A 57,671-nucleotide genomic window follows, 5' to 3' on the forward strand; every position below is an offset into this window, starting at 1 on the left:
ATAATTCCGGTGGCTCTCCCGGTGGATCATCTACTATAAAAATCAGGGGAAACAGTTCCCTGCTCGGGAACAATGCCCCGTTATTTATTTTAGATGGTGTACCTGTAGATAATTCTATCCAGGATATTCTTCCCGTATCAAACAGTGTTTCACTAGCTACGCCATCCAACAGGGGCATTGATATTAACAGTGCAGACATTGCCAGCATAACCGTTTTGAAAGGCCCCGCTGCGGCTGCATTGTATGGCATCAGGGCATCGAACGGCGCCGTAGTGATCAATACAAAAAGAGGTAGTTCCCTTACAGATAAATCTTTTGGGGTGAGCTACAGCGGATCATTTACGGTTGATAAAATAAACCGCCGTATGCAGCCACGGCAAACCAGTTTTTCCAATGGCATCGGCGGGCAATATGTGAAACCCGGCACTACAGGCTCCGACGAAAACTGGGGCGCATTGCTGGATACACTCACTTACAGCTCACAACCCAGCAATTTTGATAAGAATGGTACGATAGTAGGCAGAAGTTCCCCGCTCTCCAATGGTATACCGGTGAACAGGTATGATAATATCGGGCAGTTTTTCGTTAACGGCTATACGAACGATCATAACATCAGCTTTTATGGAAATACAGGAAATGCCGGGTATTATTTTTCATATGGAAACCTGAAACAGACAGGTATTATTCCGACAACAGATTTCTTCCGGCATACTTTCCGTTTTAACGGTGACTATACCGTTAACGACCGGCTGAAAGTATCCGGTGGCCTCAATTACATCAAAGATGGCGCCGGTAACAGGGCCCTGATGGGAGGGTTTAATACCAACGTTGTTCGTGCGCTGATCAATTCCCCGGCAAACTTTGACATCACCAATGGTTACTCCGAACCATGGGAGCATCCTGAATCCTATAAGCTGCCGGCTACTACCAGCAAGCCGTGGGGCGACAGCCGTTCGTACGCGAATGGTATTGGCTGGGATAATCCGTATTGGTCGCTCAATATGAATCCGCAAACCGATGAGCTGAACCGCTTCATTACCTTTGCAGAAGCCAGCCTGGATATTACGAGCTGGTTAAAAGCCACCGCGCGTTATGGCATCGACAACTATACCGATGTGAGGAAAGGCGCTTTTAGTCGCGGTACCTCCGGCGTAGGTACCGGTACCATCAACGACGTAAATTATTCCAGGAGAGACAATAACCTGGATGTTTTACTGGTGGCAGACCGGAAACTAAATAAAGACCTGGACCTTACCGTAGTAGCAGGATACAACTATTATAATTCCTGGAAGAACCAGGTAAATACACGTGGCGATGGGTTAACAATCCCGGGCAATTTTAATATCGCCAATGCATCATCTACCCAAACATTTAATCAAACTATCCGGCGGAAACTGGTGGCCGGATATGCAGATGTAAAGCTGGACTACAGGAAATGGTTATACCTGGAGCTGACCGGCAGGAACGAGTGGACTTCCACGCTGGCCAAAGGTAAAAATGCTTTCTTTTATCCTTCCGCCAGTACCAGTTTTATTTTTACAGATGCGCTTCACCTGAATAACAGTATCCTGAATTTTGGTAAGATACGCGCCACTTACGCGCAGGTAGGTAATGATGCAGATCCTTATTCTCTTGAAACCTATTATGTACCTACTACCAGTGGCGGATGGATACAGAGCGGGATCAGTTTTCCGTTCAACGGCAAACAGGGACTCAGTTACAGCGCTACTATCGGCAACCCCAATCTTAAACCGGAGCGCATCAGCACCTGGGAAGCAGGCGTGGATCTGCATTTCTTCCATGATAAAACACAACTGGAAGGAGTTTATTATTACAACAGCAGTAAAGACCAGATCATACCGGTTACGTTGCCTTATTCTACCGGTGCCGCCTACACGCTTACCAATGCGGGCAACATCGTTAACAAAGGAATTGAAGCCAGCTTGCAGCAACGTATCGTTAGCGGCCGGAAATTTTCATGGACAGCCACCGCTTTGTTTAACAAAAACATCAGCCGTGTAAATTATATCGCCGATAACATTTCCAGTGTGAGTCTTGGTGGCATATGGATGGAAGCGAGGGGGCAGGCAGGTCAGCCTTATGGCGTATTCTACGGTACCGATGTAAAACGTAATGCAGCAGGAAAACCTATCATCGATGATAATCCCAATAGTGCCAGCTACGGTTATCCGTTGGTAAATACTACGTTCACAAAAATCGGAGATCCTAATCCTGATTTTAACGTAGGGTTGCGTAATGAACTGAGATATGGTTCCTTCAGCTTTTCATTTTTACTGGATGGCCGCTTTGGCTTTGATCTGTTCAATGCACCGCGGTTGCAGATGGTATTTAATGGAGTGGATGCCTCCACGGCTGCCAGAGGGACGACCACCGTTTTTGATGGCGTTACTGCTTCAAAGGGAGAACCCAATACCATTGGAGCGGTGCTGTCGCAGGCATGGTACCGTAACACTTTCAATATTCAGGGGCTTTATGTGGAGCATGATCTTTACTGGATAAAGCTCAAAGATGTGAATCTTACGTATGCTTTACCAGCACAGCTGTTGAAGCCGGCCCACATATCGGCAGCAAGCGTTACGCTGACCGCCAGGAACTTTTTGTTGTCTACCAATTACACCGGCAGTGATCCGGACCTGGGAAGCCGGAACGGCTTATCGAATGCAGCGGGTATCGACTTCTGGACAACGCCCAACACAAAAAGTTATGGCGTGGCATTGAATGTTTCTTTTTAACCCATTAAGTAATCAGCAAAATGAGAATATATCCATCTAATATCGGACGTTTATTTATTGCAGTGAGTATGTTAGCCCTGCAGGCATCCTGCTCGCTTGAAGATACCAATGTGAACCCTAACGCCTCTACGGAGGTATCCGTCAGCGCCGTGTTAACCGGCGCAGAAGTAGCGCTGGGCTTTAACCTGGGGGTTAATGCCGGGTTGATTGCCAACATTTATATTCAGCAGGCTTCCGGCGCCAACGGCGATGCCGCGTCCTTTGATAACTACGCTTCATCGACCCAGTACTTTAACCAAACCTGGCGGGGCTTTTATGTAGAGGTGCTGGATGAACTGAAGATTGTGCGGACTACCGCAACGCAGCAGCAGTTGCCCTATTACAGTGGTATTGCGCGGGTGTTGAGCGTATATACTTACGGCACTTTAACAGATCTTTTTGGAGATATCCCCTATAAAGAATCATTGTATGGCAACAATATCACCAACCCTGTGTATGACAAGCAGGAGGATATATATAAATCGCTGCAGGAGCAGCTGGATTCCGCTATCGCAGAGCTTTCATTACCGGCGGCCAGTAACCTGGGCGCGTTGCCGGCCACAGATGATGTGATATACGGCGGTAATATAGAGCGGTGGAAATCGCTTGCGTATACTTTGAAGGCACGTTTCGCGATACATCTTACTAAAATAAACAGCACTACAGCCGCACAAGCCACCTTGAGCGCATTGTATGACGGCGCCCGCTACAGGGGAATCGCCGATAACTCAGGAGATGCGCTGGTGGTATTTGGTGCATCCACCACCAATGCGAATCCTTTCTATCAGCAAAATACCAACAGGCCGGGATGGATAGGGCTGGGTGCTTCTTTTGTAAACCTGTTGAACGGAAATGCTGTAACAGATGATCCCACTAAGCCGGAAGGGCTGCTGGTAGATCCGAGACGGGCTTATTTCGCGACTCCTTACCCTGTGGGCAGCAGTACCTACCGCGGGAGCGCCCCGGGCGTGCCTGGCGCCTTTTCTGTGATTGGCAGCTATTATGGAACCGCTACTTCACCGGTGGTGATCAGCAGTTTCGCAGAAGCAAAATTCCTGGAGGCGGAAGCGCGGTGGAGGATAAACCCCGCAGATCCTTTAGCTAAAACAGCATTGGAAGCGGCGATACGTTCGTCTTTTCAACGGGTAATCAGCAATAGTGCAGATCCTTATGCCACACCGGAGAAGCAACAGGCATATATAACGGCGAAGGCTATATTAAGCGGCGATTCCGGTAATGATCTGAATACGATTATCACCCAAAAGTATATTGCATTGTTCCTGCAGCCGGAGGCCTGGTCGGATTACCGCAGAACAGGTTATCCTGCGTTGCCGCTGGCTAAAAACGCCACCAGCGTTGCCAATCCGAATGGACAAATACCGCGCAGGATTCCTTACCCGCAGAATGAACAATCGTTGAATAAAAACACCCCGGCGGGATCGGGGTATCAATCACCTGCTTTGTGGTGGGACAAATAAACTATCAGCCAACTAAATAATAAGACATGAAATTTTCAACCTCTTCCGGATCCTTTATTTCGTTGATGCTGCTGGGCGCTGCATCGGGCGCTTATGCGCAGTACAGCCCGCAGAAAAGCTATGCCGGAAAGCCAGGTACCACGCTTGCACAATCGGTTATTACCCCTGCGCCTTTTAACCCGGTTGCCCCGGCGGGCGCCCCCAATATTATTTATGTGATGCTGGATGATGTGGGATGGGGCGCCAGCAGCGCGTTTGGCGGACTGGTGGAAACACCCGTTTTTGATAGTTTAGCTAATAACGGTCTGCGCTATACGAATTTTCATACAACTGCTATCTGCTCGCCTACGCGTGCTTCATTGCTGACGGGCCGCAACCATCATTCGGTGAATGTGCCAACGGTGATTGATGCCGCGGTGAACCTGCCGGGACATAACGGTTATATGCCGTTTGAAAAGGGCACTGTAGCGGAGATATTAAGAGAAGATGGATATAATACTTATGCCGTTGGTAAATGGCATGTAACGCCCAGCCCGGACCTTACACCCGCAGGGCCTTTTAACCGCTGGCCCACAGGTCGCGGGTTTGATGCCTTCTTTGGATTCATGGCCGGGGAAACGGACCAGTATACGCCGGCGCTCTGGGAAAACACGGTAAAGGTAGAACCTGATCTGCAGGGGAAACATCTTACTACTGTGCTGGTAGATAAGGCGATTTCCTACATCGCCGGGCAGCACTCCGCTGCACCCGATAAGCCTTTCTTCCTGTACTTTACCCCCGGAGCTACGCATGGGCCCCACCAGGTAGACAGAGCCTGGATAGATAAGTACAAAGGTAAATTTGACGCCGGCTGGGATGTATACCGCGAGCAGGTGCTGGCGCGTCAGAAGGCGCTGGGCCTGGTGCCAAAGGATGCCACCCTGCCACCACGCAACCCGGGCGTGAAGCCATGGGAGTCGCTTTCCCCCACTGAAAAGAAAGTATTTTCCCGCTTCTTTGAAGTGTACGCCGGATTTCTTTCCCATACGGATTATGAAGTAGGACGCCTGGTAAACTACCTGCGGGATACCAAACAACTGGATAACACGCTGATAGTACTCATTATCGGAGATAACGGCGCCAGCAAGGAAGGAGGACTCAGCGGTCATGTGCATGGCATTAATGAGTATATCGACGGCAGTTTGTTTACCGAGAACTACGACCGCAGAATAAAGGATATCGACAGTTTATATGAGAAAATAGGAAGCCCGGAATCCGGTCCCAACTACCCGGTGGGCTGGGCGCAGGCGGCGAATACACCTTTCCGTTATCTTAAGCAGGATGCGAACAGTGAAGGCGGTACCCGTAATCCGCTGGTGATCTTCTATCCAAAGCTGATCAAGAAAGGAGGCATACGTACACAGTATTCGCATGTAAACAGCGTGACGCCTACCGTGTTGGAAATTGCCGGATTGAAAATACCGAAGGTGATCAATGGTTATCCGCAGGATACGCTGGAGGGCATCAGTTTGGCTTACACAATCAATAATGAAAAGGCGCCGGAACGGCATCATGTTCAGTATTACGAAATATCCGGTGGCCGCGCCATTTACAAGGACGGCTGGAAAGCTGCTGTGAGCCACAAACGGGGTACACCGTTCACCACAGACACCTGGGAACTGTATAATCTGAATACAGATTTTAATGAACAACATGACCTGGCCGCAGGCAACCCGGCGAAGCTGAAAGAGCTGCAAAATCTTTTTGACACAGAGGCATGGAAGTATAAAGTGTATCCTTTGCTGGGAGATACCACCCGTCTCACACCGGCTATTCTTACCAAAGGACCACTGGATAGCCGCCACAGCGCTATATTATACCCGGGTATCACGCAGGTGCCTTCCCGTTCCGCTCCCTTTCTTTCAGAGCAATCGTTTATCATTAAAGCAGATGTGGAGTTGAGTGATGCAAAGAATGAAGGCGTGTTATTAAGTACGGGCGGGCGTTTTTCAGGGTTTACTTTTTTTGTGCAGGGAGGAAAACTGCAGGCGGTGCATAACAACAACGGGCAACTCACTTCGCTTACTTCGGGTAAGGTGCTCCCGCTGGGAAAGGCTATACTCCGTTATGAACTGACGTACACACCGGCATTAAAACTCACAGATCCGGCGGGTACAGAGGCACTGTATATCAATGATGAAAAGGTGGCAGAACGGGCCATTAGCAAAGCAGATGCTACTATTTCGCCCTATGATGAAGGGCTGGATGTAGGGCGGGACCAGGGTTCCGCAGTATCTCCGTTGTATAAGTCGCCTTACAATTTTACCGGTAAACTTAACCATATCGAAATTATACATCCATCACTTTAAATGCACTATTATGACGTTAGCAGATCTTGTTTTAATAACAAAAAAAATTGCCATCGGCATATTGATATTCCTGATACCACTGGTGATTATTGCCGGTAGTATCTGGCTGATACACTTTTTATTTAATCAACATCACTGATCACATAAAAAAGATAAGTATGACAACAACAGCAAAAACGCAGACGCAGGTGATCCTGAAGGACTCCCTGATTAGTTTACTGCTATATGTATTGCCGATAGGGCTCATGTTTCTGTCGTTTTATATCAGTGGCAGCAAACCTTGGCTGAACGCCACTTCCGAGCATCTTTCCTTCCGGGCGCCGGCATTCCTGGATGCGGTATTTAATAACCTTAAAACGTGGGGATTACCGGCTATTATGCTGGTAGTAGGGTTGATAGAATTTTCGGTAGGACTGTACGAAAATAAGTGGACAAAGAATGAGCGCACATTGGATATCGTATGTTTTATACTTCCGAAAATTGTGTTGCGTCCGATGATTGCTTATTTCGGGCTGAAGTTATTGCCTTTTGTTTTACCGGATGCAAAGAATGCGTTTGCCTGGGTGCCTTTCTGGTGGGGCATTGCCATCATGGCTGTTGCGGATGACCTTACGCAGTACTGGTATCACCGGCTGCATCACCAGTTGCCGCTGTTATGGCGCTTTCACCGTACGCATCATTCCGCGCCTTATATGGGTATGGCGATGACGAGCAGGCAAAATATTATTTACACGGCATTTTTTTCGCAGATCTACCTGACGGTTACGCTCACCTACCTGGGTCTTGGTTACCCGGCGCTTTTTGTGGGCGGTATAAAATCGCTGATTACTACCGCGGCGCATTCCAGTATAAAATGGGATAAGCCGTTTTATACCATCCGGTGGCTCAATCCTATAGGCTGGATCATGGAGCGTTTGATTTCAACGCCGGCCACGCATCATGCGCACCATGCAGATACCACAGATGATGGCATAGGGAACTACAAAGGCAACTTCGGGAATATGTTTTTTATATGGGACATCATTTTTGGTACCGGTATTATTACCCGTCAGTATCCGAGTGCTTACGGATTGAAACATTATAAAGAAGAAGAATGGTATGCACAGTTGTTATGGCCCATTTTTAAATCGAAGAAAGAAGGCAGTGAGCTGGCGCATAACGGGCCGGTGGTAGGAGATGAAGTAACAGAAGAACCGGTTCCGGTGGTAGCGCCGCCTGTGGCGGCGATTGTACACGCAGAAGCAGTATAACGTATTGGATATAGCAAAAAGAAACCGCTGCAAACATCTTTTGCAGCGGTTTCTTTTATTGGAAATGTTACCGTTCGCGGTAGGCGATGCAGGAAATTTTTCCCATTCCGGTATATGATTTATACAGCTGTAAAGAGGCATTGATGTCAGGAACGTTATAGATATCAAGTGTGCCGGAGTTCGCGGGTTGCCCCTGCGTATAGGTGGCTACCAGTAACTTTTTGCTTAGCCCGATATAATAGTTTGCATTAGCTGCGCCGGCATATGTAGAGGCAAAAGGCTGGAACTTCATCAGTGAAATTTTCCGGTTGCCGTAATCATGCATCAGGATGCTGCGTTTTGTAGCATGATCATATTCATACACCTTGCCGCCTACGTTATAAAACAGGTAGCCAAGATCAGGACTCACGGCAAAGTTTTCGGCGTCAGCAATGCCATCGCCGGTAATTTCTGCATAATAGTTCTGTTTACCGGCTGTTGTGAAGCGCGCCAGGAACCGTTTGCCGGTGGTGCTGTTTTTCAGCACTGCAAATACTTCCCCGCTGTTGAAAGGTGCAAAGGCGCTGTATATTAAATCCATGCCCGTGCTGAAATTAAATAGGTCGCCAGCCGGAAGTGTGAGACAGGTAGTACCCGAGCCAGGATAGCGCAGAAAGGTTTTGGTGTCTTCATTGAAGAGGATCGACTGCCCCGATGTGTTCTGACTCATCCAGCGCGACGGTTTGAAAAGCGCGGTGCCGCCGTCCTGCGTATTTACGGGGTTGGTAATAGAGCTGTAGCCTATTCCATATATATTGTTGTTGACATAAAGTAAACCGCCGTAGAACCGGAGGGAGATGTCGGCGCCTGTCCAATCGCTGACAGGTTCCGCCGCCTGCATAAAGTTCTTCATGTCGTAAGCCGGTACATAATCCAGTGAGTCCAGTCCGAGCAGCACCGCATTTTTGCTGGTGGCTACAAATATGCCGAGTGATCCGTTGGTAGGGCCGCCAATGTCTGAGAACTGGGTAGCTATAAAAGCAGGAGTGCCCGTTGGTTTGTAAGAAGAGTGCACTTCTTTAAGAATATCGGGGTATAAGGTATCGGTATTGCCTTTATGTGAAATCATATCCAGCCGGCTGTTACCATTTTCCATATCACACAGCATCATCCATCCTTCATAGGAAGGAGCGCCTACGTTCAGTGTAAAATAGTTGTCGGTGAATACGCCGGTCCTTTTATCGGTAACGCGGTAATACATCGCATAGAGGCCATAGTCAAGCGTGATCACGGTATCAAGATTCCTTGCCGTAGAAATGATGGTAGGGTCCATCGTGTATCCTACCAGGTGATCCGCTACCCAGTTATATGTATAGTTGGCCGTATCTTCGTGATCATCTTTTGAAAATTTCAGCACCGGTTTGATCTGCAAGCGGTTGCCGTAGTCCAGTAAATATACAGAATCTACTCCCTGTATAGTAATACTGTTGATGGGGGTATAGGTATAGTTACCTTTATCCTTCATACACGCCGGCAGCAGCAGTGCAAGAATAAAGACGATGAGTATTGGTTTGAGATGATGAGTGTTCATGTTTGTAAATGAATAAGATGAAAGAATATTATTGAACAGCGGATCCCATTTTCATTTCGGTTCCATCTTCTTCTGTAATTGTTTTACCTGCACTCTTCTGGCTGTTGAGATACGCCTGGAATTGCCGGGCGTAGTTGGTGAGCTGTGTCGTAGAATACAGCGTGCCGGAGTAGAACTTAGCCAGCGAAAGCGACTGGTTAGCGATGAACAGTTCCAGTTTTTTGCGTGAATAAACCCCCAGGGCGCTGGTGTTGTTATCCCAGAAATCTGGTTTGGGAAGAATATCCTGTATGATAATTTCCAGGTTAGTGGCAGATACTACATTCGTCGCTGCAAAGTCGATCACGCTCATGTTTGTTTGAAAGTTGCTGTTAGGACTGAGCTTCAGAAAAAGCGATACTGTTTTTTCACGCAGGTCTGCCGGGCGGAAGACTTTCACAGATACCAGTTTTTCATTGGCATTACCGGGAATAAGCAGGCTATCGGCAACGGGTAAACGATAATGTTTATCTGCCACCGCGGTAGTGGTGGCTTTGTCTGCCGCCATATTGAACAACCTGCCTTCAGCGGTGACTTTTCCCAGCAGGTTTACATAAAACCCGGCGCTGTCTTCCGTGCTATTCCCCTGGAAGGCAAAATTGATCATGATAGTATCATAGTTAGTACCTGACTGGACGTAGGAGAAGAAAACGTTATTTTCTTCCGTATAGCGCAGCAGTTCACTTTTAGCGCATCCCGTTATCAGGCCGGCGAGGAGAAGGAAGTATATTGGAAAGAATTTCATGTTATTGCATTGATACATTTGAGACTAAAGGCTTTTTATCTGAAAGTGGTTTCGGATAACGGAAGCGGTACTACGTATTTTTCCGGCGTCATGGTAATGGTGGCGTTGGCGGAAGCGCCGCTGCTGATGGCCGGGAGGTTGATGCGTTTGTAGTAGAAGAACAGTTGCCCTTCTCCCCAGAATTCTTTTTGATACTCTTTGGTGAGCTGGATTCTTTTATCGCCGTTGATGGTAACGGGAGGCAGGCCCCTGTTATAGCGTACGGTATTCAACAGCGTGGTGGCCCTGCTGTCGTCCGTTTCTCCTTCTATGGCGATGTAATACAGTTCCGTAAGCCTCATTAAAGGTTGCAGTTTCCGGTAAAGCAGGTTTTTGTTTTGTATATCTGCATATTTGAAGAAAGTTTTGTCTGTCCGTACAGAAGTTCTGTCCACATCAAAATTGATCCGGTACCGGTAATCGTTATTATAGTCTTCATAAATAGCAGTAAGCCGTTGCGGCAGCGGCGCCAGCAGGTTGGTGTTAAGGTTGGCGGCAAACCAGCTGGTTTGGGTGGCATACATATCTGCATTTTCCAGTCCGAAAATAACTTCAGAAGAAAAGATCCGGTCGGGGTTTACGATGCCGGGAGCAGAGAAGGCAGAAGGGCTCCATGGGAACCAGGGAGCAGCTTCATTGATCACAGCCGTTGCTGCAGCGGCAGCTCCTGTATTATCACGCCTGTAGAGTAGCACTCTTGCCTGCAGTGTTTTCACTGCATAATAATTCATGCGGCGGTTGCGCAGGCTGAAAAATTTATCAGGGGTAGCATCCGGCGCCGTGATACCAGCCGTGCGTACCGGGTCTTTTTCCAGCAGGGTTGCCGCAGTAGAAAGGTCAGCCAGCACATTTGTGATAACGGTATTAGCGGGCAGCAGGGCCTCTATTTTCGAATCCGGTGTAACAGGATAGGGAATAGAAGCTTTGGCCGAATCGGTGGCATATACCGGTCCGAAAAGACGCAACATATCAAAAGCCACAAATGCCCTTAGTCCGTATGCTTCTCCCAGCAGCAGGTTTTTTTCCGCTGCGCTTAATACATTGTTGGTGCTATCCAGGTTGTGAATGAAGAGGTTGATATTCAGGATAGCCGTATAGGCATTGTTCCAGATGTCGGTGGTATGCGACATGGTGGTGGCATCGGTGTATGTATACCGTGCTGTGGTATAAAAGGGATGGGAGAAGGCGGCGCAGTTATAGTACTGGGCCAGCACATCAAGCGTGGTAGCGGTGAGCTCACGGCCATATACGGTGGGTTTGGCCAGGTTCAGATAAATGCCGTTGATGACGTTGCGAATGGACGCCTGGCTGCCGTATACCTGGTTTTCCAGGAACTTGTCTTCCGGCTGTACATCCAGGTATTTACTGCAGGATACCATCGAAAGAACAATGATGGTCAGCAGCAGGAACGGAAAGATGCGTTTTATCGGTTGCATAAAAAAGATATTTAGAAGAAGATGTTTAAGCTGAAAGAAACCGCGTTGCTGAAGGGGTAATCAATTCCTCTTTCAGATTTTATATTCGACAGGCGGAAGATATCGTTCATGTACGCGTTCACCCGGATGGTTTGCAGTTTCAGTCGCCGTACCCACGGATATTGTACGGAGCGGAATTCGTAACCTGCATTGATAGATTCACCGGTGAGGTAATTCTCTTTCTGGATGAAGCGGGACGACATCGGTGTTACATCGGTGAGACTGATACCTTTGAACAAAGCATCATCGCCCGCTTGCTTCCAGCGTAAGTCCAGCGCTCTTTTATCCTGGTTGTATTGCAGCTGATCGAAGCTGATGTTTTCTACTTTATTGTACAGGGCGGAGTTGAAAATATAAGCGCCAATACTGTAACGGAGGTTGATGCCAAACAGGAATCCTTTGATATTAAGATTGGAGCTGATCACACCTTCTACCTGCGGCCTGCCGTTGCCTATAGGAACAATGTCGGCAGGATCATATACCAGTGTTTTTTCACCGTTTGTTTTTCTGAATACTTCTTTACCTGAAGCAGGATCAATACCGAAGGATTTTACTGCCCAGAGTTCATCAGGACTGTATCCATCGAGATAGCGTTGCAGGGAATTGGATTTCTGCGCTTCATCATTCAGGTTTTTGAGAATGTTGGAAAATCCTTCATACCTGCTTTTATATAAGCTCCCGGTATAGCCGAGTGTCCAAAGGATATTTTTCTTTGGCTGGTAGACAGGTGCATACCGTACAATGGCTTCCACGCCACGGGTACGGAGGTTTCCTACGTTCAGCACATAGGTAGACACGCCGGATGATGCGGGCAGGGAACCGTTGGTGATCAGTGGTTTCGACAGCTTCTCATAAGCGTTGAAAGTAGCGGTGAAGCGGTTGTCAAACAGGGAGGCGTCTATACCAACGCTGGTGCTTTGTGTTTTCTGCCATTCCAGCAGCGGGTTACCGAGTTGGGTGAGATAAAGACCTTGTCCATAAATGTTCAGGTTATTTTCATACCCGTAAACAGATGTGGAAGCATAGCTGCCCAATGCCTGGTTACCCGTGGTACCTATGTTTCCCCTGATCCGGAGCATGGTTAGCCATTGTATATCCGACATAAAATGTTCGCTGCTGATGTTCCAGCCAACACCTGCCGACCAGAAAGGCGAGTATTTATTTTCGGCGCCGAAAGAAGTGGAGCCATCTATCCTGAAATTCGCATCTACAAAATAGCGGTTGTCGTATGCGTAGTTAACGCTGCCCAGTGCGTTCACCCTTCTTACCGTTGTTTTCTGGTATATAGGTTTGCTATCTGGCAGGAAGCCATAGGCAAAGGCGGGGTTGGGATTTACACCTTCGGGGAAACCGGTGGCGGTGTACGCGGAATAAGTTTGACTTTGTTCCTGCATTTCCGTCCGGGCGTTCCCGGTAAGACTATGCACCTCGTTGAATACTTTCCGGTAAGTAAGCATCAGGTTGGCCTGGTAGCTCATGTTGTCTGTCCGGGAATCGGTGTACCAGCCTTTCCGGTAGGTATCCACCGTGTCGAACATGGTATTGGAGGCAGGAATAAAAAGGGTGCCTTTGGTGGTTCCTTTCTGCACCTGTAAGCCACCGGAGAACCGGAAGCTTTGTGTGAAGTCATATATGAAGTTCAGGTTGTTCTGCAGCAGGAGCGTATTGGTATTGTTTTTTGAATTAAGCGTGGCATTGTATAAAGGGTTACCTACTCTAACAGTATCCGGGATAAAGGAGTTGGTATTTACCAGGTATGTTTCCAGGTACCGGTCGGTATTCAGGCTGCCGTCGTCTCTTTTTTTCCGGTAGTAGGGGTTGATGTTTACGAAATCATTGAATGAGCCATAGGGCGATTCGTTGGAGTTGGTACCGTTTACATACAGCTGGTTGGTGATGTTCAGTTTTTTCTTCCGGTAGGCAAGATCCACGGTAGCGCCCCAGGTAGTTCTGTCGGACCCGATCATTACGCCATTCAGTCCGCGGTAGTTCAGTCCTATGCCGTATTGAAATTCCTGGCTGCCGCCACTAACGCGGAGCGAGTGCCCGTTGGTAAAGCTGTTCCTCAGCGGCACATTGAGCCAGTAGCTGTTAACCCCGCTGCGTACGGCTGCCAGCCGCTGATTATAGAGATTGTCGTTGGTAATGCCGGAGTAGCCAAACTCTTTTTTGTACAATCCTGCCAGTTGTTGAAACTCCAGGTTTTCTGCTGCATTCATCATGTTATAATCGCGGAGGTCGGGTATTTCCCAGCGGAGATCAGCGGTATAAGACACATTGAGGTCTCCGGGTTTGGGTTGTATCGTTTCCACGATGACTACCCCATTGGCGGCGCGGGAGCCATACAGCGCAGTAGAGGCAGCATCTTTCAGCAGAGTAATGGAAGCCACCCGGTTAATGTCCAGATCAACGATCTGGCTCAGGGTGGTTTCCATTCCATTCAGGATAAATAATGGTTGGTTAGGATCGTTGGAAAACTGGTCTCTTACGGTGCTGGAGGAAAGACTTGTTTTGCCGCGCACTTCTATATTAGGCAGCTGGTTGGGATTGGAGCCCTGGATGTTATTGGTGGTAATGATAAAGGAAGGGTCCAGCGTTTTTAAGCTTTGGACTACGTTGAGGTTTCCCACCTGGCGCAGTTCCCTGCCGCTAAAGGAGGCTACTGCACCGGAAAAGGTGAGTTTATTCCTGTCGAACATCCCGGTACGCACCACTACATCCTGTATTTCCACGGCGCTTCTTTCCATTTGTATGGTACGGATTCCTTCCTTCCAGGGCTTCAGTTCCAGCGGTTTGAAGCCAACAAAGGTGATGACCACAGCCGTCTTTTCGTCCGGTACACGGATCAGGAAAGTGCCATCTGCAAGGGTGGAGGTACCCTGGCGGGTTCCTTTCACCATTACGCTGGCGCCGGGTAATGGTTGTCCGTTTGTGTCGAAAACCCGCCCACGCAGTATTACGGTTTGCGCCTGGTCCTCTGTGCTGCCGGATGGTTTGTACGGGCTGATCACGATGGTATTGGCGTCCCGGATGGACCAGGTAAGGGGCAAGCCTTTCAGGCATTGCGTTAATACGTCTTTCACCGGCGCATTTTTTACATGCAGGTCAAACCGCTTATCTTCCGGTAACATATCGTTATTGTAGATGAATACATAACCTGTTTGTTTCCGGATCTCCTTAAATACCTCTGCCAGCGTGGTGCTGTTTTTTGAGATCGTTACCTGGGAGAAGCCTGTTGCTGTTACCTGCAGGCAGGCCATCAACAGGAAAATTGCTTTAAACTTCATGGTTGATAATGGTTTGGTCTTTGTCCTGCTGCCATAGTGCAGGAAATGATGATAAAGCCACAAATGTTTCATTTGTGTGGATTTTGGTTTAATCGCGTTATTGAATGATGGCATCATTTGCTTTGCCTGCAGTGCATAGCAAACTTTACCCCGATGCGCGGTGGTACGCATGGTTTGCTCTAAAAGACAGCTGGTATAAAAAAATCAGTATACTCTAATTCTATTTCCTTCTTCCCTGAACTTCACGGCGCCGGTGGCCGACAACAATGACAATACTTCGCTTATCTGAGAGGAGCGGGCTATTACCGCGCTGAATTTCAGGTTAAGCATGGCGGGATCCGCCTCAAAATCCACGTTATACCATCTCGACAGGAGGCGTAAAACCACGGCCAGGCGCTCCTCTTCAAAATCGAAATAGCCATTTTTCCAGGCTATTACCTTTGAAGTTTCCACGGACCGTACCGGGATGGTGGTGATGGTGCCGTTATGGGCCGTTACGGCCTGTTGATCCGGCGCCAGTATAACGCCGGCGTTACTGCCTGCGGATACTCTTACTTTCCCGGTGATTAATGTAGTGCTGGTGGCTCCTTCTTCCTCGTATGCGTTGATATTAAAGTGCGTGCCGAGTACCGTTACCTGCTGATGCGCGGATACCACTATAAAAGGCGTGTTTTCCGCGGCGCCTGTATTAAAGGGGCTGACTTCCAGGTATATTTCTCCCGTAATTTCTATTTTTCTTTCTTTACCGGTAAACGCGGTAGGATACCTGACCGACGAAGCGGCATTCAGCCAGGCTTTTGTGCCATCCGGTAATGTTAGCTGGAACTGGCCTCCACGCGGGGTGCGCAATACATTGTAGCTTACGCCGGGGGCGCTGCTTTGCACATCGTATTTCAACTGGCTGCCCTGTTGACGGATGGAAGTGCCGCCCTGTTGCAATTGTTGTGCGCCGGAGCTGTCGAGTGCAATACTGGAGCCATCGGCCAGTATGAGAATGGCCTTATTAACGCCGGGTTTAGCGGTGCTGATATAGTTGGCTGCCGGCGCAGGCGCCCTGGAGGATGGTGGCAGCCAATAATAAGCGCCCGCGGCAATGAGCAGTAAAATGGCTGCGGCGGCGGCATAGCGCTGCCAGTGGTTTATCTTTTTTACCGGCTGGTTATGTGCTTTTACATAGGCAAAGATTTCTTCCCTGAGGATGATGTCTTCGTTTACTTCAATGGGTGTTCCAAGTGCATCGTCCACCACTTTTTCCAGGGTGGGCATGTGTTGCCTGCTCCTGATCATGGCGAACAGCAGTTCCTTCTCCGTTGCAGTGATGGAGTTGGTGAGGTATTTATCCATTAATGACTGGAATTCCCCTGAAGCGTGCATACACGATTACATTTTAAGACAATCAAAAATTGCGTCTTTACTATAAAGACCATAAAAAAGGGTGATAGGTGCAGTTGAGGGAAAACTTTTTTTATTTTCCTAATTTTTCCAGCAGCCAGATGAGGAGCAATGCGTTGCCCCCCTGCTTCCGGACATATTCCCGGATGGTATTGAGCGCCCGCACCATATGGCTTTTCACGGTGGCTGGCGCAATATTCAGCTCCTTTGCAATTTGCGGGTGCGTTAAACCCTGCTCCCGGCTTAAACGGAAAATAAGCGACTGTTGTGGTGGCAACTGCGCAATGGCATCCTGGATGAGGGAGGCCGTTTGTTTGTATTCCAGCAAAGCGTCGGGGGTGAGATAGTTTTCCGGAACGCTATCCTCCACATGATGAACATCCACAAAAGAGGCTTGCTGGTGAAGGATGTTGACAATAGTATTGCGGGCAACAATAAACAGCCAGGCATCGAAATTTTCGACTTCCGGCAGTTTGTGTCTTTTTTCCCATAGTTTGATGAATACCGTTTGCACCGCATCTTTCGCTTCTCCGGGTGTTTTGAGGAAGCTGAGGGCCACCTGGTAAATCTGGTTCCAATGGCTGTTAAATACCTGCCTGTAGGCAAGTTCATCTCCCGCTGCTATCTGTAAAAGAAGCTCCTTCCCGTTATATGTTTGGTTGATTGGCAATTGCTTTCCGTATTCAATATTCCTCTTCTGCTGCAAACTATAATAAAAAATTTAAAAAAGGGAAGCAATATTCGTAACGTAATAATTTGATATATAAAAAGAGGATATCTCTTTTAACGGAGATATCCTCTTTTATACAGAATAACTATTCTTATAACCGGAACGCATTCACGTTTCCTGAAAAATCTGCTACGTACAACATGCCGTTATACACGGCCATATCAGCAAATACCGGCGCGCCGGTATTAAATCGACTGATCATTTTCCCCGTAGCCAGGTCAATCACATATACATACCCGTCAGACGCGCCTGCAATGAGGCGGTTGCCAGCCAGCAACGGCGTGGATTCGATAGTGGCGGAAGAAGGGGAAGAGTAGGGCGCTGAGTAAAACAGGGCTTCACCCGGTACAAAGCGCCACAGTTCTTGTTTTGTTTTTTTGTCGAAGGCCAGCATACCACCGGCGGCAGTGCAGGTAATGATATACTGGTTGGTGACCAGCGGCGCCGTCATGGTTTTCAGATCTTCGGTAACGGGGATGCTGTCTGTTGTTTTCCCGGTAGCAGGATCCAGGATATGGAGTTTGTTGATACCGTGTACATACAGCCGGTTGTCAAAGAAAGCGGGTGTGCCACTGCGGAAGCGGATACCTTCATCGCTGCGTTTCCATAATAGTTTCCCGGTGGCGGCATTGTGTGCAAACAGGTGGTTCCAGTTGGAGGAAGTAACGAGCAGGCCGTTGTGGATGGCCATTGCAGCAGGCGTTCCTTCGCCGCCGGTCCAGTCGTGGTTGGTCCATTTTACCTCACCGGTATGGATATCCAGGGCTTGCAGGTAATTGCCTGCGCCGGTGTAATAAATGTCCTCATGGATAGCGCCGGCAGAATTATAGGCGGGCAGGTTTTTCAAATCGCCCGCATGTCTCCACCGTAATTTACCGGTAGCGGCATCAAGGGCGTAGGTAACGCCTTCTGCATCGGTGGCCAGTAACAAGCCATCGTGGTAGCTGATGCTGTGTTTAATGGAGTTGCCGGTGGGGAATTGCCACAGCTGTTTGCCGGTTTGTGCATCCAGTGCGGTGATGCTGCTATGGTGATTGCCTTCATCGTCAATAGTGCCTGTGAATATTTTACCTGCTGCGCAGATGGGAGATGATTTCCAGATATTACCTCCCACGTTTGCGGTCCAGTTTAAATGCAGCGGGCCGGCGGTAGGTATACCGGTAACGCCTGTACGTTGTATGTTCTGTAACACTTCCGGCCAGTCGGCTGCGTTACCGTTATTTTTTACAGAGACATTTTTTACCAGCGTAAAAGTATCCCTGCGGAACAGCACCCTGCCGGTACCTAATGTAGCTTCTAACGTAGCCGTATATACGCCGTTTAACCAGCTGGCTGGAATAGCGGTGGTGGTGAACCAGTTCCAGTCGGTGCGGGGTTGCAGCGATACCTGCCTTACGAGATTTCCTTTTTTATCGAATAAGCTGAACAGCACTTTATTTACGGGAGAAGAAGTATGATAGGCATTTGCACTGATCACCATCTTATCCTGGTCGAACGCGATGCCGGCAGCTGATGGCGATACCCCTACCAGCTGATTGTGTACATAGGTATAACGCCGTTGCACAAACGAAAGCCCGTTTTTATCCACGCCGATTACATCGAAGTTGGAAGCGGAGTTATCGATACCGCCGTCGGGAGGCGGCGCTGCGCAAAGGGAACGGATACAGCTGTTGCCATGGGTACGGGCAAAATTAATATGCCAGTGGCCATAGATCCAGGCTTTAAGGTGGTGCTCATTGAGGTTGATGCTGTCGTTTTTGGAGCGGATGGTAAACAGCGTATCATAGGTGAGCAGGTCGTGATTGAAGATGATCACGGGCTTTTCCGGTGCGGTATTAGCGAGATCATTTTTCAGCCATTGCACCACATCATCTACGGTGTAGGACGGTTGATAATCGCCGTTGCGCATAGGCGTTACAATGAAGTGGGCGGGGCCGGCGTCAAAGGAGTAGCATACCGGGCCAAACAGGGATTCATACAGTGCTTCGCCGTACGGACCTTTTACCAGGTCGTGATTACCGATGCAGTAATAAACGGGTAACCCCATGGTGTGGGTGTTGATATATTGCGCGTGGAATGCCATGCCTTTTTCATAACAGATATCGCCGGTGTGGATCATGAAGTCGGCGTTTTCGTTGTGTGCATACGCTTTTGCATCGGTGATCCAGTTGTTGAACTGGTAGGTTTCGGTGTCTGTAAGCCGTACGAATTTCGCGACAGCGGCTGTGGCTTTGTTTGCAGGCTGCACGCCAAAGTCGTAAGCCTGCAAGGCACTGTCCACGGGTATATAGAATGTTTTGGTGAACCGGTACCCGGCCGGCGTGGTGATAAATATGAATCTTGTTTTTGCGTGGCCGGGAAGGTGATAGTTACCGTTGGCATCGGTGATGGTCACGTGCAGTCCATCGGATACGCGAACACCAGCGAGTCCTTTTTGGGTGTGGTTTGGCTGTCTGCCGGTATTATTGTCTATAAACACCTTGCCGGAGAATCCTTGTGCCATCAGCGTTTGCAGGCTGCAGGCGATGAGGAGGGTTAGGAGTAATTGCTTCATGAATGGGTTTATTTTATAAGCATGATGGCGGTATTAAAAAGGATTACCATGATCCATGTTGTTGCGGCGATAGTATCCCTGCAAAACATGGATCATGGTAATCCTGGTTCATCACTATTCATCCGGTTTACCAGCCGAATATCTGTTTCAGTTTATCATTCAGTATCATCTGTTGTTTGGGTATCGGACGATAGTAGTACTGAGGATCTTTAAAAGTGCGGCCGGCGCGGTCGGCAGTAAATTTAATATGACCGTTGGTGCCGTTTTCGAGGTAAAAGTTATTCTCGCCGGTTTTATCCATGAGATAGAAACGTGACAATTTTGCCCTCACATCAGCGGGCAACCCTGCGATAGATGAAGTATCTGTAGTATTGGGCAGGATAGCGATATCGGCCACATTGTCGCCGGTCATATCAATGCCACCGAGTGCGGGAACATACAAGCCCTGTGGCGCTTCCTGGAGGCGTGCGCCGGCTTTCCAGCGATTGATATCTTTGAGACGCAGTCCTTCGCAGGCCAGTTCCACTCTTCTTTCACGGCGTATTTCCAGCAGCACGCCTTTATTGGGGCCGCTTACCAGGTAAGCTGCATTCAGCACCGGGTCTATATTCCCATTGGCGGCAGCGAGGTTGAGATCGGGCATTTGTACCCTGCGGCGCAGCAGGTTCACGGATACATCCAAATCAGCCTGTGAGAGGGTCCCCAGTTCTGCTTTTGCTTCGGCAAAGTTCAGCAGTACTTCCGCATAGCGGTATACGGGTAAAGCGGTGTAGTTGGTTTCCCATCCCTGGCGTTGTTTAGGATCACGCGGATAAAATTTCAGCTGATCGTATGCGCCGAGGTTCGGTTTTGCGATGTACACATTGTTATCCTGCGTGGTGGAAAAGCCAGGGTAGGCCACCGTTTCCGCCAGGCGGGGATCACGGTCCCTGAAAGTAGCCGTGAAGCCAATTTTATCATAGCCTGGCTGTGAAGTGAATGGCTTGCCGTCTTTCATCAGGTAGCTGTAAACAAGGCTCTGGCTGAGCGACCAGGTCCATCCGAGTACGGTATGGGTATTGTTTCCTTTACCCAGGCTCTGCGGATAATCTCTCCATTGAATGATTTCTTTATTTCCGTTTAATGAAAGACTGGAAAACAAAGCGCGGTAATCTTCTCCACCTTTACCGGTGTTGTAAATCACATAGCGGTTACTGCTTATTACCTGCTGAGCTGCCGATGCTGCTTTCTGAAGAAATGCGTCTGCGGTGTTGGCAAGTTTTACTTCTTCGTGGTATTTTCTGAATGTTCCTTCGAAGAGGCAGAAGCGGGACATCAACACCAGGGCAGCGTATTTATTTACGCGGGTGCCGTTGTCTTTATCATCTACCTTAATATTATCCACGGCAAACTGCAGGTCGGCGAGCACAGAATCAGCTACTGCGGAGCGCGGATCACGGCCTTTGTACAGATCCGGATCCACATCTGTTAATGCGTGGCCGTACCAGGGTACATCAGAATAGGTAGCTATCTTTTCAAAATAAAATCTTGCACGGAAGTAACGGGCAATACCGATGTAGTGATTAATATCGGCAGCATCACCTTTTGCTTTGCCGGCATTGTCCAGCAGGAAGTTGATATCACGCAGCCGGTCCCAGTCGTTCCATCCGCCCACGGTAGTTGCGTCGAGGGTGTTATGCACCAGCTTATCCATTTCGCTGCCGGTGTTACCGGAAACGTTATCTGAGTTGTTATCATCATAGGGCGCCGAAAGATTGTCATCGTATAAGCCGTTGATGTAGGTATTCAGATCCTGTGGTGAATTAAAGTATGCTTCCGGTGAGATCTCCGTTTGAGGGTTGCGTTGCAGGAAGTCCTTGTTACAGGAAGCTGCTGCACAGCCCAATATGATGAGTGATAAATAAAGCCTTTTATTTTTCATGTTCCGATGTTTGAATTAATTAAAAGTTCAGGTTTAATCCGAACGAGTATGTTTTCTGGTAGGGATATACAGAACCGTCCAGTCCTTCGGGATCGATATTCGCTTTCAGGTGGGAGATGGTAAAGATATTTTCCGCACTGAAATAAACACGGAAGCGGAAGATCTTATACTTCTCTGTGATGGACTTTGGAATGGTATAACCGATAGAAACATTTTTAAGACGGGTATACGCAGCGTTCTGCAGGTACCTGGTTTGTGGTGCGCCCAGTTCGGAAGCGTCTTCAGCGATATATGATTTCAGGCGCGGGAAGTAACCATTGGGTGTTTCAGGTGTCCAGCGATCGAGGTTGTGTACCTGTACGTTTGTCCACGGTTGCGCATATACGCCCCAGAAGTAGTGGTTACCTGGGTTGGGGTACCAGTCTCTTTTCCCGATACCCTGGATCAGTGCGCGGAAATCGAAACCTTTATAGGAGGCGGTGAGGTCAATGCTGTAAGGGAAGCGCGGCTGGTTGTTACCGATGATCTTCCTGTCGCCGGGGTTGCTGATGGTGTTATCGCCATAGTCTACCGAGCCGTCGCCATTGAGATCTTTGAATTTCAGGTCGCCTACATAGAACTGGTATTGTTGGTCGTCGGAACCTACTTTGGATTGGTTGGCATGTGATTTCAGTTCGTCTTCATTCTGGAAAAATCCTTCCGTAACAAGGCCCCAGATGTCGCCTATTTCCTGTCCTTTATAGTAGTTGCGGTTTTCCAGCGAGCCGGCGTCATAGTTGGCGAGGGTACCGGTAGGATTGGTGAAGCGGGTAATAAAGGAGCGGCTGTCGGCCACCAGTAATTTCACGCCGTATCCGAAATCGTTGTTACCGATTTTAAACTGATCGCGCCAGTAGAGGGTCATTTCCCATCCACGTGTTTTCAGGTCGGCGGAATTGGTTCTTGGAGCCGGGGCGCCGTATACACTAGGCAGTTCCTGGCTTTTGGCGAACATGCCGTTGGTGTAGCGGGTGTAGCGGTCGTAGCTGAAGAATAATCTTTCTTTCAGCATGCTGAAGTCGATACCGCCGTTCACCGTTTTTACCGACTGCCAGGTGTAGGTGGCGGTAACCGGTGTGGGTGCGTATACGCCGATAGGCAGCTGACCATTCAACACGGAGTTGATGTTGCCGGCCGACATAAGCGGCATGTAGCCGTAGGCTTTCCATTGCTGATCGCCGAGGGAACCATAGGATCCGCGGAGTTTCAGGAGGTCGATGCCTTTAATGCTACTGAAAAATTTTTCTTTGGAGATCACCCAGGCGGCGGAAGCGGACGGGAAGAAGCCCCAGCGGTTATCGGCGCGGAAGCGCGATGATCCGTCGTTACGGCCGTTTACCTCTACAATATATTTATCATCGTACGTATAATTCAGGCGGTAGAAAATACCTCTCACGGCCCAGTCTTCGATGGCTTGTTTTTCGGTGATATTACCGGTAGCCAGTTGCGGGGTGGGGTATTGTGTGCTGATGAGTCCCTGCCTGTTTACATTAAAGATATTCGTGTAGTGGTATTCCTGGTTAAACCCTGCCAGTGCGCCAACGGCGTGTTTTTTATTAAATGTTTTATGGAAGTCGGTGTAGATGTTATACACATTATACTTCAGTTCATTGGTACTGTTGTTGGCAGACGACTGGTTGCCGTTGGTATATTGGGTTGGCTGATTGGGGCCGGTGCTGTAGGGAACCGGCAGTGTATAGGATTTACCTACATTATTTCCGCGGCGGTAGGTAGCATCTCCTTTCAGTGTCCACACATCTTTTACCAGGTTTATTTCTGCATTGAGGGTGGTCATAAATTCGCTCCAGGTATCTGCGGAGCGGCCGCCATCCTGCAGGTTGCCCAGTAAGGCCGCGCCGTCTGAAGTCCAGGTACCATCCGGGTTGCGGGGTACGGATAAAGAAGGAGTGCGGTTGGCATTATGAAAAAATAAGTAATCAACGGTATTGGCGGGTTGTGAATAGGTGGTGTTGGTGTACATGGTGTTGCTGCCAAACTTCACGCGGTCGTTGATGGTATAGGTAGCTTTTGCACGCATGTTATAGCGCGTATATTGATCGGGATTATAGCGGAGCATTCCATCCTGTTTGTAATAATCTCCGGAGAAGTAGTAATTCAGTTTTTCATCTCCGCGGGAAATGCTGAAGTTGGCATTATAGGCGGGCGCTGTTTTCTGGTATACTTCATGGAGCCAGTCGGTAGACCCGTAGTAGGCATATTTTGTTTTATCGGTGGGGCTTACGATTACTCTTGGCAGAGAGGGGTCGTTGGCCAGTTTTTCTGCATAGGCCCTGTCGGCAGCGGGATAGAGGTCATACAGCGGGGTGGCGGCATCATGCATGTATTGCATGGTGGTGAGCGGGTCAGTAATGATTTTGGGTACCAGGCCCAGTGTGCGCACGGCGTAGTTGGCGTTGGCATTCATCTGGAGGCGGCTGTCTTTACCCGATTTGGTGGTAATGAGTACTACCCCGAAGGCGGCGCGGGCGCCATAGATGGCGGCGGAGGCGGCGTCTTTCAGGGTGGTTACGCTTTCCACATCGGCGGGATTGAGGCGCGATACTTCGTCGCTGGTAAAGGGGATGTTATCAACCAGGATGAATGGGTCGCCGCCGTTGATGGAAGTCAAACCACGCAGGTTGAATTTTGGTGCAGAAGATACGCGGCCATTGTCGTTGGTGATGTTCAGGTTGGGCAATAATCCCTGCAGGCCGTTACCGACATTGGCGATGGGGCGGCTTTCCAGCTCTTTACCGGAGATGGCGTCTACGGCGCCGCTGAGGTTAGCTCTTTTCTGTTTACCATAACCCACTACCACTACTTCATTAAGGCCGCTGGAATTGGCTTTCAGGGCGATGTTAAAGGTGGCGCCTTCGCGTGCTTTCATCTGCTGGGCTTCGTAGCCAACGTAGGTAAATTCCACGATGGCATTTTCCGGGGCTTCCAGGGTGAAGCGGCCTTCGTTATCTGTTTTAGCGCCCTGGGTGGTACCTTTTACCAGTACGGTAACGCCAATCAGCGGGTTGCCGGCTTCATCGGTTACCCGTCCTCTTATAGGAACATTCTGTGCAGTTTCACCTGCTTCCAGGATTACCACCAGGTTATCTTTCATGATTTTATACCCCAGCGAGGTGCCCGCGAGCGCCTTGTCCAGGATTTCCGCTACCGGAGCGTCTTTCATGGAGATAGAGATTTTCCGGTCGGGGATGCTGGCGTTTTTGTACACGAAAGTGTAGTCGCTTTTCTGCCCGATGACAGTCAGCAGCTTACCAATGTTAATATTGTTATAATTAACACTGATCCGTTCCTGTGAAAACCCATGTGCGCTTAGTTGTAAGAACCCGGCACAAAGCAATACGGAGGTTAGTTTCATACGCAATAATAGTTTCCTCATATTCCGCTGGGGAATATGGGAAGGCCACCAATAGCTTTTTTTCATAAATTTGTTTCGTTAGGTTAAATAATGAGCCGTTACCAGATCGTAAGGAAATCGGTTTACATTGTTCAGCCAGCATTTTGAAAAGGGGGAATGTTGCTGCATTTCCCTTTTTTTATTTGCTGTCTGCAATAAGAAAATCAGTGGATTATCAAGCCATAGATGACGTTTGGATGTTGTGTTTTACCATATGTAAATAACATTTTCTTTCGTGTTCACCTCATAATGAAAGCCCGACATCAGTTGTAATGCCTGCAATACATCTTCAATACTTTGTTTCCGGAATGCGCCGGTAAATACTTCGTGTTTATATTTATCATTTTTAAAACGCAGGGTTACGTTGAACCAGCGTTCCAGGTCGTGTGACAATTGTTCAAAAGTTACATTGTCGAAGTCGAAGCGGTCGTTTACCCAGGCGGTAGCTGGCTTTTCCGCTGTTGTAGGGTTGCCGGCAACAGCGATTGTTTTTACAGGTGTAATGCTAAAATTGGTTTTTCTGTTTACAGGTATTTGTTTGTTTTCTTTTATGCCGATGATTAACTTTTGTTCCGGTTGCAGTTGTACGGTTTTCCTCGTTCCGGAATGATCATTATCCGGGAAATTCACTTCCACTTTTCCGCTGAGTAAGGTTGTTTCCACGGTGGCATCCTCTGCATAGGCCTTTACATTAAATACGGTGCCCAGTACGCGGATGTTGATGTTACCGGATTGGATGATGAACGGGTGCGCGGGGTCGTGCTTTACATCAAAGTAGGCTTCACCAGTCAGATTCACTTCACGCTCGCCGTTCAGGAAACGGGTGGCGTCGTACTGGAGACGGCTGCAGGCGTTGAGTATTACGCTGGTGCCATCAGGGAGTACCACGCTGGTTTTGGAGCCGGTTTTGGTGACCACCTCATTGCGGAAAGCCTGTTTGCGCGGCATGACCGGCCACAGGGTATATGCGGTGATGAGCAGGGCGATGCCGGCGGCAATACCACTGATCATCCGCCAGGGAATCAGCCGTTTGGCGGGAGGCTGTTCCTGTTCCTGCTGAAGGAACAGGTTGATGCGGTCCATTCCTTCGCTGGCCAGCTGCTCTTCCTCTGCCGGGGAAAACCCCCTGGCACTGTTAACGGAACTGATATCACTGACAATAGTAAAGGCGTACTGCAGCTCCGGAAACTGCATCAGCAATGTTTCCAGTTCTTTCAGGTCGGCTGCGGTGGCCTCTCCCGATACTTTCCTGGCCATCAATATATTTACCCGGTTGCGCTCGATCATTTATTTTATCCGTGTTGTATCAGAAGGACGAAAAGAAAATGAAAAACCCCCAAAGCCGGCAGCAAATTTTTTCTTTCCCCGGAAATCCGGGCAGATATCAGCATTCCAGGCTTCCCAAAACAGGATCTTAAAAATAAATTGCGGGATAATTTATTTTGTTAACTTTAGCGTAATCTGCGTTATATATTATTGCAACCAATATCAGTGGCTTAAAAGGGATGGATCAGTGTACAATCAATGAATTATTTAAAAACATCACGGTGAACAATGATCAGGCGGCCTTCAAAGCTTTCTATCATCATTTCTTCATCAAGTTGTTACGTTTTTCTTTTTCGCTTACCCGTAATAAAGAGGTGGCGGAAGAAATAACGAACGATGTTTTTATGTATTGCTGGCAAAAAAGGCAATCACTGACGGACATAAAAAATCCGCAGGTATACCTGTTTGTGGTGGCGAAAAATAAAGCGATTGATCATATGCGCAAACAGGCCAGCTCCCGGCGGGTAGTTTTTGCAGAAGAAGATAAGCTGGAAATTGCCTTTGAAAGCGATCCGGAGCAACTGATGATTTCTGCGGAGATGATCCGCAAAATGGAGCATACCATTGAACAGCTTCCTCCCAAATGCAAAATGGTATACATCCTGGTAAAGCAATACGACCTTCGTTATAAAGAGGTCGCCACCATTTTAAACCTCTCGGTTAAAACGGTGGAAAACCAGTTGGCTATTGCCATGAAACGCCTTACGGCTGCCGTGAATTTCACATTGGAGAAGGCATAGTTCAGGGTATCACTTTCATCTTTTTAAAATTTTCAAAGATTTCCAGGAACATAACTTCTGTGTCTGCAAACTCCCCGAAACCTGCGCGGCGTGCTTTGCTGCCATCAGCAAAAAAGTCGTAGTCCCACGAAAAAACAAAGTCACCGAATTTCCAGGAAGATACTTCCGCATAGCTGTATTGCAATCCGTATTTTTCCATCATGGCATTCCACAAGGGCTCCTTGTCAGCCATTACTACGTCGAGCTGCATAGGCAGGGGCGCCGCTGTTTCCATGCCAAAATGACGGGCAATGCGCGGCCAGAGATCAGACCAGCGGAAAAGGTCGCCGTTATTGATATTAAACGCTTCATTTGCGCCGGCAGGACTTTCGGCTGCCCATACCGTCGCTTTTGCCAGCAGGCCGGCATCGGTCATTTCCATGAGTTTATCGTAGGCGCCTGGTTTACCGGGAAAGCGCAGCGGCAGTCCCAGTTCCTTTGAAATAGCGGCGTACACGGCGATTACCATGGCGAGGTTCATGGGATTGCCCAATGCAAAGCCACCAACTACAGAGGGCCGGATAGCGGACCACGACCAGGATTTGCCCTGTTGATATGCTTCGAGGAAACGTTGTTGTTCCATATTGAATTCGGGCGGCATAAAAGTACCTGCATCTGTTTCGCGCGCGGGTGTTTTGAACGGACCGAGGTGGGCGCCGTATACTTTGTATCCCTGCATCAGGCTGATGTGTTGCAGGTTGGTGGCAATGGGCGCTACCACTTCAATCACGTTGCGGAGCATGGTCATGTTGGGCGCCACCAATTCTGCCCAGCTGCCGCGGTCCTGGTAGGCGGCGTAAAATATATGCGTCACCTTGGTGAGTTGCTTCAGTTGTTGCTCACTGTTTTCCCGGCTTAGCAAGTCTACGGCGATGTGTTTTACGTTGGCCGTATCAGTACCACCTCTACGGGATAAACCAATGATATCCCAATTGGGCTGCGTAAGCAGGTAATCGATCAGATTGCGTCCTATTACTCCCTGTGCGCCTGCTATCAGGGCAACTTTCTTATTATTATGCTGTTCCATATCTGTGTTGTATTTTTAACGGTACAAAGATCAGCGTTGTGGGTTCCGGATTACTTGTACATCCGCGGGGTTCATTGGTATATTTTAAAGAATGAAGAGATACATACAACACGAATACCTGAAAGTGTCGCACTTTACTGCCCGGGAATGGGAGCATCCGGTGCATAACCATAATCATTTTGAGCTCATCTTTATACATAAAGGCAGCGGTACGCATTGCATTTCAGGGATGAATATCCCGTATGAGGGTCCGTGTTTGTTTTTGCTGGCGCCCTGTGATGCACATCATTTTGAGATTACCACGCCTACGGTGTTTACCTTTATCAAATTTACCAATGTGTATCTGCATGGCACCGGCAATATGCGGCTGCAGCAAAGCTGGAACCAGGAGCTGGATCAGTTGTTATTGCAGGCGCGGCAAAAGAAAATGATGAAGACAGGTATGCAGCGTATGGAGCCATTGATACAGCTGGTGGCGGCAGAGTGGAAAGCTGCCGGGCAGGAAAGCAGTGATACTGTTTTCTTTTTGTTGCAGGCGTTGTTTACCATGATCAAACAGGTGGCGGATCATGAATTGTTGGACGCAGGGCCGAAAAGCGGTGCGCGGGTAACGCATATCCTGAACTATATCCACGAGCATATTCACCAGGCGGATGATATCCAGGTGGAGCAACTGGCGGAGTTGTTTGGGTTTTCCAAACATTACCTGGGGGCTTTTTTTAAGGAGCAAACCGGCACTACGTTGCGGGATTATGTGAACCAGTATAAATTACAACTGCTGGAGAACAGGTTGCATTACAGTGTTTTTTCTTTGAAAGAAATCAGTTACGAGCTGGGATTTAACGACCAGAGTCATCTGAATAAATTTTTCAGGAGATATCATGACATGAGTCCTTCTGCTTACCGCGAACAGGTACAGGGGCTGGCGTGATGGGAATATAAATAAAATGGGGAGTACCGGTGGCGGTGCTCCCCATTTTATATTTAAGGACGGCATATTTAATGACGACCCAGTTTTTTAAGCATGCGGGCATGTTCCCACAGGGCGCGTATAAAGGTAGGTTGAACCTGGTAAGGTATATTAAAGGCTGCCGCCTGTTCTTTAACAATAGGGGCCAGCTTCCGGTAATGCACGTGGCAGATGCCGGAAAACAGGTGATGTTCTATCTGGTAGTTTAATCCGCCGATACACCAGGATAATACACGGCTGCGCGGTGCATAGTTGGTGGTGTTTTCCATTTCATGAATGGCCCAGCTGTCTTTCATTTTCCTGTCTGCATCGGGAGCGGCGTACCCGGAAGAGCTCATAACATGTGCCGGCTGGAAGATACAGGCCAGCAGTAACCCGGCGGTGAAATGCATGAGGAAGAATCCTGCGAGCACCCAATACCACGGCATTCCGGAAAATATTAACGGCAATACCAGGATATATCCGTAGTAGAATACTTTGAACACGGAGATCCTGAACATGGCCTGTTTTAACGTAACTTTTTGTTTTGAGAGCAGGCCATGACTTTTATAGCGCAGTACCTGCAGGTAATCCTTTGCTGTCATCCAGAAAAGGGTCATGAGCATGTAAAAGCCCCATGCGTACATGTGCTGGTAACGGTGATACCAGGCGCGTGGCTGATTAGGAGAGAAGCGCAGTAGTTTAATACTGTCTATATCTTCATCCAGACCGGACACATTGGTATACGTGTGGTGGAGCACGTTGTGCTGTATTTTCCAGGTGGGCGCGTATCCGCCAATAATTTCCAGGATATGTCCCATCATATTGTTGATGCTCTTTTTGGGAGAGAAGGAGCCGTGATTGGCGTCATGCATAATGGATGCGCCGATGCCTGTAACACCCAGACCACTGAGCAACCACAAACCAAGGTACAGCCATACGCTTCCTGCGCCGAGGCCCACCACCATCAATGTATAGGGTACAAAATATAAGGCGAGCATTACGATCGTTTTAATCCACATTTCCCTGTTGGCATACACAGAGATGTTGTTAGCGGAAAAATAATCCTGTACTGCAGCCTTTGCAGATTCAATAAAGCTGTTGTTACCGCGCGAAGCAAAGCGCACTATATGCCATTCCTCTTTTTTCATATTATTATTTTAATCAGAAAACGTGTTGTGATACAGAAAACGAGCAGGAGGGGAGAAGTGCTAATCAGTGTATATACCTGCAATTTACGACAAATGTTTTTAGCACGTGTTTAGCAGATTTCATCACTATCAAAAAAGGAAGTATATTCGGGTTTGCACATACATAATCTATATAACTGTCAATTATGGAACACCTGCTTACCGTTGACTCGCTCGTCAGCCTGTTAACGTTAACCGCCCTGGAAATAGTGTTGGGGATCGATAACATTGTGTTTATTTCTATCCTGGCGGGGAAACTGCCGGAAAATAAACAAAAGAAGGCCCGTCGCCTGGGGCTTGGACTTGCCATGTTTGTACGTATTTTATTGCTGCTGTCGATCAGCTGGATTATGTCGCTGACAAAGCCACTTTTTAATATCGGTGAATGGATTGGTGTGCAGAATGCGGAGTGGCTTGGAAAGCTGGCCATTTCAGGTCGTGACCTTATTTTACTGGTAGGAGGTTTATTTCTTATTTATAAAAGTACTGCAGAGATCCACGAGAAACTGGAAGGAGATGAACACGGCGTCGCCAATGCCAAACCTATGAGGTTTGGGCAGGTGATTGTGCAGATCCTGTTACTGGATATTGTGTTTTCACTGGATTCCGTGATTACAGCGGTGGGAATGGCAGATCATGTTGAGATCATGATTGCTGCGGTGGTGGTATCGGTAGGCGTTATGCTGCTGGCATCAGAATCTATCAGCCGTTTTGTGAACACGCATCCTACGGTGAAAATGCTGGCATTGTCGTTCCTGTTGCTCATAGGCGTTTCGCTTTTAGCGGAAAGCTTCGACCAGCATATTCCGAAAGGTTATATTTATTTTGCGATGGCGTTCTCTGTATTTATCGAGGTGCTGAATCTCAAGGTAAAATCGCGTTCAGAGAAACCGGTGAAGCTGCATAATGAGGCTGAAATGCCTCCGAAGGGGAAATAAAATAACGTTATCATCTTCCAAAAAAAAATAAGAGAGAAGGATATGAATTTTTATACACGGAAATGGGTAAAGCCGGAGGATCTGAATGCGCACGGCACTTTATTTGGCGGCAGTTTGCTGCGTTGGATTGATGAAGAAGCAGCTATTTATTCCATCATCCAGTTAGGCACCAACCGATGTGTAACCAAGTACATGTCTGAAATTAATTTTATCAATTCTGCCCGTCAGGGCGATATTGTAGAATTGGGTATTAAGGCCACCCACTTTGGCAGAACATCTCTCACACTTACCTGCCAGGTGCGGAATAAGATTACGCAAAAAACCATTCTTACGGTGGATAAAATGGTATTTGTAAGTGTGGATGAACTGGGAAAACCGGTTCCCCACGGCAGAACTGCCATTACATATACCGATGAACGGTTGAGGGAAGAGTAGCATTATATTTTCAGTCCGCCGAACATACTGAACAAAATAATCCCCAGCACCAACGTAGTAATAAACACATACAGCCTGTCTTTTTCCAGGGCAAACGCTATCAGTGAAAAAAAGATGCGGAGGATAGGTGTGGCCAACAGCACCAGTACGCCCAGTTGTATAAACTCGGTGGCGTTGCCGGCAGCTACACCGTGAAAAATTCCCCGGAAAGAAGTGTATTCCGCGCCTTCTCCTTTAAAGTGCGAATAGTCCGGTACGCTGGCAGCGCCCTGTTGCACAAGGTAAAAGATGCCTCCAAGCAATGCAATGCAGCTGGCGGTAACTACCCCGGTTCTCAGTTGTTTACCGATGAGTAATTCGATATCGCGGTCGCCGAGCATTTTCTTAAATATATTCATGACATCATCATTAAAACTGGTGATTTAATCCGTTATAGATCATTTCCAGCGCTACAAATGTGATGGCTGCGCAGAAGATGATCCGTAGCGTGCGTGCGTTGATGAAGGTAAGCAAACGGGCGCCGGTAAAGGCTCCGCCCAATACGCCCAGTACTACCGGGAAGGCCATGCCGGGATCGATGTAGCCCCGTTGAAGGTAGACCACCGCACTGGCTGCGGCGGTAACGCCGATCATAAAATTGCTGGTAGTGGTACTTACTTTGAAAGGAATGCGCATGGTGCTATCCATGGCCAGTACTTTTAATGCACCCGATCCTATGCCAAGCAGACCTGACAACACGCCTGCTATCAGCATGATGCCAAAGCCACCGGCTACATTTTTAAGTTTGTAACTCACTTCCCCGGTGGGTGTTGGATAGCTGCTGTTTAGTTTTAAGAGATAAGATAATTTACTGCCCGTTTGCTCCGCATGTTCATGCTTTTTCCGGATGGTCATAGCGGCGGAAAATATCAACACTACACCAAGCAGGATGGCAATAGTATTTACGGGAGTGAATATTGCCAGCAGTGCGCCTCCCACCGCACCTGCGGTGGTGGCTATTTCCAGGAACATGCCCAGCCGGATATTGGTAATGCCTTCTTTTATATACGCTGTGGCGGCGCCGGAAGAATTGGCGATAGAAGCCAGCAGGGCTACGCCGATGGCATACCGGATATCTACATGAAATACGAGTGTGAGTAATGGAATCAATATCACGCCGCCGCCCAAGCCGGTGAGGGAGCCTAAGAGCCCGGCCACGTAAGCGCCTGCCAGGAGTATTAAGCTAAAGATCAGGATATTCATCTTTGATATTTAATAGTTATTGTCCAGTATGTCTTCCATTACCTGCCGGGATAATTTGGCGTTACCACTTTTGATGGCTTTGTATAATTGTTCGTGCAGGTGGTGACTGATGGCAAAGTGACTGATACTTTGCGTATCGCGTTTGGTGAAAAAGTCGCGGATTACAGCGGTGAAGCTGCGAAAGAGATCGGCCAGCACATTATTACCTGAAGCGTTTGCGATAGCGGTGTGAAAGGCGATGTCGGCATCCAGGCATTCCTGGTATGCCTGTTCCAGGATGGCCTTTTTGCGTTGTTCCAGTAATGATTTCAGCTGGTGGAGATCTTCTTTGGTATGGTTTTCTGCGGCCAGTTTCACAATTTCATAGTCGAGCATGCGCCTTACCTGGTTAATTTCTTCGAAGTCGGCCCGCCTGAGCCGCTGGTCCAGCGATTCCGCCTGCACGGTTTCATTGACGAAAGTACCCGCGCCCTGCTGTACCCGCAGGATGCCCATCATGGCGAGTGTTTTAATGGCTTCACGAACGGTAGAGCGGCCTACGGCATATTGCACCATTAGCTCAGGTTCTGCAGGTATTTTCTGGCCGGGTTTATATTTTCCCTGGGAGATATCTTTCTGGATGGCGTTGATCACACGGTCCGACAGTTTGGATGGCTGCTCCATAAATTTTCATTTACGATACAAAGGTATGATGTTTAATTAAACATCTGATGTTTTATTTTTTTAGTCATGATAATTTAGCCGGTTGCAGGGTACCGTGTGAAATTGTAAATTTAGCTTTGCCGTTTACTTTCCACGCGAGTTGGATTCCACGTGAAGAAATTATAATACAGTGGTTATTTGTTGCCATTCCGCGTTTAGTATCAGGAAAGAAAAGTTATCCCGCATATCTTAAAAAATTATTGACATGAGAAAAATAGTCCTGTTAGCAACGATCCTGGTGATCCCTTATTTATTTTCCCGGGCGGGAGCGCCGGTGGATAAGGCAGATGTAATTATTTATGGCGGCACTTCGGCCGCGATTGTGGCTGCGGTGCAGGCGCATAAAATGGGTAAAACGGTGATTGTGGTATCGCCGGATAAACATGTTGGCGGTCTTTCGGCTGGCGGACTTGGTTTTACCGATACCGGCAATAAATCAGTCATCGGGGGGCTGGCCCGCGACTTTTACCACCGCATCTGGCTGCACTACCAGCAACCTGCCGCCTGGAACTGGCAACAGCAGGCGGAGTATGGCAATAAAGGCCAGGGTACGCCGGCAATGGATGGTACAGAGCGCACCATGTGGATCTTTGAACCGCATGTAGCAGAACAGGTATTTGAAGATTATATCCGGGAGAATAATATAAAAATTTACCGCGACGAGTGGCTGGACCGCCAGCAGGGTGTAAAAAAGGAAGGAGGAAAGATAACGGCGATTACTACCCTGAGCGGGCATACCTATAGCGGCAAAGTATTTATTGATGCCACCTATGAAGGCGACCTGATGGCGGCTGCCGGCGTAAGCTACACAGTGGGCCGCGAAGCAGTGGCCACTTATGGCGAAAGCTGGAACGGTGTGCAAACAGGCGTTTTACACCACGGGCATCATTTCAAGCAAAACATCAGTCCGTACCGCATTCCCGGTGATGCAAAAAGTGGATTGCTGCCCCGTGTTTCCGGCGAAGACCCCGGGGAAAAAGGAGCGGCAGATAAAAAGATCCAGGCATATTGTTTCCGTATGTGCCTTACCGACAAGCCTGCCAACCGTATTCCTTTTCCAAAGCCGGAGGGATATGATGCCACACAGTATGAATTACTCATCCGTGTGCTGGACAGCGGCTGGAACGAAGTATTCAATAAGTTTGATCCTATCCCCAACCATAAAACAGATGTGAACAATCACGGTCCTTTTAGTTTTGATAACATCGGCATGAACTACGATTATCCTGAAGCTACGTATGAACGCCGGAAGGAAATTATCCATGAGCATGAAGTGTATCAGCAGGGCTTATTATATTTCCTTGCCCACGATGCCCGTGTGCCGGCCGCTATTCAGCAACGCATGCAAACATGGGGATTGTCGGCCGATGAATTCCGCGACAATAAGAACTGGCCGCACCAGCTGTATGTGCGCGAGGCGAGGCGAATGAAAGGCATGCATGTGATGACGCAGCAATCGGTACTTGGCGAAAGTCCTGTGCCGCAATCGATCGGGATGGGTTCCTATACCCTGGATGCGCATAATGCGCAACGTTATGTGAAAAAAGACGGGTATGTGCAGAATGAAGGCGACATCGGTGTGGATATTAAGGAGCCTTACCAGGTGTCTTACGGATCCATACTTCCGCAGCGGGAAGAGTGCAGTAATCTGCTGGTACCGGTGTGCATGTCGGCGTCACATATTGCCTATGGCTCTATCCGGATGGAGCCGGTGTTTATGATCCTGGGTCAGAGTGCTGCCACGGCAGCGGTACTGGCCATTAATGGAAACAAGGCGGTGCAGGAAGTGGATTATACGCAGTTGAAGGCGCAGCTGGAGAAAGACCATCAGCGCTTATCAGCGCGATAGCTTAATACTATTCAATGGCCATCCATGCTGCAGCGGGCAGAAGCAAAGCGGCATGGATGGCACAATGATTGCGGCTGCTGCGGTATGAAAAAAGCTATGTTACCTACTATTTGCCGGGCTATTGGCCTGGGTATTGTTACCGGAATGCGCGGCGCAATGGGCCCCGCTTTTGCCAGTTATTTTGTTAGCCGCCAACCTTCGGAAAAGCTGCGTAAATCGCCTTTAGGCTTTATGCAAAAAAACATGACTTCCCGTTATTTACAAACCATGGCCGCCGGGGAACTGGTGATAGATAAAGCACCGGGTACACCAAATCGTATAGCCGCTACCGGTGTTACGGGCAGGGCGCTTTCCGGTGCATTGGCAGGAGCTACTATCTACCAGGCAAAAGGTGAGAAAGCCTGGAAAGGGGCGCTGATTGGCGGCGTGGCAGCAGTAGCCGCGGCATATGCATTTTTCTATTTACGCAAGGCTACCGGCAGGAAACTACACGTAAGGGATGCAGCGGTAGGCGGACTGGAAGACGCTGTAGCAGTGGGTATCGCGGCATTGTCTATCAGGAAGAAAAGATAAATCCTTGTTTTCCTGGAGAAAAAAACTACATTTGCATCCCCATTGAACAATGCCTAATAGTATAATGGTAGTACGACAGATTTTGGTTCTGTTTGTCTAGGTTCGAATCCTGGTTGGGCAACCAAATTAGAGAGAATGGAATTATTTCCATTCTCTCTTTTGTTTTTTAGGCTCCAACAATAATTATTCCGGCGTCAAGAATATACCCGATTAAATTATTAACTTTCTAATGGATGAAGAATATCCAAAGAAGTCAATAATTAAAATGCTTATCATGACAGCAGACGAAATTTATCTAAAAATCGGCCAGGAAATCTCTAATGTTATTGAAAGCGGGAATTGGACTAACGCCAGGTTGGAAATTGAAATTGTTGGTGAAGGTGTTGTTGGTTATACCGGAGATTATTTTGCAAACAATGAGCAAAAGGATATGTCGGTAGAAAACATTGATGATGATATTACAGATTGGTTAAACGAACTACATAAGGTTACTACAGAAGGTGGCAATAACAAATGGAACAAAGCAATTTTTACATTGACCCCTGATGGCCAATTTGATATGGAATTCAATTGGGACCAGGAGCTGCATGATCAGGTTGAAAAGTTAAGTCAGTGATCGCATAACTATAAGAAATCAATATTCTCAACAAACAAACAAGTTATGGAACAGGCGAACCAACTAATCAGTGAAATCATTCAGGGGGCTTGCGACAATATACCTTCAGCTACCTGGGATAGTTTTTCAATTACAATAAAGGCATTAAACAAAATGATAGAAATCGGAGCCTTTTACGAAGAAGGCGGCAACATGCTTTCATTTGATCCTGAAGAAAATGGTAATGATATTACTATGAAGATAAAATCCCTGCGCGAACAAATGTACCGGCTCTCTCCTGGTAATGGCGCCTGGTATTCCACTTATTTTACGGTGGACAATACCGGGAAGTTCCAAACAGAATTTGATTATGACAATAAGCCTGAATTTGAATATACGCCGTCTAATGAAAAATTTATCGATGATCTGAAAACCTTTCCGCGTGATGAAGCTTTAATCCCACAATGGTTGCATGATCTTGCAGGTTCTTAGTAAGATCGTTGCAATGTAACATAAAAAAGGCGCCGGAGGTGACCCAGGAGATTGTACGCCCCGCCCGGCGTGAAAAACCACTCATCTTTTTTGCCCGAAGTATAATAATTTAAACTCTATATTTACCCCGGGATTCCGCCTTCACCATAAAAAATTAATATCAGCCATGCCGGCCATCGAGGGGCAAACAGATGAAGAATTGTTGTTGTTGCTGCAGTCGGGTAATGAACAGGCGCTGACCCTGTTGTATAAGCGGCACTGGGAACCGCTGTTCTTGTCGGCCTACCAGGTGCTGAAAGATAAAGAAGCCTGTAAAGACCTGGTACAGGAGCTATTTACAGAGCTGTGGCAAAAATCCCATCGTATCCGGTTAACCGTTTCCCTAAAAGCTTATCTTTCTGCCAGTATCCGTTACAAAGTATTCCGGTATATCCGGCAAAACCCGGTGAGAGAGGAATTGTTTGATCATATGATGGAGCGGATGGAAGCTGCTTCGCCGGAAAGTAAGCTCGCCGTAAAAGAGCTGCAATCCCTGCTGAATACCCTGATAGACACTTTGCCGGAGAAATGCCGGATCATATTCCGGATGAGCCGGGACCAACATCTTTCCCATAAAGAGATCGCCACACAACTGAATGTTTCTGTGAAAACCGTTGAAAACCAGATCAGTATTGCCATCCGTAAGCTACGGTCCGCCCTGGGCTATGCTTTGCTGCTTCTCCTGCTTGTTAATAAATAATTTTTTTGTTCTGCTTTGGGGGTAGCCCTTCTTTTTTGTCACTAGTGATAAAATACCCGGTATGAACAGACAGGAGTTTTTTTCATTGATAGATAAATGGATGGACGGATCGGCGAGCGCGGAGGAGATGCAATCATTAATGAATTACTATCACAGTTTCAAGGCCACCACGGAATGGGATGAAGCGCAGCTTGGCGCTAAAGCCCTGCTGGAGGCAGAAATGGAGCAGCAATTATTATTGCGCATCAGAACCTCGCAGCCGGAAACAGCGCCGGTAAAACGCATCTGGTGGCCTAAGGTAGCCGCTGCAGCTGCAGTTGTGCTGGTATTGGCAGCCACCGGCTGGTGGTATTTCCAGCGCCCTGCGATGCAAACGCCTGCTCACTCCCAACAGCAATTAGTGGCCACTAAAGCCGGGGAGCATAAAAAGATGCTCCTGCCTGATAGTACCATTGTTTGGCTCAGCCCAGCCTCCCGGCTGGAATACTCGGATGCTTTCGGGAAAGGGAACCGGGAACTTACGTTGAGCGGTGAAGCCTTTTTTGAGGTGGCTACGGATGCCGGGCAGCCTTTTATTATTCACAGCGGGCGTGTAGATACGCGGGTATTGGGCACCTCTTTTAATATCCAGGCATTTGATGCGCAGCCGGATGTAGCGGTAACCGTATTAACCGGTAAGGTAGCTGTAGGCAACGCGGATAGCGCGGTGCATGTATCTCCCAGCCAGCGGGCGGTATTCAGCAAGGCAACGGGTAAAATCACGAAGGAAGACCAGGTGGCTACCAGCGGCTTACTGAGCAGGCGGGAAGGCATCCTGAAATACGACCGGGCGGGGCTGCGGGAAGTGGCGGCCGACCTGGGCTATTACTACAACGTAAACATTGAGATCACAGGAGATATTTCCAACTGTTTTTATTTCGGGGAATTTAATACCAACGGCACTTTGGAGAAAGCGTTGCGGCAACTGTGTTTGTCGCTCAATGCCACACTGGAAAACAAAGGGACCACTTACATCATCAGGAAGGACAAGGAATGCTGAACGTTATGATATAAACCACCAACCTATGCATAAAGAAGCGCCACCTACATAAAAAGAACCTCCCTTGCGGGAGGCTGAAAGTTAAGTCTTAACGCTAGTATGCCACACTGGCCTGGTAACCGATGGCAGCTAGTTTTTACTCAACCTTAATCTACGTAAAAGTATGAAAAAATGTGTACCTGTAATAGGCATGCTAATGAAAATGTCATTGTGTATTGTAGTCGTTGTATGTAGTACCACACTAACATTGCTGGCCAAGCATACCGAAGCTCAACTGCTTGAAAAAAGAATTACGCTGAAAGTGGAAGGAGGAGCATTGCATGATGCTTTGGATGAGATAGGCGCCAGCGCCAATCTTTCTTTCAGCTATGCGGTGAATAAGGAAATCTTCAACAGCATAGTCACTATCCGGGCAAAGCACCAGAAAGTAGGCAATGTGCTGAAGGATCTCCTGGCGCCGTTTTCTTTGGAATATTTTATAGCAGATGATAAAGTGATCATCCGCCGCAGCAATGAAATGCTGGCAAACATGCTGCTGGACGCCGATGCGGGCCTGATGTACAAAGATATCCGCGGCAAGGTGGTCAATGAAAAAGACGATCCCTTACCCGGTGTATCTATCCGGGTAAAAGATGCTTCCATGGCAACCGTTACTGATGAGAAAGGAGAATACATACTAAAGGGAATTCCTGAAAATGCCATACTCGTAGTATCTTTTATGGGATATAATACCCAGGAGATAGCCAGCGGTAAGGATACCCAGCTCCGTATCGTACTCACGGAAGACACCAAAAAGCTCGGTGAAATTGTAGTAGTAGGCTATGGCTCCCAGAAAAGGGCTAGTCTTACCAGCGCGGTATCCTCTGTAAAAGGCGCCGCAGTAGCGGAAAGGCCCGTGCCTAACGTGGTAAACGCCTTACAGGGACAAGTACCTGGTTTGTTTATACAACAAACCGATGGTATGCCCGGCACTAACAACAACAAACTGAATATCCGCGGTATCAGCACTTTATCCAGCAATCCCGTACTGGTGCTGATTGACGGCGTGGCCGGTCAGCTGGAAACCGTAAATCCCCAGGACATCGATAACATCAGTATCCTGAAAGATGCTTCTGCCACCGCTATTTATGGTGCGCGAGCTTCCGGCGGGGTAATACTCGTTACCACCCGCAAAGGTAAACTGAACAGCAAGCCTTCGCTCGCTTACGATGCTTACGCAGGCGTACAGCAGCCTACCTATCTCCCAAAACTGGTAGACGCAGTATCCTTTATGCGCAAATGGAATGAATCCCAGCTGAATGATAATCCTGATGCCACCGTGCGTTTTTCTGACGCCAATATCCAGCAATACGCCAGCGGCGAATTGCCCAGCACCGACTGGATCAAAGCCATCTTCAAAGAAAACGCACTCCAGATGCAACATAACGTTGGCATCTCCGGAGGAACAAAAAATACGGATTACTTTGTATCACTTGGATACCTGAAACAGGAAGGACTGGTAGAAGGCGTCATGAACGAGCGCTTTACCTCCAGGGTAAACGTGAATACTCAGATATTGGATAACCTGAAGTTTGGGATCAATACCGTGTATATGAATGCCCCTAAAAGCTTTGCAGGCGCCGGTATTTACACTACCGCCATGCACTGGGCGTATATTTTAAACCCTACAGAATGGGCGTATACACCGCAGGGCCGCGACAGAAGCTACCGCGGTGGTTCCCAGCCGGTAGCGATTATCAATCACGGCGGATTTGAAAATTACAAAGACAATTACTTTAATACCAACCTGACCCTGGATTACGGTATTGCTAAAAACCTGTCGGTAAAAGGACAGTATTCTTACAACACCCGCGATATCAAACATAAAATTTTCAGGGCTACCTACAAGCTGTATGATGACGAGGAGAACCTCGTTACCACCCAGCAATCGCCCAATTCATTGAACGACGATTATAATACCACTATTAACCAAACCTTTATTGGCACGCTTAATTATGGATTACAGGTAAAGCAGCACGACTTTAAAGCCCTGCTGGGATACAGCCAGGAAAGCCTGAAATATGACTCCTATTCCCTGGGCCGCCAGGATTTTCTGAATAATGATATTCACGTCATCAACGGCGGCAGTATGGAAAAAGACCAGTGGACTACCGGCGGCGGTGCGTATGAGTGGGCGATCCAGTCGATGTTCGGACGGTTGTCTTACAGCTTTAAAGACCGCTACCTGCTGGAAGTAAACGGCCGGTACGACGGCTCGTCCCGTTTCAAGAATAACCGCTGGGGATTCTTCCCTTCTGTTTCTGCCGGATGGAGAATTTCGGAAGAAGATTTCCTGAAAGGGTCTGATATTGTCAGCAACCTGAAACTGCGTGGCTCTTACGGTAAAGTAGGTAACCAGAATGCAACGGGAACGGATACACGTGGTATCTATTCCTGGGCCAGCCTGATAGGTACCGGCGCTTCTTATTTCAACGATAAGGCGCAAACCACTACCTACTATAACAATACCGCTAACCCGGATCTTACCTGGGAAGAAAAAGTAACCGGCAACATCGGGGTGGATGCAGGATTCTTAGATGAGAAAATTACCCTTACCGCTGATGTTTTTAAAGAGAAGACCACCGGGATTTTATTAACGCCCAGTGTGCCGTCGACCTTTGGCCGTGATGCCCCCGTAATGAACCTGGGGCGCATGAGCAACTGGGGATGGGAAGTATCTGCCGGCTACCAGAACCGCGATAATAAGCTGAAGTATGGCGTAATGGTGAATATCTACGATTCCCGTAACAAGATCCTTGACCTGGGCGGCACACCGGATGTATTGCAGGAAAACCCTGTCATGGTGGGCCAGTCGCGGTGGACCTGGTACGGCTATAAAGCGCTTGGCCTGTATCAGTCCGACGAGGAAGTGAAAGCATCGCCTACCTATAAGCCGCAGAATAAAGCCGGCGATATCAAATACCAGGACACCAACGGCGATGGAAAAATTACCCCGGAAGACCGTGTAATACTGGGTGATGCAGACCCGCACGTGATGTTTGGCGTGAACGCCAATTTTTCCTGGAAGCAGTTTGACCTGAGCATGTTATTCCAAGGGGTGCTGAAAAACAAAACCTATCTCACCGGCTATGCCGTGAGCCCGTTCAACTACGGCGGTTCCTTTACCACCGACCTGATGGACTCCTGGACACCGGAGAATAAAGGCGCCCGATATCCATTGATGCGTCAGGACCTGAGCGTGAACTACGATCTTTCCGACTGGTGGCTGTATGATTCAAAATATGTACGCTTAAAGAACCTGCAACTGGGATATAATGTGCCCACGCATATTTTGCAGCGTGCGAAGATTGGCCAGCTCCGTTTTTATTTCATGATGGAAAATGCGCTGACGCTGAAGTCGAAACGTTTCCCGAAAAACTTTGACCCGGAAATCGACAACTGGCAGTCGGGTGTAAACTTCCCGCAAATGAAGACATACACCTTTGGTTTGAACCTGAAATTCTGATGACGCTATCACTGCAAAACAACAAGAACATGAAACGACTACACATCTTCACTATATTATGCGCCTGCTGCCTTTTGGCTGCCTGCTCTAAAAATTACCTCGACCGTGCGCCGCTGGATCAATACTCTGATGACACCTACTGGACCACTGAATCCGATGCCGTGAAGTTTGCTTCCAGGGTATATGAGTTCCTTCCTTCCGCCGACTTTTTTGTTTGCTATGAAGGAATGAGCGACAACGCTTTTTCCAAAACGGCTTCCTGGGGAAATACCCTTCGCAATGCACAGCTGATTGGCAACAGCACTTTTGTAGCCACCACCGGTAATCTTGGCGACGAATGGAAATACGACCAGGTGAGGCATTGCCTTGAATTCCTGGATCGTGTGGACAAAGTACCTGATATGAACGAGGGGTTGAAGAAAAGATTAAAAGCAGAAGTGAAGGTATCACTGGCTTACCGCTATTTTATAATGGCTACGCTTTTCAGGGATGTGCCTTTGGTGACAAAAGTATTTGCTACTCCCGGGGAGTCGGATGTGCCGCAGGACAAGAAAGCCCTGGTGATTGCCCAGGCCATCAAATGGCTGGATGAAGCTGCGCCGGACCTGCCGCCATCTTACACTGGTGATGATAAAGGCCGCTTCACGCAGGGGGCAGCCTGGGGACTGAAAGCGCGTGTACTCTTATATACCGGCGATTATGCAGGCGCTGCTGCGGAAGCAAAGAAAGTAATTGACAGCAAGGTGTATTCCCTGTATCCTGATTATTATAACCTGTTTCAGCAGGAGGGAGATTATTCTGCTGAAAGCATCATCAGTTATATCCACGTAAAAGAGTTACGCCCCAATGGCCTGCGTGATATTGCCGGTGTGAATTCCGTTTCAGGAGGTACGCTTTACCTGAATCCTTTGCCTTCGCTGGTAGATGATTATGAAAGCGCTGCCGGTTATTATCCTTACACCAAAGACCCGGCCTATGATGTGCACGCACCGTGGAAGAACCGCGATCCGCGTTTAAACGCTACTATTTATTATCCGGGCAGCACACTGGCAAATGCAAAGATGTATGATCCTATTAACAGTACGCTGGATAAAATAGGCGGTGATAAAGCAACATACACCGGCTACGCCTTTAAGAAGATCTTCGATAAAACGGAGCTGGAATCGCGCGATAACGGTGGCAACGACTGGAAGATCCTTCGTTATGCAGAAGTATTGCTTACGTATGCAGAAGCAGCTAACGAAGCTACCGGGCCATCTGTAGATATTACCAATGCGCTGAATGAAATCAGGCGCCGTGCCGGCATGCCCGATGTAGCTGCCACTTTTGCCCTCAACGGATGGAGTATGAGCAAGGAAACGCTGCGTACTTTTATCCGTCATGAGCGCCGGATAGAGCTGGCTGGTGAAGGACACCGCTACTTCGATATTCTGCGCTGGAGGATTGGGCAGCAGGCATTGAACGGGCCTATCTACACCATAGATGCATCTGCCGGTTTAACGGATATTCCTGCCACTGGCGGCAAAACAAATAAGTATCCTAAAACAAAGCTGGAAGACCGGCATTTTACTACGGATAAATTTTATGTATGGCCAATACCACAGGGCATACTGGATCAGGGCCGCAAATTGGTGCAACAGCCTGAATGGAAGTAGGTACTTTTTATTTTTTGATATTTTAACTCATTAGCTTGTGAAAAAGAATCAGGTTATCAGCATTTTGGCAGCAGCACTGTTACTTATAACGGGGCGGGCAGGAGCGCAGCAAACGCCGTCGCTGCCAGCATTGCAGCAGCAGTTTGTAGATCTGCGTTTCGGTATGTTTATCCATTTCAATATTCCTACTTTTATGGATGATGACTGGGCCGATCCGGAAGCATCGCCGGCTATTTTTAATCCGAAGAAACTGGATTGTAATCAGTGGGCGGAAGCGGCCAAATCGGCGAACATGTCTTACGGTTGCTTAACTACGAAGCACCATAGCGGTTTTGCCATCTGGGATACCAAAACAACTCCTTATAATGTAATGAACAGCCCGTTGAAAAGGGATGTGGTAAAAGAGTATACCACTGCTTTCCGTGCGAAAGGGCTGAAGGTGATGCTGTATTATTCTATCCTGGATACGCACCATAAAATCAGGCCGGGGCAAATTACAAAGGAGCATATTAAGATGATCAAGGCGCAGCTCACGGAGCTGCTCACCAACTATGGCGACATTACGGCGTTAATCATTGATGGTTGGGACGCGCCGTGGTCGAGGATTTCCTACGACGATGTTCCCTTTGAGGAAATTTACGGCCTGATCAAAAGGCTGCAGCCTAAATGCCTGGTGATGGATTTGAATGCCGCCAAGTATCCTGCGGAGGCGTTATTTTATACGGATATCAAATCCTACGAGCAGGGTGCAGGGCAGCATATCTCCACTGATAATAACCGTTTACCGGCGCTGTCCTGTTTGCCTATCAATACTGCCTGGTTCTGGAAAGCGGATTTTCCCACTACACCGGTGAAGCCTGTGGACCAACTGGTCAATGAAAACATTGTTCCTTATGGTAAAGCCTGGTGTAATTTCATTTTGAACGTGGCGCCTAACCGTGATGGTTTAATTGATAACAACGCGCTGGAGGCATTAAAGCAAATCGGGAAGCAGTGGAAAAATGACGGGCCGGTAGCGGCATTACCTGCGTATGCATCTCCCATTATTTCTCCAAATATTGCCAAGCACCAGGCTGCTAATTCCAGCTGGAGCAGTGATATGAACATCATGGATTTTGCAAACGACGATAGTTTCAGAAGTACGTGGCAGTCGAACCCCGCAGTGAAGCAGCCCTGGTTTGAAGTGGAATTCGACCGGCAGCAGGGTTTTAACATGATTGTGATTACGGAAGATAAAGTGCGTCTTAAGCAATACAGGCTGGAGTATAATGAGAACGGGGAGTGGAAGCCATTGCCGTCAGCAGGGGAGAATGCAGGGCGTGTGAGGATTCACCGTTTTCCGCGTGTGTGGGGTAATAAAGTAAGGATACTGATAGACGGTTACGCTGAAACGCCTGCGATTGCAGAGTTTGGCGTGTATAACGAGAAACGGTAACGATGGATGTTGTCCGCAGACTTTGTTCCTGGAGATAATTTCCAGGAACAAAGTCTGCGGATTTTTTATTTTTTCTCTTCATGATATTCCTGTTCTGTGTTGATAGACCATATATTTGATTTGGTGACGATGCCATTTGAAATATTATCTACTGCCACCATGGCGGTGAGCATAGAGTGATCGGAGTTATTGTATTTGTGCATACCGTTGCGGCCAACGAGGAACAGGTTTTCGAAGGTATCTATATAACTTTTCAGTTCTTCAAAGCGGGCATAGGTGCCCCAATAGGCGGGGTATGTTTTTTCCATTCTGAGTACGGTGGCGTCCAGCACATCAGATTGTTGGGCCAGTCCTATTTTACAAAGTTCTGTGATGGCTGTTTGCCGGATTTGTTCGTCTGTCAGTTCCCAGAAATCATCTCCTTTATTGCAGAAGTATTCCATTCCCACCCAGGTAGTGTCGGGGTCTTTCACCATGTAGGGGCTCCAGTTGTTGAATAATTGCAACCGTCCTACTTTCACATCTTTTTCCTGGATGTAGATCCAGGTGTCTTTCAGTTCCAGTGGTTTGTGTTCGCCGGTTTTTTTATCCGCGAAGCTGAGGTTTTTTAACAGGATGCCAATGGTGATAAAGTCGCGGTAATGCAATCCTGCGGCGATTTCCCTAACATTGCCCGGTACATTTGCTTCCAGGTCGGCCACCAGTTCTTTGATGGGCATGGTAGAAAAGAAGTAGTCGCCCTCCAGCAGTACTACTTCGCCGGTGGTACGGTCCAGCGCTTCGATGGCGGTGATGTTATTACCGGAGGTATGGATCTTTTTTACATCGTGTTGCATGAGTACCGTGCCGCCTTTGTTGATCACCTGGTGGGCTACTTCTTCCCAAAGCTGGCCGGGACCATGTTTAGGGTACAGGAATTGTTCGATCAGGCTGGTTTCTACATTTTTTTGTTTCAGGTCTTTTGGCTTTCCTGCTTCGATAGCTGATTTTACCGCATGCGAAATTGCTTTACCGATGGAGATGCCTTTGATCCTTTGAGCGCCCCACTCTGCAGAAATGGCTTTGCAGGAAACGCCCCACACTTTTTCTGTATAGTCTTTGAAGAAGAGGTGATAAAGGGTGAGGCCAAAACGGTTTACCATGAAGTCTTCCAGCGACTTTTCATCTTTCCTGGGAAAGATCTGTGCCCACAGGTATGATACCATGATGCTGATGGTGGTGGAGAAGCCCAGTTTGCGGAGGGTATCTACTGACAGCTGAATAGGATAGGTAAAGAATTTATGCAGGAAGTAGATGCGTGACAGGCGTTTTCTGACCAGCATGATAAGGTCGGGGTCGGGAGCTACCAGGGTGTCGGTGTTACTGTTGTTGCGGGCCGCTTTTACTTCTTTTGTTTTTTGCTGATAGCTGATAGAGAATATTTCCGCGGCTTCTTTATCCAGCGGCATCATGTTCATCCACCAGTCCATTACACGGTCTGATTTGGAGAAGAAGCGGTGGCCTCCGATATCGATGCGGTTACCTTTGTAGTTGACCGTTTTGGAGATGCCGCCGATATCTGTGCTTTTCTCCAGTACAATAGGGAGGATACTGGTGCGCTGTAGTAGTTCATAGGCAGCAGTGAGCCCTGCAGGGCCAGCGCCAATGATGATAGCTTTCTTTTGCATGAGCGAATGAGGTTATTGAATAAATGGTTCTGAGGTGAGCTGTTGTGAATTACCTGTCGGAAATAACCTGCCGGAGAGGCATTCCCCGGGCAAAGAAATGGTGGAAGCTGTTTGTTAGTGGCATAGTAGAAAAATGGTTTTACGCCAGGTATTTCCGGGCAAGGGAAATACCTGTTTTTTTTGAGGGTGTATATTATATGGGTTAGCAGCAGATAATGAGGGCTGCCCGCACTATACAAGTATAGACGATGTTACTGAAATGCGACGGCAGCAATAAAGGTTAGCGGTTCAGAATTTCCATTTATAAAAATTTACGGGCGCGTGTTTTCCTTCGCTGATGGTAACATAGCCGCTGTTGTCGGGAAGGATGGAGATGCCTTCACCTTGTTTCTCAACTACGTAAGGCAGTTCTTTTGCAGGTTTTGACATGGCCTGTTCCACGCTTTCGTTGGTATTGCGGTGCCAGTAGTAAACGGTGGTGAGAGTTTTAATAACGATGTGATGCCCGTCTTTGGAAATATCGCCGGAGGTGATCCAGGTGTAGGGGAGTTTTATTAATTTCTCGAGGGTAGCTTTATCGCCGTCTTTGAAGAACAGCTGGCTGGTTTTATACAGGCTTATTTCTTTTTCTCTTTTGCTGAGGATATAAATTTGTTTGCTGATGGGATCAATCATGAGCGACTCTGCATCGCGGGGGCTGTTGGGGTAGTGCAGCGTGAGCACATCGGGGGTAACTTCCACATGTGCGGCAGGCAGTTTATCGGGTTCCTGGAACCGGTAAATGCGGATATGATTCCGGATGCCGGAGTTATCGCCGATATCGCCCACATATACATAGTGCTTGCCTTTTTCGGGTCCTATACCTTCCGCGATATCTTCCCAGTCGCGGTTCCCTGCATCGGTGAGTTTCACGGTGCTGATCAGCGCCGCTTTACTGTTGAGCAGGTATACTTCCGGTTTATTGCCACTGTCGTTATGCGTCCAGTAGCAGCCTTTCAGGGTGGAGCTGGAGGCGATGCCGGAGGCTTCTTTGATTTTGTCGGAAGACAGGGAGCCGAGCGCTACCGGGGCTACGGTTTGTGCCACGGTGGTGATGGAGGACAGGAGCATGAGTATATAGATGATGATATAACGCATGCGTTAAATTACGGAAAACTGGGGAATTATTGTGTGTATGCGGTGGGGTGGCTTCGCGGATACGGTGTATATACAGTATACACGCGGTGTACACGGATGGGAGGTGGACTTGAAGCGGATTTTGTCTTAACCAGGATTACGCTGATTATGTTGATTAGTTTTTTGATTGTGTTTTGTTTTTGATTTGATTTTGATGATTTTTTTTGATTGTTGGTAGTTGAATGGGGGATGTTTGGTTTTTTTTGGGGAGATGTGTTACAGGGGCGCATGGCGGCTCCATGGAACGATGGCTCCGGGGAATAAGGGGATATTTTTTTATTAATTGTTTTAGGCAGTGGGGGGATTCATTCCCGTTGCTGTTTATTGGCGGTGCGTAATGCCGGAGCGCCTGGTATTTTTGCTGGTTTGTATGGTAATACCTTCCTAATATCCGGTATTTGCTGTTTCCTTTTGGGAGTTTCTTTTTTAGTTTCCGGTGTGCCGGTGAAAAGGATATCTGCGGCCATAAAGCGGCGGTCCCTGGTGAGATCGGATCCTTTCCGGGCGGTTACCTGCAATACGACGAATAGTATGCCTTTTCCGGGGATGGAGGCATCCAGTTCCAGTCCATTGAAGGGCGCGTTGATATCCACTTTTATGGTGGTGGAATGCTGCCGGGTGATCCGCTGTTCCACGAAGCTGATTCGTGTAGCCACTACTGTTATCTCGAGGTGTGTAAGGGCGTCTTGCGGCGGTAATGTTTGGGCGGGTATTTTCAACCTCCCGTTTTGTATGACCGGCTGCAGGGGGAAGAACTTATCGATCCCCGTGTGTTTGTTGAACCGGAAGCCCTCTATGTGTTTCCACTGATCTTTTCCGGCGGTAATCAATGCTTTGTTGAGACGGTTCACGAGGGAGCCGTCGCGGTTGATTTCCAGTTGAGGCGTAATGGCCTGCCGGATAAGTTTTGCTTTCCTGCTGGCGATCCCGAAATTACGGGATGCCTGCCGCGTAGCGGCAGTTTGTTTTACAGTGACCGGCATGGTGCGTACAAAATAGCTCCCATTTCTCCGGTAACCGATCACATTATCCAACTTACCGGTGAATTGGAATAACCCAGATTGTTTTGCCATATCGATTTGTTTTTCTACTGAAAATACGAAGAAAAAGCGAAAAAGGAGCTTCCCCTGCTATTGACATTAAGAGATTAATATGCTATTTTGTATAGTATATCTTAACCAAAATCTAACCTCTATTCAATGAAAAAATTCTTCACTATCCTATTAGTGTACTGTACCTTTTCCTTATCCTCCATTGCGCAAACAGGTATTGTTACCGGTAAGGTAACAGGGGAAAAAGGTGAAAGCCTGCCCGGCGTGAGCGTACAGGTAAAGAACACTAATAAAGGCACCTCAACAGACACCGATGGCAATTTCCGGCTGGATGCCGGCAATACGGATGTAACACTGGTTTTCCGGCTGGTGGGCTATCTCACCACAGAAGTAAATACCGGCGGGAAGGGCAGCATTACCGTTACACTAAAACAGGACACCCGGAACCTGGACCAGGTGGTGGTTACTGCGTTGGGTATCTCCCGGAAAGAAAGAGCAGTAGGTTATTCTGTACAGGAAGTAAAAGGCAGCAACCTTACACTTACCAAAGAACAGAATGTGCTGGGCTCCCTGGCGGGTAAAATAGCCGGCGTGCAGGTAGTAGGTGCATCCGGCGCCAGTATGGGTGGTACGCAGAAAATAAAGCTCCGGGGAATTAACTCCATCAACGGGCAGGAAGAGCCGTTGATAGTAGTAGATGGAACGCCCATTTCCAATAATAACTTTGCCGGCAGAAACGGTCCGGATCTTGGAAACCTGGCGCAGGACATTAACCCCGAAGACATTGAGTCCGTGAATGTGCTGAAAGGCCCGGCAGCTTCCGCATTATATGGATTGAGGGGGCAGTATGGCGTGATACTGATCACCACCCGGCAAGGCGGCCGTAAGGGAAACAGAAAAGTGAACGTGGATGTTAACTCCGCTTTTTCTGTGGAAAAAGCCGGCAACTTTATGCCGTTGCAGAACATCTATGGCGCAGGCAGCAGCCAGCAATTCAGCACTATTACCGTGAACGGGCAGGAGCAGTTGGTGGCCTCCGGCACAGATGAAAGCTGGGGTCCGAAAATGGATGGAACACCGGTGAGACAAATGTATAGTTTCTATCCTGCTGATCCTGACTATGGTAAGCTGACGCCGTTTAGTGCGCATCCTGATAATATTAAGGATTATTTTGTAACGGGTACCACTTTTAATAACAACATCAGTATGTCTGGTGGTGGTGAAAATACTACTTTCCGGTTGTCGTTTAATCATACGGATATCAAGGGTATTGAGCCCAACACCTGGCTCAAAAGAAACAACCTGGGCTTCAATGGCTCGCTGAACCTGACGCCGAAATTAACTGTGACTACCAGCTTCAATTACGCCAACAATAAAGGCTTGCGCCCGGCCCAGGGATATTACCAGGGTTCGCGCAATTTTTATCAGTGGTTTGAGCGGTCGCTGGATATGAACCGGTTAAAGCAGTATAAATATCCTGATGGTACTTTTTATCACTGGAATCATGAAGATATTGATGATCCTGATTTCCTGAAGAAGCCGGGCAGCGACTGGAACAACCCTTATTTTGAAGCATACGAGAATCTTAATCACGATACGCGCGACCGCTTCTTTGGTAATGTGGGACTAAGCTATGATGTATTGCCGGGTCTGAAAGTAAGCGGGGCAGTGAGAGGTGATATGTATACGCAGAGTATTGATCAGCGCAAGGCTTACGGGGGCAGGGATATCAATGAATACTACGAAGCGAAATTTGAAAATAAGGAAATGAATTACGAACTATTGGCGCAGTATAATAAAACATTTGATAAGCTGAGTTTTAATGCCAACGTGGGTGGTAACCTGCTTACGCAGCGTTATAACGGCATCCAGGGAAGAACGCAGGGTGGTTTATCTGTTGTTAATTTCTATAATCTTTCCGCGTCCATCGACCGGCCGGATGTATCCAATTATCTTCGCAGGAAGGAAGTGCGCAGTGCGTTTGCAGCTGTTTCATTTGGTTATGATAACATTTATTACCTCGATGCCACGGTACGTAATGATATTTCTTCCGCCTTGCCGGCAGGCAATAATTCTTATTGGTACCCGTCTGTATCTTTTAGTATGGTATTTAGTGAGTTGCTACAATGGGAGCCGCTCTCCTATGGAAAGGTCCGTATCAGTTTAGCGAAAGCCGGATCAGACCTGGACCCTTACCAGATCTATGAGTCTTATATATTGGAAGCGCCGTATAAAGGACGTGACGATAATACCTACCTCCCCATGCACCTGCCTACCACGCTTAATAACCCGGCGATCCGGCCATCGCTGGGTAACTCCTTTGAAACAGGGTTGGACCTGAAGGTGCTGAAAAACCGTTTGGGGCTTGCATTTACTTATTATAACCAGCAGAATATTGACCAGGTGCTGAGCATACCTGTGTCGGGCGCTATTGGTTACGAGAATACAATCATTAATGCCGGTAAGATCCAGAATAAAGGCGTGGAGCTGAGTTTGACTGCCATACCTGTTCAAACAAAAGTGTTTAACTGGAATTCTACGCTGAATGTAAGCAGGAACAGGAGCCTGGTAAAGGAATTGTATCCCGGTATAAATACCCTGCAGCTGGATGTGAATACCTATTCGCGGGTGAGCGTTTACCTGAATGCGGATGTAAACGCTGCGTTTGGTACGCTGGTAGGGAATGCTTACCGGCGGGATGCTAAAACGGGCAAGATATTATTGGATGCGGCCAATTTACCGATGTTTGAAGAGAACCACAATTTTGGCAGCGTGGTACCGGATTTCACCGGCGGTTGGCTGAATAGTTTCCGTATTGGCCGGTTTGATGTATCGGCGATGATCGATTTCCAGTCGGGCGGAAAATTTTTCAGCTGGACAAAAATGCTGAGTGTTAAATCCGGTCAGGCAGAAGAAACAGCTGCCATTAATGATAAAGGAAAGAATGTGCGTGATCCGCTGGCAGATGGCGGCGGTGTGAAAGTAAATGGTATTTCCAGTGCAACTGGTGAGGAAGTAACTGCTTATGTAGACGCAAAATCGTATTACCGTACGGTGCTTGGCACATCGGTATATGAAGAATGGTTGTATGATGCCAGTTATATCAAGATGCGGGAACTCCGTGTAGGCTATACGTTTAGTCGTGAGGTACACCGGAAAATGCCTTTCAACAGTATTAATGTAGCGCTTATTGCACGTAATCCTTTTATGATTTACCAGCAGGCGCCGAAAGGGCTTGATCCTTCCGAGCTTTCCACCGGCCGGTCGTCTATCAGCTGGCTGGAAACAGGTCAGTTAGCCACCACCCGCTCGTTTGGCATTAATCTTAACATTTCGCTGTAAACCCAGACTACCATGAAGAAGCTATTATATATTGTTATCGTACTTGCGTTTACGTTAGTATCCTGCACCAAGTTTTCAGACAGTATTAACCGGAACCCGAATCTGCCGGATACTTTTTCCAATCCCAAGTTGCTTACCTATGCCATCCTGAGAATGGATACTACCATGGCCACTCCTTATGGGTTGTTGTATGTACAGCATCTCTCAGAAAAAGTGTATACAGATGCTTCCCGTTATATTAACATCTCCTTTGAATTTTCCAGCTTTTATGCGGACGCTTTGATGAACCTGAACAAGATCATTAAAACCGTTCACTTTAATGAAGATGAAGGGTCCGCTAATAACCAGAAAGCAGTAGCGAGGATACTCCGGGCTTATTTTTTCTGGTTCATCACAGACCGCTGGGGAGATGTGCCGTATAAAGAAGCATTACTGGGACGTGAAAAAATAGATCCTGCTTACGACAGCCAGAAAGATATTTATACAGATCTGTTTAAGGAATTAACCGAAGCCGCCGCCCAGCTGGAAGACAGTAAAACCGCAGCAGCAGGCGATGTGCTATATTATGGTGATATCAGTAAATGGAAACGCCTGGCAGGCACCCTGCATGCACTCATGGCACTGCGGCTATCGAAAGTAGATCCTGCCTGGGGCAAGCGTGAATTTGCGGCAGCGCTGAGCGATGGTATTTTTACCAGCAATGACGACAACGCTATTTCACAGCACCTGGGAGAAGCAGCTTACCAGAACTATTGGTATTACGTGTATTCTGTGCAGGGCCGCAGATGGTATTGCATCAGTAAGCCACTGGTAGATTACATGAAGCCGCTGGGCGATCCCCGTTTGAAAGTATATGCAGGCACCACCGGCAGCGGCGATTATGTGGGCATGCCTTACGGCCTCCAGGGAAACGAGGCGCAGAATATACCAGCGGGCAGTGTGTCTTTCCAGGGCACAGCTATCCGCAAACAGGATGCTACGGTTTATTTGGTGACCTATGCGCAGGCGCTGTTTGCCCGTGCAGAAGCAGCGAAGCTGGGATGGATCCCCGGCGGCGATGCCGCTGCATTGCTGGATTACAATGCCGCTGTTACCGCCTCCATTAATCAATGGACGGGCTCTTCCACCGGTGTTGCTGCTTATCTCGCACGCCCGGAAGTAGCTTATAATCCCGCTACCGCCATTAAACAGATTGCGTACCAGCGTTGGGTGCATTTGTATATGAATGGCTATGAAGCATGGGCAGAGTGGCGAAGAACAGGCTATCCTGCGCTGACGCCTGCGCCGGATAATAATAACACGCCTATTCCACGGAGACAGGGCTACCCGCTTTCCGAGCACAATGTGAATACCAAGCATGTGGAAGATGCTATTGCCGCGCAGCCGGGGTTGCATGGCAAGGATGATTTGACGGGGAGAGTATGGTGGGATGTGGAGAGGTAGGGGAGAGTGGTTTGGGCGGGGTACTGGTTAATTGCCGCAAATTATGCGGTGATTAACCAGGCATTTGCGGATAATAATACGTATATTCACCGCAAAATAAGCGGTGAATAATGTATATACACAATAGAAATACCTGGCCGGAGTTCAAATGGGATCAGGGCAAGCTTATTGCCCTGCTGGCGAAAGTGCGTTTCCGGCAGGGAAAAATATTGGGTTATATGGAGAGTCTGGGCTTTGATCTGCAAACAGAGGCGTCTCTTGAAACCATTACCCTCGACGTATTAAAATCCAGCGAAATTGAAGGAGAAATACTTGATACGGAGCAGGTGAGGTCGTCTATTGCTAAAAGACTGGGAATTGATATTGCCAGTCCGGTTCACATTGATCGCGATGTGGAGGGAGTGGTGGAAATGATGATGGATGCGGTACAGAAGTATCAGGACAAACTTACTAAAGAAAGACTATTTAGCTGGCATGCTGCGCTTTTCCCTACGGGCAGAACCGGCATGAGAAAGATTGTTACCGGCGCCTGGAGAAATAATCCGGACACAGCCCCGATGCAGGTGGTTTCAGGTCCTTACGGAAAGGAAAAGGTCCACTACGAGGCGCCTTCCTCCCGCAGACTGCCTGCAGAAATGAAAGTATTCCTTCAATGGTTTAACGGAAATGATCACTATGATCCAATCATAAAAGCGGCGTTAGCCCATTTATGGTTTGTTATCCTGCATCCTTTTGATGATGGTAATGGCCGTATAGCAAGAGCTATCACGGATATGCAATTGGCGCGTGCAGATGATAACAGTCAGCGGTTTTATAGCATGTCGGCCCAGATCAGAAAGGAAAGGAATGCCTATTATGCCATATTGGAAAAAACACAAAAGGGAAATCTGGATATAACCGCGTGGCTGGAATGGTTCCTCGATTGTTTATATCGTGCAATGATGGCTACAGATGAAATTTTGACCAATGTTATCAATAAGGCCAGGTTTTGGGAAAGGTATAAAGACAATGAATTTAACGGACGTCAAAAAATGATGTTGTTGAAAATGCTGGATGGTTTTGATGGAAAGCTTACTTCTTCCAATTGGGCAAAGATTGCTAAATGCTCCTCGGACACTGCGATCAGGGATATTAATGACCTGATCGAAAAGGGTGTATTGGTAAAAGAGGCTGGCGGTGGAAGAAGCACCAGTTATGTGTTGGGTTGATTGGTATGACTTTAAAGTAGCTATTATAGTATAGGAGATATTGTTAGTAATAGCCATGTTTTCAGAGATAAAAGAATAGGGTTTCTCATTATTAGAAACCCTATTCTTTTGGAATTTGGTGATGAGTGCATGTTATGCACCTGTATCAATGTCTGTGGGATTGATGCTCATGATTGAATTGGTTTTGTTGGTTAAAAATAAGGATAGGCATTTATGCGCCCGCTTCGATATCTGCTTGGTCAACGTTCATGACTGGATTTATTTTGTTGATTAAAACTAGGGTTCTTTTTAAAGAATCAGAATGTACCCTCGTTTGAAATAGATGATGCTTTAACGGAACTGCTATTGAAGACGGTTTTAATGTTCTGGAATAATTAGATACTTGTTTTGTAAACATGTTGGAAATATGATTCGAGATTTATAACGTGTTTGTACTTGTTATAACGAAGTTATGGGTGAACATGAGCAGATTATTCTTCTTTTAGTAAATGGAAAATGATTAACAAATAATGTTTAAAAGGAATCGTAAAAATTTAAATTTTAAAGCTCAATTTTCGGTATATTTGTGGCCATGACTACTACTTCTTATCATATTATTCGCAGAGCCTTAATTGATCAAAGGAATCTTGTTGCTCAATCTCCGGAGGAAGCAACAAAATTAATTGATGATTTAGGCATTCGGAATATTCTGATTATAGACGGAGATGGTAATAAAACAACAAAACCTGTAGCAAAAAAAGCTGCCACTAAAAAGAAAGCTGCTACCAAGTAATTCTCTTCCACACTTTTACTTTCTACACGTTAATTTCCCTGCTTAATGGCAACGTCAGAATTATTATATTCTTCTGATCCCGGATTAATTATTGGTTTTCATGGTTGCGATCAAGATATACGGGATCGGATCGTTATGCACCAGACCATGCTGAAATCAAGCAGGAACAAATGGGATTGGTTGGGTGACGGGATGTATTTCTGGCAAAATAATTATGAACGAGCATTCTACTTCGCCAAAAGTCCGCCACCGAATGTAAAGATCAAAACCCCAGCTGTTTTGGGTGCAGTATTTAGCTTAGGCAATTGCCTGGATCTCTCAGACCAACGATTTATTGATCTGGTCAAGCTTTCATATGATAGTTTGAAACAATCTGCAACCAGTGAAGGTACAAAGCTACCCGTTAACAAAAACTCTGTCGGCGACGAAAGTTCAGCAGATAAAGTAGTTAGAGCTCTTGATTGTGCTGTCATAAAGAATGTTCATAAAATTACTGCCCAAACAAAGCAACCTGCTTTTGATACAGTAAGGGGCATCTTCATTGAAGGGAGTACCCTTTATGATGGTGCGGGATTCAACGATAAAACACATGTTCAGATATGTATAAGGAATCCAAATTGCATAAAAGGCTTCTTTATTCCGCGCAAACAGGTAAGTTGGTCTTAGACCTTTGCAATATCAGCGCGAACGAAATAGAGACAATGAGTTAAAGAATCCGATGAGTAATCTGACATGGAGGCCTCATCTTTGGCAGCATCTGATAGTATCACATGATACTATCACCTCCCTCTTTCCCCAATAAAAAAAGGTCCGCTATCATAGCGGACCTTTTTGTTGCCTGACCTGGATTCGAACCAAGACAAACAGAGTCAGAGTCTGTCGTACTACCGTTATACTATCAGGCAATAGCAAATCAGGACCGCGAAATTATGACATTTCTGATAATTACCAAATTTTTAATCCTTTTTTCTCAAAAAAAGATCCTTAAAGCGCTGAAAATCATATACTGACGCGCCAATTCAGTGGCTTCTTTTATACTTGTAGCTATAAGTCAAATCCCTCAAAACAGGCTATGTTATTACTATCTCCCCGGTCCCTTGTTGCCCCTGCTCCCGGTTTCGGCGCCTTTGTATTTGCCAGCCGGCGTAATGGCCTGCTCCTGGCAGCTGCTGTTATTATTGCGGTAATCAAGATGGTAGTATTCAAACATTTTTTCCCGTACATAGATTTTACATCAGATACCGGTTCTTATATGGAAACGGCCCTGCAGAACAGGAATTATAATCTCTGGCCAATAGGATATTCCAAATTCCTTTGGTTGTTTCACCAGTTTTCCCGCTCAGAAACGATGCTCACCGTGGTGCAGTTTGTATTGCTGGAAACCAGTGCTTTTTTCTTCTATTTCAGTGTATGTTATATTTTTAATCCACAGAGCTATTTCAGGTATGGCTTTTATGCTTTCCTGCTTAT

The 57,671-nt window shown here is 47.6% G+C and carries 41 protein-coding genes and 2 tRNA genes (2 of these 43 cut by a window edge); 24 read left to right on the plus strand and 19 right to left on the minus strand.

Features of this window, described 5'->3' with window-relative positions; genetic code table 11:
* From AB6805_RS25110 to AB6805_RS25125, 4 genes are all read left to right on the plus strand, one after another.
* On the plus strand, positions 1-2,753 hold the 3' portion of the coding sequence (locus AB6805_RS25110; RefSeq protein WP_370912199.1) for a SusC/RagA family TonB-linked outer membrane protein. 469 nt of this gene lie to the left of the window's left edge; 2,753 of the gene's 3,222 nt are visible here — the last part of the coding sequence; its start codon lies off the left edge, out of view; the stop codon is at positions 2,751-2,753.
* Between the two features lie 20 nt (positions 2,754-2,773).
* On the plus strand, positions 2,774-4,270 hold the full coding sequence (locus tag AB6805_RS25115) for a SusD/RagB family nutrient-binding outer membrane lipoprotein (RefSeq protein WP_370912200.1): 1,497 nt from the start codon (positions 2,774-2,776) through the stop codon (positions 4,268-4,270).
* 26 nt (positions 4,271-4,296) lie between these two features.
* The gene (locus AB6805_RS25120; RefSeq protein WP_370912201.1) at positions 4,297-6,618 is read left to right on the plus strand and encodes an arylsulfatase; all 2,322 of its coding nucleotides are present in this window, start codon (positions 4,297-4,299) and stop codon (positions 6,616-6,618) included.
* A 158-nt stretch (positions 6,619-6,776) separates the two neighbouring features.
* Entirely contained in the window at positions 6,777-7,868 is a 1,092-nt protein-coding gene (locus AB6805_RS25125) for a sterol desaturase family protein (protein WP_370912202.1), read from the plus strand.
* 67 nt (positions 7,869-7,935) lie between these two features.
* Here the strand turns inward: AB6805_RS25125 and AB6805_RS25130 are convergent, their stop codons facing one another.
* From AB6805_RS25130 to AB6805_RS25175, 10 genes are all read right to left on the minus strand, one after another.
* Entirely contained in the window at positions 7,936-9,438 is a 1,503-nt protein-coding gene (locus tag AB6805_RS25130; protein ID WP_370912203.1) for a PKD-like family lipoprotein, read from the minus strand.
* A 28-nt stretch (positions 9,439-9,466) separates the two neighbouring features.
* Positions 9,467-10,222: a DUF4843 domain-containing protein gene (locus tag AB6805_RS25135; RefSeq protein WP_370912204.1), complete on the minus strand. Its 756-nt coding sequence runs from the start codon at positions 10,220-10,222 to the stop codon at positions 9,467-9,469.
* Between the two features lie 35 nt (positions 10,223-10,257).
* The gene (locus AB6805_RS25140) at positions 10,258-11,697 is read right to left on the minus strand and encodes a RagB/SusD family nutrient uptake outer membrane protein (RefSeq protein WP_370912205.1); all 1,440 of its coding nucleotides are present in this window, start codon (positions 11,695-11,697) and stop codon (positions 10,258-10,260) included.
* Between the two features lie 11 nt (positions 11,698-11,708).
* Entirely contained in the window at positions 11,709-15,095 is a 3,387-nt protein-coding gene (locus AB6805_RS25145) for a SusC/RagA family TonB-linked outer membrane protein (RefSeq protein WP_370912206.1), read from the minus strand.
* Positions 15,096-15,227: 132 nt separating this feature from the next.
* Positions 15,228-16,397, minus strand: coding sequence for a FecR family protein (locus AB6805_RS25150; RefSeq protein WP_370912207.1), 1,170 nt, complete (start codon positions 16,395-16,397; stop codon positions 15,228-15,230).
* A 91-nt stretch (positions 16,398-16,488) separates the two neighbouring features.
* On the minus strand, positions 16,489-17,121 hold the full coding sequence (locus AB6805_RS25155; protein ID WP_370912208.1) for an RNA polymerase sigma factor: 633 nt from the start codon (positions 17,119-17,121) through the stop codon (positions 16,489-16,491).
* A gap of 115 nt (positions 17,122-17,236) precedes the next feature.
* Positions 17,237-19,699: a PQQ-binding-like beta-propeller repeat protein gene (locus AB6805_RS25160; protein WP_370912209.1), complete on the minus strand. Its 2,463-nt coding sequence runs from the start codon at positions 19,697-19,699 to the stop codon at positions 17,237-17,239.
* A gap of 127 nt (positions 19,700-19,826) precedes the next feature.
* On the minus strand, positions 19,827-21,620 hold the full coding sequence (locus AB6805_RS25165; RefSeq protein WP_370912210.1) for a RagB/SusD family nutrient uptake outer membrane protein: 1,794 nt from the start codon (positions 21,618-21,620) through the stop codon (positions 19,827-19,829).
* A 19-nt stretch (positions 21,621-21,639) separates the two neighbouring features.
* A complete protein-coding gene (locus tag AB6805_RS25170) occupies positions 21,640-25,032 on the minus strand; it encodes a SusC/RagA family TonB-linked outer membrane protein (RefSeq protein WP_370912211.1) in 3,393 nt (1,130 codons plus the stop codon).
* A gap of 246 nt (positions 25,033-25,278) precedes the next feature.
* Complete coding sequence (locus tag AB6805_RS25175; RefSeq protein ID WP_370912212.1) at positions 25,279-26,358, minus strand: FecR family protein; 1,080 nt, start codon at positions 26,356-26,358, stop codon at positions 25,279-25,281.
* 218 nt (positions 26,359-26,576) lie between these two features.
* On the opposite strand from AB6805_RS25175, the gene AB6805_RS25180 reads away from it, so the two are divergent.
* A complete protein-coding gene (locus tag AB6805_RS25180) occupies positions 26,577-27,137 on the plus strand; it encodes an RNA polymerase sigma-70 factor (RefSeq protein WP_370912213.1) in 561 nt (186 codons plus the stop codon).
* Between the two features lies 1 nt (position 27,138).
* Here AB6805_RS25180 and AB6805_RS25185 read toward each other — a convergent pair whose 3' ends face one another.
* Positions 27,139-28,203 carry an SDR family oxidoreductase gene (locus AB6805_RS25185; RefSeq protein WP_370912214.1) on the minus strand — a complete coding sequence of 355 codons (1,065 nt, stop codon included), beginning with the start codon at positions 28,201-28,203 and terminating at the stop codon, positions 27,139-27,141.
* A 91-nt stretch (positions 28,204-28,294) separates the two neighbouring features.
* Here AB6805_RS25185 and AB6805_RS25190 point away from each other — a divergent pair, with 91 nt between their 5' ends.
* On the plus strand, positions 28,295-29,134 hold the full coding sequence (locus tag AB6805_RS25190) for an AraC family transcriptional regulator (protein ID WP_370912215.1): 840 nt from the start codon (positions 28,295-28,297) through the stop codon (positions 29,132-29,134).
* Positions 29,135-29,202: 68 nt separating this feature from the next.
* Here AB6805_RS25190 and AB6805_RS25195 read toward each other — a convergent pair whose 3' ends face one another.
* Positions 29,203-30,303, minus strand: coding sequence for a fatty acid desaturase (locus AB6805_RS25195; RefSeq protein WP_370912216.1), 1,101 nt, complete (start codon positions 30,301-30,303; stop codon positions 29,203-29,205).
* A gap of 185 nt (positions 30,304-30,488) precedes the next feature.
* Between AB6805_RS25195 and AB6805_RS25200 the strand changes: the two genes are divergently transcribed.
* Positions 30,489-31,280 (plus strand): TerC family protein, encoded by a 792-nt coding sequence (locus tag AB6805_RS25200; RefSeq protein WP_370912217.1) that lies wholly within the window; start codon positions 30,489-30,491, stop codon positions 31,278-31,280.
* Positions 31,281-31,322: 42 nt separating this feature from the next.
* Positions 31,323-31,715 (plus strand): acyl-CoA thioesterase, encoded by a 393-nt coding sequence (locus AB6805_RS25205; protein WP_370912218.1) that lies wholly within the window; start codon positions 31,323-31,325, stop codon positions 31,713-31,715.
* A 2-nt stretch (positions 31,716-31,717) separates the two neighbouring features.
* On the opposite strand, the gene AB6805_RS25210 is transcribed toward AB6805_RS25205, so the two are convergent.
* The 3 genes from AB6805_RS25210 to AB6805_RS25220 are packed head-to-tail and all read right to left on the minus strand — an operon-like array spanning position 31,718 to position 33,620.
* The gene (locus AB6805_RS25210; protein WP_370912219.1) at positions 31,718-32,113 is read right to left on the minus strand and encodes a DUF1634 domain-containing protein; all 396 of its coding nucleotides are present in this window, start codon (positions 32,111-32,113) and stop codon (positions 31,718-31,720) included.
* A gap of 10 nt (positions 32,114-32,123) precedes the next feature.
* The gene (locus tag AB6805_RS25215; protein WP_079470629.1) at positions 32,124-32,957 is read right to left on the minus strand and encodes a sulfite exporter TauE/SafE family protein; all 834 of its coding nucleotides are present in this window, start codon (positions 32,955-32,957) and stop codon (positions 32,124-32,126) included.
* Positions 32,958-32,966: 9 nt separating this feature from the next.
* Complete coding sequence (locus AB6805_RS25220) at positions 32,967-33,620, minus strand: FadR/GntR family transcriptional regulator (RefSeq protein WP_370912220.1); 654 nt, start codon at positions 33,618-33,620, stop codon at positions 32,967-32,969.
* A 244-nt stretch (positions 33,621-33,864) separates the two neighbouring features.
* On the opposite strand from AB6805_RS25220, the gene AB6805_RS25225 reads away from it, so the two are divergent.
* From AB6805_RS25225 to AB6805_RS25270, 10 genes are all read left to right on the plus strand, one after another.
* On the plus strand, positions 33,865-35,508 hold the full coding sequence (locus AB6805_RS25225) for an FAD-dependent oxidoreductase (protein WP_370912221.1): 1,644 nt from the start codon (positions 33,865-33,867) through the stop codon (positions 35,506-35,508).
* Positions 35,509-35,604: 96 nt separating this feature from the next.
* Entirely contained in the window at positions 35,605-36,081 is a 477-nt protein-coding gene (locus AB6805_RS25230) for a DUF4126 family protein (protein WP_370912222.1), read from the plus strand.
* Between the two features lie 50 nt (positions 36,082-36,131).
* Positions 36,132-36,205 (plus strand) — tRNA-Gln (locus AB6805_RS25235).
* Between the two features lie 150 nt (positions 36,206-36,355).
* Positions 36,356-36,697, plus strand: a complete 342-nt coding sequence (locus AB6805_RS25240; RefSeq protein ID WP_370912223.1) for a hypothetical protein — start codon at positions 36,356-36,358, stop codon at positions 36,695-36,697.
* A 45-nt stretch (positions 36,698-36,742) separates the two neighbouring features.
* A complete protein-coding gene (locus tag AB6805_RS25245; RefSeq protein WP_370912224.1) occupies positions 36,743-37,168 on the plus strand; it encodes an immunity protein YezG family protein in 426 nt (141 codons plus the stop codon).
* Positions 37,169-37,334: 166 nt separating this feature from the next.
* Complete coding sequence (locus tag AB6805_RS25250; protein ID WP_370912225.1) at positions 37,335-37,907, plus strand: RNA polymerase sigma-70 factor; 573 nt, start codon at positions 37,335-37,337, stop codon at positions 37,905-37,907.
* Between the two features lie 61 nt (positions 37,908-37,968).
* Positions 37,969-38,946 (plus strand): FecR family protein, encoded by a 978-nt coding sequence (locus AB6805_RS25255; RefSeq protein WP_370912226.1) that lies wholly within the window; start codon positions 37,969-37,971, stop codon positions 38,944-38,946.
* Positions 38,947-39,142: 196 nt separating this feature from the next.
* Entirely contained in the window at positions 39,143-42,451 is a 3,309-nt protein-coding gene (locus AB6805_RS25260) for a SusC/RagA family TonB-linked outer membrane protein (protein WP_370912227.1), read from the plus strand.
* Between the two features lie 29 nt (positions 42,452-42,480).
* Positions 42,481-44,106: a RagB/SusD family nutrient uptake outer membrane protein gene (locus AB6805_RS25265; protein ID WP_370912228.1), complete on the plus strand. Its 1,626-nt coding sequence runs from the start codon at positions 42,481-42,483 to the stop codon at positions 44,104-44,106.
* Between the two features lie 37 nt (positions 44,107-44,143).
* Positions 44,144-45,541: an alpha-L-fucosidase gene (locus AB6805_RS25270; protein WP_370912229.1), complete on the plus strand. Its 1,398-nt coding sequence runs from the start codon at positions 44,144-44,146 to the stop codon at positions 45,539-45,541.
* Positions 45,542-45,606: 65 nt separating this feature from the next.
* On the opposite strand, the gene AB6805_RS25275 is transcribed toward AB6805_RS25270, so the two are convergent.
* The 3 genes from AB6805_RS25275 to AB6805_RS25285 all read right to left on the minus strand — a co-directional run bounded on the left by AB6805_RS25275 (position 45,607) and on the right by AB6805_RS25285 (position 49,457).
* A complete protein-coding gene (locus AB6805_RS25275; protein WP_370912230.1) occupies positions 45,607-47,208 on the minus strand; it encodes an NAD(P)/FAD-dependent oxidoreductase in 1,602 nt (533 codons plus the stop codon).
* A 288-nt stretch (positions 47,209-47,496) separates the two neighbouring features.
* Positions 47,497-48,345 (minus strand): hypothetical protein, encoded by an 849-nt coding sequence (locus AB6805_RS25280; RefSeq protein ID WP_370912231.1) that lies wholly within the window; start codon positions 48,343-48,345, stop codon positions 47,497-47,499.
* Between the two features lie 344 nt (positions 48,346-48,689).
* Positions 48,690-49,457: a hypothetical protein gene (locus AB6805_RS25285; protein ID WP_370912232.1), complete on the minus strand. Its 768-nt coding sequence runs from the start codon at positions 49,455-49,457 to the stop codon at positions 48,690-48,692.
* 126 nt (positions 49,458-49,583) lie between these two features.
* Here AB6805_RS25285 and AB6805_RS25290 point away from each other — a divergent pair, with 126 nt between their 5' ends.
* The 5 genes from AB6805_RS25290 (at position 49,584) to AB6805_RS25310 (ending at position 56,867) form a co-directional block, all read left to right on the plus strand.
* A complete protein-coding gene (locus AB6805_RS25290) occupies positions 49,584-52,778 on the plus strand; it encodes a SusC/RagA family TonB-linked outer membrane protein (protein ID WP_370912233.1) in 3,195 nt (1,064 codons plus the stop codon).
* 12 nt (positions 52,779-52,790) lie between these two features.
* Entirely contained in the window at positions 52,791-54,221 is a 1,431-nt protein-coding gene (locus tag AB6805_RS25295) for a SusD/RagB family nutrient-binding outer membrane lipoprotein (protein WP_370912234.1), read from the plus strand.
* A gap of 110 nt (positions 54,222-54,331) precedes the next feature.
* Positions 54,332-55,429 (plus strand): Fic family protein, encoded by a 1,098-nt coding sequence (locus tag AB6805_RS25300; protein ID WP_370912235.1) that lies wholly within the window; start codon positions 54,332-54,334, stop codon positions 55,427-55,429.
* Between the two features lie 571 nt (positions 55,430-56,000).
* Positions 56,001-56,201, plus strand: coding sequence for a hypothetical protein (locus AB6805_RS25305; protein WP_370912236.1), 201 nt, complete (start codon positions 56,001-56,003; stop codon positions 56,199-56,201).
* A 45-nt stretch (positions 56,202-56,246) separates the two neighbouring features.
* Entirely contained in the window at positions 56,247-56,867 is a 621-nt protein-coding gene (locus AB6805_RS25310; protein ID WP_370912237.1) for a hypothetical protein, read from the plus strand.
* 168 nt (positions 56,868-57,035) lie between these two features.
* Here the strand turns inward: AB6805_RS25310 and AB6805_RS25315 are convergent.
* Positions 57,036-57,106, minus strand: a tRNA-Gln gene (locus AB6805_RS25315).
* 167 nt (positions 57,107-57,273) lie between these two features.
* Between AB6805_RS25315 and AB6805_RS25320 the strand changes: the two genes are divergently transcribed.
* A protein-coding gene (locus AB6805_RS25320) for a hypothetical protein (RefSeq protein ID WP_370912238.1) crosses the window boundary here: on the plus strand, positions 57,274-57,671 show its 5' portion. It continues 1,141 nt past the right edge of the window; only the first 398 of its 1,539 coding nucleotides appear in the window; the start codon lies at positions 57,274-57,276; the stop codon falls past the right edge of the window.

This window comes from Chitinophaga sp. RCC_12 (genome assembly GCF_041360695.1).
Lineage (GTDB): Bacteria > Bacteroidota > Bacteroidia > Chitinophagales > Chitinophagaceae > Chitinophaga.

What these genes read in the sequence shown, in the direction of transcription:
- AB6805_RS25115 (WP_370912200.1), top strand. Translation starts at nt 2,774, where the DNA reads ATGAGAATATATCCATCTAATATCGGACGTTTATTTATTGCAGTGAGT.
- AB6805_RS25120 (WP_370912201.1), top strand. Translation starts at nt 4,297, where the DNA reads ATGAAATTTTCAACCTCTTCCGGATCCTTTATTTCGTTGATGCTGCTG.
- AB6805_RS25125 (WP_370912202.1), top strand. Translation starts at nt 6,777, where the DNA reads ATGACAACAACAGCAAAAACGCAGACGCAGGTGATCCTGAAGGACTCC.
- AB6805_RS25130 (WP_370912203.1), bottom strand. Translation starts at nt 9,438, where the DNA reads ATGAACACTCATCATCTCAAACCAATACTCATCGTCTTTATTCTTGCA.
- AB6805_RS25135 (WP_370912204.1), bottom strand. Translation starts at nt 10,222, where the DNA reads ATGAAATTCTTTCCAATATACTTCCTTCTCCTCGCCGGCCTGATAACG.
- AB6805_RS25140 (WP_370912205.1), bottom strand. Translation starts at nt 11,697, where the DNA reads ATGCAACCGATAAAACGCATCTTTCCGTTCCTGCTGCTGACCATCATT.
- AB6805_RS25145 (WP_370912206.1), bottom strand. Translation starts at nt 15,095, where the DNA reads ATGAAACATTTGTGGCTTTATCATCATTTCCTGCACTATGGCAGCAGG.
- AB6805_RS25150 (WP_370912207.1), bottom strand. Translation starts at nt 16,397, where the DNA reads ATGCACGCTTCAGGGGAATTCCAGTCATTAATGGATAAATACCTCACC.
- AB6805_RS25160 (WP_370912209.1), bottom strand. Translation starts at nt 19,699, where the DNA reads ATGAAGCAATTACTCCTAACCCTCCTCATCGCCTGCAGCCTGCAAACG.
- AB6805_RS25165 (WP_370912210.1), bottom strand. Translation starts at nt 21,620, where the DNA reads ATGAAAAATAAAAGGCTTTATTTATCACTCATCATATTGGGCTGTGCA.
- AB6805_RS25170 (WP_370912211.1), bottom strand. Translation starts at nt 25,032, where the DNA reads ATGAAACTAACCTCCGTATTGCTTTGTGCCGGGTTCTTACAACTAAGC.
- AB6805_RS25175 (WP_370912212.1), bottom strand. Translation starts at nt 26,358, where the DNA reads ATGATCGAGCGCAACCGGGTAAATATATTGATGGCCAGGAAAGTATCG.
- AB6805_RS25180 (WP_370912213.1), top strand. Translation starts at nt 26,577, where the DNA reads ATGGATCAGTGTACAATCAATGAATTATTTAAAAACATCACGGTGAAC.
- AB6805_RS25185 (WP_370912214.1), bottom strand. Translation starts at nt 28,203, where the DNA reads ATGGAACAGCATAATAATAAGAAAGTTGCCCTGATAGCAGGCGCACAG.
- AB6805_RS25190 (WP_370912215.1), top strand. Translation starts at nt 28,295, where the DNA reads ATGAAGAGATACATACAACACGAATACCTGAAAGTGTCGCACTTTACT.
- AB6805_RS25195 (WP_370912216.1), bottom strand. Translation starts at nt 30,303, where the DNA reads ATGAAAAAAGAGGAATGGCATATAGTGCGCTTTGCTTCGCGCGGTAAC.
- AB6805_RS25200 (WP_370912217.1), top strand. Translation starts at nt 30,489, where the DNA reads ATGGAACACCTGCTTACCGTTGACTCGCTCGTCAGCCTGTTAACGTTA.
- AB6805_RS25205 (WP_370912218.1), top strand. Translation starts at nt 31,323, where the DNA reads ATGAATTTTTATACACGGAAATGGGTAAAGCCGGAGGATCTGAATGCG.
- AB6805_RS25210 (WP_370912219.1), bottom strand. Translation starts at nt 32,113, where the DNA reads ATGAATATATTTAAGAAAATGCTCGGCGACCGCGATATCGAATTACTC.
- AB6805_RS25215 (WP_079470629.1), bottom strand. Translation starts at nt 32,957, where the DNA reads ATGAATATCCTGATCTTTAGCTTAATACTCCTGGCAGGCGCTTACGTG.
- AB6805_RS25220 (WP_370912220.1), bottom strand. Translation starts at nt 33,620, where the DNA reads ATGGAGCAGCCATCCAAACTGTCGGACCGTGTGATCAACGCCATCCAG.
- AB6805_RS25225 (WP_370912221.1), top strand. Translation starts at nt 33,865, where the DNA reads ATGAGAAAAATAGTCCTGTTAGCAACGATCCTGGTGATCCCTTATTTA.
- AB6805_RS25230 (WP_370912222.1), top strand. Translation starts at nt 35,605, where the DNA reads ATGTTACCTACTATTTGCCGGGCTATTGGCCTGGGTATTGTTACCGGA.
- AB6805_RS25240 (WP_370912223.1), top strand. Translation starts at nt 36,356, where the DNA reads ATGACAGCAGACGAAATTTATCTAAAAATCGGCCAGGAAATCTCTAAT.
- AB6805_RS25245 (WP_370912224.1), top strand. Translation starts at nt 36,743, where the DNA reads ATGGAACAGGCGAACCAACTAATCAGTGAAATCATTCAGGGGGCTTGC.
- AB6805_RS25250 (WP_370912225.1), top strand. Translation starts at nt 37,335, where the DNA reads ATGCCGGCCATCGAGGGGCAAACAGATGAAGAATTGTTGTTGTTGCTG.
- AB6805_RS25255 (WP_370912226.1), top strand. Translation starts at nt 37,969, where the DNA reads ATGAACAGACAGGAGTTTTTTTCATTGATAGATAAATGGATGGACGGA.
- AB6805_RS25260 (WP_370912227.1), top strand. Translation starts at nt 39,143, where the DNA reads ATGAAAATGTCATTGTGTATTGTAGTCGTTGTATGTAGTACCACACTA.
- AB6805_RS25265 (WP_370912228.1), top strand. Translation starts at nt 42,481, where the DNA reads ATGAAACGACTACACATCTTCACTATATTATGCGCCTGCTGCCTTTTG.
- AB6805_RS25275 (WP_370912230.1), bottom strand. Translation starts at nt 47,208, where the DNA reads ATGCAAAAGAAAGCTATCATCATTGGCGCTGGCCCTGCAGGGCTCACT.
- AB6805_RS25280 (WP_370912231.1), bottom strand. Translation starts at nt 48,345, where the DNA reads ATGCGTTATATCATCATCTATATACTCATGCTCCTGTCCTCCATCACC.
- AB6805_RS25285 (WP_370912232.1), bottom strand. Translation starts at nt 49,457, where the DNA reads ATGGCAAAACAATCTGGGTTATTCCAATTCACCGGTAAGTTGGATAAT.
- AB6805_RS25290 (WP_370912233.1), top strand. Translation starts at nt 49,584, where the DNA reads ATGAAAAAATTCTTCACTATCCTATTAGTGTACTGTACCTTTTCCTTA.
- AB6805_RS25295 (WP_370912234.1), top strand. Translation starts at nt 52,791, where the DNA reads ATGAAGAAGCTATTATATATTGTTATCGTACTTGCGTTTACGTTAGTA.
- AB6805_RS25300 (WP_370912235.1), top strand. Translation starts at nt 54,332, where the DNA reads ATGTATATACACAATAGAAATACCTGGCCGGAGTTCAAATGGGATCAG.
- AB6805_RS25305 (WP_370912236.1), top strand. Translation starts at nt 56,001, where the DNA reads ATGACTACTACTTCTTATCATATTATTCGCAGAGCCTTAATTGATCAA.
- AB6805_RS25310 (WP_370912237.1), top strand. Translation starts at nt 56,247, where the DNA reads ATGGCAACGTCAGAATTATTATATTCTTCTGATCCCGGATTAATTATT.